This is a genomic window from Mucilaginibacter gotjawali (assembly GCF_002355435.1).
GTDB lineage: Bacteria > Bacteroidota > Bacteroidia > Sphingobacteriales > Sphingobacteriaceae > Mucilaginibacter > Mucilaginibacter gotjawali.
On sequence record NZ_AP017313.1, the window covers coordinates 6,049,468 to 6,107,138 of the forward strand.

Here is a 57,671-nt window from a genome sequence, read left to right on the forward strand (position 1 = left end):
TATATTTTTAACCGACTTTTGCGCAGCTAAACAGCCAAAGCTAACATTTTAGAAAGTAATAAAGTATTAACAAAAAAGTTTTTAAATTAAAAGTTGCTTATTAAATCCATCTTAAAATCAATTAAATAACATAAATAAAACAAAGATTTTCTGTGGAAAAGTAATTAGAAAAAATATAAAGGCTATTTTTAAAAACTAATTTTACACATAACTAACACACCAATAACAATAGGTTCTTTATACTTATAAAACTAATTGTTATTAATTGAATTGTTGAAATGGATACCTTCGAAGAAATAAATGTGAAAGGTTTTGCGGATGAATTTATCGATCCGACCCTTGATCTTTTTGATGAAATTGAAAAGTTAAAAAAAGAAAAGAATGCTGTTATCCTTGCTCATTATTACCAGGAACCTGATATCCAGGATATCGCCGACTACATTGGCGATAGTTTGGGATTATCGCAGCAAGCAGCAAAAACTGATGCCGATATTATCGTTTTTGCCGGCGTTCATTTTATGGCCGAAACAGCCAAAATATTATCTCCTTCAAAAAAAGTTTTACTACCCGACATAAAAGCCGGCTGCTCGTTGGCCGACAGCTGCCCGCCCCACTTGTTCAGGAAATTTAAAGAACAATATCCCGATCACCTGGTGATCACTTACGTGAACTGCACAGCCGAACTGAAAGCCATGAGCGATATCGTTTGCACATCAAGCAATGCGGTTGGTATTGTGGAGAGCTTGCCAAAAGACCAGAAGATCATCTTCGGTCCTGATAAAAACCTGGGGGCTTATGTAGCAAAAAAAACCGGAAGGAATCTGGTTTTATGGAACGGCGCCTGTATGGTACATGAGATTTTTTCGAGAGAGAAAATAACCAAACTGAAGGAACGTCACCCGGGCGCTAAACTGCTGGCACATCCTGAATGTGAAGATGCTATCCTGCAAATGGCTGATTATATTGGTTCGACCACAGGAATTTTAAAATATGCGTCAAAACACGGGGATAAAGAATTTATAGTAGCAACGGAATCGGGCATTATTCACCAGATGGAAAAAGAAAATCCTGGTAAAACATTTATCCCGGCTCCGCCAAATAACAATTGCGCATGTAATGATTGCCCGCATATGAAAAGGAATACGCTTGAGAAATTATATCTGTGTTTGAAAAATGAGATGCCGGAAATTAGCGTACCGCAGGATATTATTGAAAAAGCCGTAAAACCAATTGAAAGAATGCTGGAGATCTCGGCCAGTTTGGGACTATAAATTTGAGATTTCACCTATTTTTTGTTGATTTCACTGATGATAATGTGATTAAGAAGAAAAAGGCTAATTTCTCAAAAAAATTTCCCGCCTTCGGCGGTAGGGTGTTTCCGGGTTGCGCTTTTTAACGTCAGTCAGGGTAACTTGTTAACATTTACTTTTTAAAAAATAGATAATGTCGTTGTTTGATAATAAAGAAAAAACAAATATTGAAGCTTTGGGCGAATTTGGCCTGATCAATTATTTGACTGAAAATATAAAAATTTCCCAAAAAAGTACAGTAAAAGGCGTTGGTGATGATGCTGCGGTACTTGATTTTGATGGAAAAAAGGTATTGGTTTCAACCGATATGTTGTTGGAAGGGATTCATTTTGATTTGGCCTATACCCCATTGAAACATTTGGGTTATAAAGCGATACAGGTTAACCTGAGTGATATTTACGCGATGAATGGCATAGCCTCGCAGGTTACGGTGTCTATCGGGATCTCCAGTAAATTTCCGCTGGAAGCCGTGGAAGAATTGTATGAAGGCATTTACTTAGCCTGCGAAAAGTATAATGTGGACCTGGTTGGAGGTGATACTTCCTCATCAAAACAAGGCCTGGTGATCAGCGTGACAGCGTTGGGTTATGCTGATGAGAAGGATATTGTGTACCGTAACGGCGCTGAAGAAGGTGATTTGATTTGTGTTTCGGGGGATTTGGGAGGAGCCTATACCGGGTTACAACTGCTGGAGCGTGAGAAGTTGATCTATTTGGAGAATCCCAATATTCAACCTGACCTGGAAGGAAAGGACTATATAGTTGAACGCCAGTTAAAGCCGGAGGCCCGCAGGGATGTAATAGAATTGCTGAAAGATATTGAGGTAAAACCGACAGCGATGATAGATGTATCCGACGGCCTGGCATCTGAATTATTGCATATCTGCAAACAAAGCAATAAAGGCTGTAATTTGTACGAGGAAAAAATTCCCATGGATCCCATGACTTTTGAAACGGCCCGCGAATTTAACCTTGACCCAACCGTTTGCGCCCTGAGTGGCGGCGAAGACTACGAGCTCCTGTTTACCGTTAAACAAGCCGACTACGACAAGATCAAGTTTAAAATGGATATCACCATTATCGGGTATATTACGGAGCCCTCAGCCGGCTGTAATTTAATAACCAAGGCAGGGAATAGCCATCCGTTGAAGGCGCAGGGATGGAATGCGTTTAGCCCCCCGGCGCCCTGAAACGGGAGTTTTTGATGATAAATATTTTTAACCCGTTTTAATGTTGGTCGTTTTCGTGGCGGCCGCATGATTTAGGGTAGCCTCTACGAGGCAATATGGCGTGGTTGGTTTTTTTTCTACAAGGGGTTGAGCCTATGGCTCATTTACATATTGTTAGTAGTATTTACAAATTTCCGGATGTCCAGTTTGACCAATGATTAGTTGGTTTAAGCGTGGGTTTCCACAAAGACGTATCCCGCTTCACAAGAATTTTGGCTAATAACTGATAAGTTTCTTGTGTGCTTGGCAGATTACCCGGTTTATAGACACTTTCAAAATGAAATTTCCCGATGGTCATTAGCTTGGGAATATTGGCTGGAATGTGTTCCCTTATTTCAGCGTCTGTCGCAGCTATGGTTGATGGGGCGGTTTCGCTTAAATACCGCACAATATCGCCAAAACCGATCAGTTTTTTTGGGTTGTCGTCACTGCGCGGAATAATGCCCAGGCGGGCGTATTTAGACAGATCGTGCTCTATCTTTACTTTCTTACCCCTGATATTTACTTCGTTTGCTAAGGGACTGATTAATTCAAATTGTTCGTAGTCTGAGCCTTTTTTATTACGAATCCTTTCATATTCGCCCCCGGAAATAAGGACAATATTGCTGGTATTTGTGATATAGTTTCTTTCGGGATATTTGTCCACAGGATAATTTATACAATTTCCGAAGTAATCTAATTCAATCTCAGCATCGCCGGCTCTATTTTGATACCCGCTTTTTTCAAAAACAATTGCCCACCGATTTTTGTCAGCGTACAAATGGATTCTGCTACCCGCTGTTACACAATATCCATGTTCCAGATCGAGCATAAAATTGTACTTTATGTCCCCGCTGTTTCCAGGCGGATAAAAGTCATTGGGAACACCCCTAAAGGCCAGGTCCAACTGTTTAAGAATATCATCTTCAGTATAGGCTTTTTGAACACTCACCGGTTTGCAGTCGTTGAATAAAAGTATAGCAAGCGTAAAAATAAACGTGATAATCTTCATCATATAAAAATAGCATTAAGTAGCTTATTGCTACTCCTCCCCAATATATTTCTGATCCAATTGCTTATTGGCTTTTGCCCCAAGCCCCTTAATTTTTTCGGCGGTTTTGGTGAGGTTGCCATTGCCTTCGGTGAGTTTGCTGATGGCGCTATCGTAGGCGTTTTGGCTTAGTTTAATGTTTTTGCCGATGCCTTCCATGTCGCCCATAAAACCAACAAATTTGTCGTACATGGCGCCGCTTAAACGGGCAATTTCCAAAACATTGCGGTTTTGCCGTTCCTGTTTCCAGATGCTGGCGATGGTGCGCAGCGTTGCCAGTAAGGTAGATGGGCTAACAATTACCACCCGTTTATCCCAGGCATCACTGAATAATTCAGCATCAATTTGTACGGCAAAACTGAAGGAAGATTCTATCGGCACAAAAAGCAAAACAAAATCCGGCGAATTGATCTGGTACAGGTCGTGATAGTTTTTGGAAGATAGATTGAGCACGTGTCCGCGAATAGATTCTACGTGTGCTTTCGAATAAAGTTTACGCTCGTCTTCGGTTTCAGCATTAACCAAACGCTCGTAAGCGATTAAAGACACTTTTGAGTCGATAATCAGGTGTTTCTCATCAGGAAGGTCTATGATAGCGTCAGGCTGCAGCCGGTTGCCCTGGGCATCGCTTAAACTGGCTTGCAGGCGGTATTCCCTGTCTTTCACCAGGCCCGACCGTTCCAGCACCCGTTCCAGGATCACTTCTCCCCAATTACCCTGTTTTTTATTATCGCCCTTTAAGGCTTTGGTTAAATTCTGCGCCTCGTTGCTGATCGTTTGGTTTAACTCCATCAGTTGGGTGATCACGCCTTTCAGGGTATTGCGTTCCGCCGCTTCCATATTATAAACCTTTTCCACTTTTTCCTCAAACGCCCTGATGTTTTCTTTTAGGGGATTGAGCAGGATGTCCATACTGGTGCGGTTGGTCTCGATAAACTTTTGTGATTTTTCGTCCAGTAATTTATTGGCGATATTTTGAAACTCCAGCTGGAATTTTTGCTGGATCTCCCTGATCGAGGCCTCCTGTTCAGCCAGGCGCTGGCGCTGGGCAATCAGTTGTTCTTCGGCTTTGGCCACGCGGTTCTTTTCAACAAGCAATTCCTGGTTAAGGCGGATGGTCAGATGATCATATCTTTCTCTTTCCTCCTGCAATTGGCGGTCTGCCTTATCCCGTTCCATGGTTAACCCGGCGGCGCGTTCTTCGGCTTTGGCCAGCAATATATTCAGGGAGGTATTGTCATTTTTTAAGCGTGATAATTCCTCTGCTGAAATGCCATTGGCCGACGCCGGTTTCTTTAAAAAAAGAAGCACCGCGATTAAAAGAATGACTATCGAAGAAATTAAAAGATACAGATCCATTTTGATAAAAATATTAGCAAAACGAAGGTAGAGAAAAGTTAGTAAAGTCCGAAAGTCAGTAAAGACCGGAAAGAAAAAACCGCTATAGTTTCCCCTTTAGGGGGTTAGGGGGCTATTGTACCCTTTCCACCCTCAACCCCACATCGCTTACTTCGCGCAACGGGTTATCCCGCATATTTTGCTCGATATAAAAAGTATAAACCCCTTTGGCCGGGAATTTATAATTGGAGCGAAAGGGCGCCTGGTAGGCGTATAAATCTCCTGACCCTTTACCCAGCCATTCACCTTCTTTATTGGCAAGTTTAAGCTCATAGCGGGTAACCTCAGTTTTTTTATCAGGATTAACCTGGGTGATCAGCACAAAAATATTGGAGTATTTATAATCCCCCGTAACCCTTAAATTCATTTCCAGGTTATAGGGGATCTTTTCGTCATCAATCTTTACATCAAACCTAACCCGGTTGATATAGGTCCAGTTATGGTTTTCAACTTCGCTGCTTTTATCAATAACAGCATTTTTATCGGTGCATGCCGCCACCGACAGTAAAACCGCTGTAGCGGCAAATGAAAAAAATATATTGATTACCCGTTTCATTTATTCAGTTCCCGGCTGCGGCCCTTTGTTATTATCATTTCGCCTGTTTTTATTAGGCCTGAATTTCTTCTTTTTATTCGGATTAGGTGCTCCTTCCGGCCGTGGTGTACCTTCCGGTCTTGCTGCACCTTCAGGCCGCGGGCCCTGTGCTGCAACCGGCCTTTGTCCGGGTGTGCCGTTTGGACGCGGCCCATTGCCTGCCGGCCTGGGTGTGCTGCCTGATGCCTGCGCCGGACGTTGCCCGTTTTCACCGGCGCTACCGCCGGGCCGCTGGTTTTTATTCCGGTTCTTATTTTTGTTTTTGTTACGGTTGCGGTTTTCGTCCAGGCGGGTTAGGCTGTCCTGTCCAACAACATTTTCATAATCCAGCACTTTTACCGGTTTTGTTTCTATTTCAACTACCTCACCCAGATCTGGCGGAATAATGCCTTCGCGGTTCATTTTCTGAACTTCCCGAACCCTGTCTAATGGCAGCGGGATCCATGATTCCTCCCGTGGATAGCTGAACCACATCAGCTTTTTAAATATATCCGTTTTTTGCAAACGCGCATCACCCTTTTCAGTTCTTAAAACATTCACATTATCGGGAATATATTTAAGCGCATCCATATAAGTGTCCAGCTCGTAATTTAAACAGCACTTGAGTTTACCGCACTGGCCCGCAAGTTTTAGTGTATTTAACGATAGGTTTTGGTAACGTGCTGCAGAGGTGGATACTGTTTTAAAATCAGTAAGCCAGGTAGAGCAGCAAAGCTCGCGCCCGCATGACCCAATACCCCCCAGCCGGCTGGCTTCCTGGCGCATCCCGATCTGGCGCATTTCGATCCGGATCCGGAAAGTTTCCGCCATTTTTTTGATCAGTTCCCTGAAATCGACGCGGCCTTCGGCCGTATAATAAAACGTGGCTTTTGATTTATCGCCCTGGTAGTCCACATCACTTAACTTCATGGATAAGTTAAGTTCCAGTGCAAGTTTCCTTGATTTGTGCATGGTTTCCCATTCCAGGTCTTTTGCGGCTTTCCACTTATCCACATCGGCAGGCGTAGCCTTGCGGTAGATCTTTTTGGCAACGTCGGCTTCTTTTACCCGGCGTTTAACCATCTGCATCCGCACCAGTTCGCCAGTGATGGAAACATGGCCAATATCATAGCCACCGGTTGTTGTTTCAACCGCTACCAGTTCACCCGCCTCCAGGTAAATGTTATCATTATTAAGGTAAAATTCTTTTCTTGATCCTTTAAATTTTACTTCAACAACGTTGAAAGGCTTATAATTTGTCGGCATATCCATATTGGACAGCCAATCGTAAACATCTAACTTGCTGCAGCCATTGGTGAGGCACGAGCCGTTACTTTTGCAGCCCGCCGGAGAACATCCCCCGGTTGAGCAACTTCCACATCCCATAATTAATCTGGTATATTAGGTGTCCGCTTTCTGGCGGATCGTTAAACTTATTAACTTAATAATCTGTAAAGATACATCTAAAAATAAAATTTTAGGGTTTGCATTTCGTTCTATATGATAGTGGGCTTTTTCAAGCTCGTTGATGATCCCCTGTGCCAGCGGAATACTCATGGCTTTGGCCATCCGTTGGGCGGTTTCCAGCTCGCCGGGCGGCAAGTGAACCAGGTTTTCAGCGCCCGATAAAAGGAGACAGCATTCGCGTAAAAAGTTGATCCCGTAACGCAAAAAATTCTTCTGATTTTCACGCCCCATTTTTGAAGCCTGGTCAACAAAACCGACGATTTCAATCCCTTTGTTCCCAAAACACAAGCGCAGCCATTGCACAAACTGGTTATGAAAACTATCGTTGCCATCCTGCAGCATGGCCAGCGCTTCGGTTAAATTGCCGTTGCTTAAATAGGCTATTTGTGCTGCCGCTTCGTCCGTCTGGTGATGTTTTTCAACCAGGAAATCTTTTATTTCATGATACCCTAATGCCGGAATTTTGATCAGTTGCGTACGCGAAAGGATGGTGTTTAAAATCTGGTCCTGGTTTTGGGCCACCAATAAAAACAGGGTATTGGGCTGCGGCTCTTCAATAATTTTGAGCAGTGCATTGCCCTCCTTGTCTAAATATTCGGGCAGCCAGAGGATCAAAATTTTGTAGGCCGATTCAAAGGGTTTAAAGCTGAGTTTTTTGATGATCTGGTGGCATTCGGCAATGTTAATATTGGCCTGCTTGTTCTCCGCCTCCAAATATCCGCGCCAGGTATCCAAACTTAAATAAGGATTTGCGATAAAAGCTTCGCGCCATTGTTCGATAAAGGTAATAGCGGTATCATCCTTGTGTTTGGCAAAAAACGGGTACGAGAAATGCAGGTCGGGGTGCATCAGTTTCTGGTACTTGCGGCAGGAAGAACATTCGCCGCAGGAATCCTCCGGCTGTTTATCTTCGCAGGATAAATATTGCGCGTAGGCAACAGCTAAAGCCAGGCTGCCCGAGCCCGCGGGGCCCAAAAACAACTGTGCATGACTCACCCGGTTTTCTTTTACCGAATTGATCAAACGTTGCTTTATGGCATCCTGTCCTACTATTTGCTTAAACTGCATTGGTGCAAATTAGGGAATAGATTTGAGATGTGAGATATGAGATGTGAGATTTTGCTTGCATAAGTTACGTTTAAAGCAAATTTTACGCAAGATGGTGTAATAATAAGCGGTTTAGGGCGCATTTTTGATTAATTCATTTACTTTTGAAGGATGTATCAATTGGTTTTATTACTTGACGCCCGCGTCTCAAATCTCAAATCTCATATCTCACATCTCCTATGAGGGTCATGGCTTTTGACTACGGTACCAAGCGTATCGGCATAGCGGTTACGGATCCGATGCAGATCATCGCTACCGGGTTGGACACCATTCACCCGATAAAAATTATTGATTACCTGAAAAAATACCTGCAAACCGAGCAGGTGGAACGTTTTATTGTAGGCGAACCAAAACAAATGGATAATACGCCCTCGCAATCGGCGATTCATGTGAAGGGATTTGTCAACCTGCTGAAAAAAACCTTCCCGGATACCCCGGTTGAAATGCTGGATGAGCGCTTTACGTCAAAAATGGCGTCAGCTACCATTGCGCAAAGCGGCATGAATAAAAAGCACCGCCAAAATAAGGAGCTGGTGGATACCATTTCGGCCGTGATCCTGCTGCAATCGTGGATGCAAAAGAAATTTTATTGATTTTTGGGGATTACACCATAGGTGTTCGGAAGATAGATTTTCTCCCACAAATATTGAGTGAGGTGTCATGGTGAGGCTCTCGAACCATGTGGGCAAAGGCCTTTACACCATGCATAACCGCTAATGCATAGTCCGCGATTCCCCACGCACATGCTTCGAGAGCCTCAGCATGACACCCTTTTTGGTCTTCCGAACACCCAAGGGGATTACACCTATTGGGGGATGATTTATTCACTATCATTTATTTTTTAGTGGTGTTCATGAGCTCGCTGCGCTCGGTTTCACCGATTGCAGACGTTCAGGCTTTAGTAGTACAGCTTGAAAGCACCAAAGGGAGGCTATGTAAAATAGTGTAAACCCGGCTTTAACGAATAAGCGTGTAAACAACTTATTAACAAATCTTTACAAAACATTAATTTTTAAATGTGTAAACCTTTTGTAAACCCTTTCTGTGCTTTTTGAGTTCAATGAAATTGTAAGGTTGACGACTGGTCAATTTAGAGTTGACACAATTCTATGAGGTTTCTGCGGCTTGTTTGATCACCTGGTTTCTTGTAACCAGTAGCCTGCGCATGTAGCGGGTTAGAAAAAGGAAATTCGCCAACTTTCCCAGCCATCCCATCGGCGATTCAAAATCAAAAACATCTTTCATGATGGTTTGTCCATCAGCATAAAAAAAAAGATGATCATGCCGGAAGCTTTTGAAGGCGCCGCTCAACATTTCGTCCGTAAAATAATTGGGGTACTCAAATCGGGTAATTTTCGAAGTTAGCGTTTGCCGGATGCCAAAATGCTTTGCCTGCCAGGTAACCGTTTCGCCTAATCCAATCAGGCCGCTGGTTCGGCCGGCAATGGCTTGTTCACCGGTTTGTTTGGTGGACTCCATGTGGAGATCGATACTCCTTGCCAAATCAAAGCAAACTTCGATGGGGGCATTGATGCTGGTGGACAATTCGATGATCACAGATTTTAACTGATTTATTAGATTTCACTGATAAAAAAATAAAACAAGGATAGTGATTAATACCCGCCGATAGAAATCTGTGTAATCCGGAAAATCCTCCTAAATCAGTGATCAGAACTCAGCGTTTTTAGGAAACCTTGGGAAAGGGATCACATCCCTGATATTTCCCATACCGGTTACAAACAGCACCAAACGCTCAAAACCTAAGCCAAAACCGGCATGAGGACAGGCGCCAAAACGGCGGGTATCCAGGTACCACCATAATTCTTCTTTGGGGATGCCCATTTCGTCCATGCGCTGCTCCAGCTTATCCAGGCGTTCTTCGCGCTGCGAACCGCCAACGATTTCGCCGATGCCGGGGAACAGGATATCCATGGCGCGAACGGTTTCATTTCCATTCGCATCCGTTTCATTCTGCCGCATGTAAAACGCTTTGATCTGTTTGGGGTAATCGGTAAGGATCACCGGCTTTTTAAAATGTTTTTCTACCAGGTAACGTTCATGCTCCGATTGCAGGTCGGTTCCCCACCCTTCCACCAAATACTGGAATTTCTTTTTCTTATTCGGGGTAGACTCTTTCAGGATGTCAATAGCTTCGGTATAAGTCAGCCTTTCAAAATCATTATCCAGGCAAAACTGCAACTTTTCGGTCAGGCTCATTTCCGAGCGTTCATTTTGCGGCTTTTGTTTTTCTTCCTCCAGCAGGCGCTGGGTTAAAAATTCAATGTCCTCTGCATTTTTGTCCAACGCATATTTGATCACATATTTCAGCAGCGCCTCGGCCAGGTCCATGTTATCATTCAGGTCATAAAAAGCCATTTCGGGCTCAATCATCCAAAACTCAGCCAGGTGGCGGGTAGTATTGGAGTTTTCAGCCCGGAAAGTTGGGCCAAATGTATAAATATCGCTTAAGGCCATTGCGCCAAGCTCGCCTTCCAGCTGGCCGGAAACGGTAAGGTTGGTTGGGCGGCCAAAAAAGTCTTCTTTAAAATCGATTTCGCCCTTATCGTCTTTTGGCGGATTGGCCAGGTCGAAATTGGTTACGTGGAAAGTTTCGCCTGCACCTTCTGCATCCGAAGCGGTGATGATCGGCGTATGCAGGTAAACAAAACCGCGTTCCTGGAAAAACTGGTGTATGGCAAAAGCCAGGCTGTTACGAACGCGGAATATCGCGCCGAATGTATTGGTGCGGAAACGCAGGTGCGCGTTTTCCCTTAAAAACTCAAGGCTATGTTTTTTAGGCTGAATAGGATAGGTTTCGGGATCGCAATCGCCTAAAACTTCAATTACTTTTGCTTTAAGTTCTACTTTTTGTCCTTTACCTAAAGATGCAACAAGGGTGCCCGAAGCGCTGATGGCGGCACCGGTCGTAATCCTTTTTAACAACGCAGGATCAGTATTTTCAAAGTCAACTACTACCTGCAGGTTGCTGTTGGTTGAGCCATCATTCAAAGCAATAAACTGGTTATTACGGAAGGTGCGTACCCACCCTTTAACCAATACCTGAATATCCGTTTGTTCACTTTCCAGTAATGCTTTGATCTTAATCCGCTGGCTCATAAAAATAAATTTTGAGCGGCAAAAATACGATTATTGCTTCATTCTCTTATTCAGAATGCTCATTTTGTTTAAGTTTGTCTTAATGAACCCGAAATTAAGCCTGGCTATAGGTATCCTGTGTATTTCTTTTTCGCCCATATTTGTAAAACTCGCAGGGGTTCCGCCCGTACCGGCAACCTTTTACAGGATAATAATAGGCTGGCTTTGTTTGGTGCCCTATGTGGTGGCGAAAGGAAAATTAAAGATCGGCCCTAAAGCGTTGTGGATAGCCATTGCCGGGGGCGTAGTTTTTGGCGTTGACCTGGCCATCTGGAATATTTCGCTGATGACCATCTCCGCAACGATATCAACCCTGTTAGGAAACCTCGCCCCGGTTTGGGTCGGTTTGCTGAGCTATTTATTATTCCGGAAAAGAGCTGGTTCCCTGTTCTGGAAGGGAACGCTGCTGGCGGTTGCCGGGATGGTGGTGCTGGTTGGGTTCCGGGATGTATTAGCGTTTAAATTCAGCAACGGGGTGCTGCTGGCCCTCTTGTCCAGCGTACTTTATGCGGTTTATATCCTGATGACCGCCGGGATCCTGCAAAAAACGGATACGCTCACCTTTATGTTTTACAATATGCTCGGCGCCAGTGTTTGTATGCTGGTGGTTTGCCTTTTGGAGCACGACCAAATGAGCGGCTATTCCACCTCGGGCTGGCTGTACCTTGTCGCGATGGGCCTCCTTTGCCAGCTTACCGGCTGGATAACGATTAATAATGCGCTGCGGCACCTTGAGTCGACCAAAGTTTCGATAGCATTGCTTTCGCAAACTGTATTTGCAGGTATTTTAGCCATGATCCTTTTAGGAGAAAGGCTCGGGTTGAACGAGATCATTGGCAGTGCGATCGTTTTGGCGGGTATTGCACTAACTTTTTTGAGGCCAGGAAAAAACAAACCCCATACCGTCGCCGCATGAACCCCAAATTCAGTCTTGTTATCGGAATTCTTTGTATTTCCTTCGCGCCCATCTTTGTCCGCTTTGCCGATGCGCCGCCCGTTACGGCAGCCTTTTACCGCATGTTGATTGCATTGGTTTGCCTGGCACCCTATTGCTTCATCAAGCGCAACCTCAAAATCGACCGGAAGACGTTCATTATTGCGATAGCAGGCGGCATCCTTTTTGGCGCAGATATAGCCGTCTGGAATATTTCGCTCACCATAACTTCGGCAACCATATCATCGCTCATCGCCAATATTACACCCGTTTGGGTTGGTTTATTGAGCCTTATATTTTTAAAGAAGCGTTCGGGAAAACTATTTTGGGCGGGTACCTGCATCGCCATCATAGGGATTATTATTTTGGCCGGGTATAAAACTGTGTTTTCTATCAATGCAAATCTGGGTTTGTGGCTTGCGCTGTTATCAAGTTTACTTTACGCCATTTATATCCTTTTAACAAAATCAATCCTCGACCAGGTAGAAACGCTTACGCTGGTTTTTTATAACCTGGCCGGGGCAACCGTTTTTTTAGGGTTGATCTGTATGTTTCAGCAAGGCAACATGCTGGTTTTTTCGGGGAATACCTGGTTATGCTTTGCTGGCCTTGGCTTAATTTGCCAGTTAACCGGCTGGTTAACCATTACCCACAGCCTCCGGTTTTTGCCATCGACAAAAGTTTCGTTAGCCTTGCTGGCGCGGGCGGTTATTGCCGGATTCTGGGCGTTTTTGTTATTGAACGAGCGGCTTGGGTTGAGCGAGATTGTCGGAAGTGTGATTGTGCTGGCGGGTATAGCGCTGACTTTTTTAAAGCCGAAACAATCAAATAAAATCCTAAATTAACTTTTGTGAATAACGATTAATCGAATTGCCCTACATTTGCAAATAGCATGATCACCAAATCCACCGTCGACCGTATAATGGAAGCCACAGATATTGTGGAAGTGATTGGTGAGTTTGTACAATTAAAAAAACGCGGCGCAAATTACGTGGGCCTTTCCCCGTTTGCCAATGAGCGCACACCTTCGTTTACCGTTTCCCCGGCTAAAGGTATTTTTAAAGATTTTTCGTCTGGAAAAGGCGGCTCCGCGGTTACTTTTTTAATGGAGCTGGAGAAATTCAGCTACCCGGAGGCCTTAAAATGGCTGGCTAAAAAGTACGGGATAGAAGTGGAAGAAACGGTTGAAACCGTTGAGAACAAGGAAGAGGAAAATCACCGCGAAAGCCTGATGATCGTTACGGCGTATGCCGCCAAATTCTTTCACGAAAGTTTGCTGGATACTGAAGAGGGGCAAAACATTGGCTTAAGCTATTTTAAAGAGCGGGGTTTTAGCAACGACATCATTAAAAAATTCGAGCTTGGCTATTCGCCAGATCAATGGGAGGCATTTACCGGAGAAGCTTTAAAAAACGGGTATCAGCAGCAGTTTTTAGAAGAAAGCGGACTTTCGGTAAAGCGGGACAATGGTACGCTTTACGACAGGTACCGCGGGCGGGTAATGTTCCCGATCCATAGTTTTACCGGCAGGGTGATCGCTTTTGGCGGCCGCACCCTTAAAAGCGATAAAAACGTACCTAAATATGTAAACTCCCCGGAGTCGGAGATCTACCATAAATCCAATGTGCTATATGGGTTGTATTTCGCTAAAAAAGCAATCCGCGAGGAAGATAATTGTTTTTTGGTGGAGGGTTATGCCGATGTCCTTTCGGTTTTCCAGGCAGGGATCGAGAATGTGGTGGCTTCTTCGGGCACCTCGCTAACGGTTGAACAGATCAGGCTGATCGGGCGGTTTACCAAGAACATCACCATCCTGTATGACGGCGACGCCGCCGGGATCAAAGCTTCCCTCCGCGGGTTGGACATGATTTTAGAGGAGGGCCTGAATGTTAAGGTGGTGCTTTTCCCCGATGGACACGACCCCGACTCCTATGTGCGGAGCGTGGGCACTGCCGGCTTCAAAAAGCACATTGAGGACAACAAAAAAGATTTCATCCTGTATAAAACAGATTTGCTGCTGAAAGACGCGGGCAATGATCCGATAAAAAAGGCAGAAGTCATCCGCGAGATCGTTGAAAGCGTAGCCAAAATACCCGATTCTATAAAAGCCTCGGTATTTATTAAGGAATGCAGCTATTTGTTAAAGATAGACGAGCGGGCCCTGCTTTCGGAGCTGAATAAAATGCGGATGGCGAAAGCCAAAAAGGATTCGCAGCAGCAAATCTCAAGACCTCAGGTACCGGTTGATGAGTCGCTGCTGGAAGAGCCGCAGGAAAGGATCGAAAAAGACGATTTCAGCCAGGAAAAAGAGATCATCAGGTTGCTATTACTTTATGGCAACCGCGTGATCGACTGGGATGGCATAGCCAACACCTATATCGGCCCCTTTATTATTGCCGAACTAAGCGATATAACGTTTGAAAATGAAACCTGTAAATCGTTTGTGGAGATCTACCGCAGGGAGGTAGAAAACGGTGTGCTGCCTGATGAACAATATTTTATTCATCTCCCCCAAAAAGAGATCGTAGATTTAACCGTTACCCTTATCGCTACCAAATATACACTGAGCGATAACTGGTACGAGATGCACAAAATTTTGGTGCCTGATGAGCAGGTGAATATGCGTGCCACCATTTTAGGCGCCATTTTCCACTTAAAAAAGCAAAAGGTGGGTAAAATACTGGAAGGCTTGCGGAACGAGCTTCAAAAAACATCGGGCGAAGAAGACCAGGAGATCTTGCTTAACCAGTACATGCATATGAAAAAGGTGGAGAAAACCATTTCAGATTACCTGGGTTCAGTTATATTGAAATAATGGCACTTTGTGGCCTCACCCAACCCTCTCCGGGGGAGCGGGCTAAAAAGGGAGACTGTTCAAGTCCTCTCCCTTGGAGAGGATGTGTGAGGGCTTCGCCGTTTAGGTGAGGCAATACCCACGCTCGGGAATGAAAAATTGATTTAGAAAATGGTTAGCATAATCTCATTTTAATGGCCCAACACCTCGACCTTGGCCGCAAAGGCGAATCCCTTGCAAAAGCGCACCTGGAAAATTCAGGATATGAGATCCTGGATGAAAACTGGACGCACGGCAAATTAGAGGTTGACCTGATTGCCTATAAAAACAAGGTGATTATATTTACCGAAGTAAAAACCCGTACGGGTAATGGGTTTGGTGAGCCGGAGGATTTTGTCGACAGGCGCAAGCAAAGGCTTTTGGCCGAAGCGGCAGATGAGTACCTGTACCTGATGAACCACCAGGGTGAAGTGCGGTTTGATATTATATCGGTTTTGTTTGATCAGAAAAATAATTTTGTACTAAAACATATTGAAGACGCGTTTTGGCCTGATGCCACTTAAATATCACATGAAAAATAAATTTAGTTTATTAATAGCTACAGTAGCGTTATTGCTTTGTAACGCCGGCTGCAAGCATAACGATCAATCCGATAATACTGTTACCGTTAGCCCGGAAGCCGGTACTTCCTATAAATCGGGAGAACAGGTGACCGTCAAGGCACATTATCCAAAAGAGGTTAAGCCCGATTCTGTCGTTTATCTTCTTGATTCGGTTAAGGTTGGCTCGTTAAAGGATTCAACAGCGTTAACCCTTAAAACAGATTCGATGCACCTGGGCCCGCGCATTATCACCGCTAAAGTTTACCAGGGGGGCAAAAGCCAGGAAGGTTCTACCAATATTGTTTTACTGGCGGCAAAAGCGCCGGTGCAGTATGCATACAAAGTGATAAAGACCTATCCGCATGATACGAGCTGTTTTACCGAAGGCCTGGTTTACCAGGATGGCGTTTTATATGAGAGCGGAGGCGGCTATTTGAAGCCACCGAAAGACCAGGAGGTTACCAGCCAGTCGAGTTTAAGAAAAGTGGATCTGGCAACCGGGAAAGTGCTGAAGAAAGTGATGCTTGATTCGGCCGTTTTTGGCGAAGGGATCTCCATTGTAGGCAATAAGATCGTCCAGTTAACTTATCACGAAAAGGTAGGCTATGTTTATGATAAAGACACTTTTAACAAGCTAAGCACTTTTGTAAATAATACAGGTGTTGAAGGTTGGGGAATGTGCTTTGATGGCACAAAACTTTATATGGACGACAGCACCAACCGCATCTGGTTTTTGGATAAAGATACCTACAAGCAAATCGGTTTTATTGATGTTTATGATGACAAGGGCCCGGTTAGCAGCATCAATGAACTTGAATATATCGATGGAAAAATCTACGCTAATATCTGGCAAACCAATAACATCATTGTCATCGATCCCAAAACAGGTGCCGTGCTCGAGAAAATTGATCTGACAAACCTTTACCCCCAGGATAAAAGAGCACCTGGCGCCGATGTTTTAAACGGTATTGCCTACGATGCCGCAGGAAAAAGAATTTTCATGACCGGTAAAAAGTGGCCAACACTATATCAGGTAGAGTTCTTGAAGAAGTAAGTAGTTGGCAGTGGGCGTTTAGGTTTGCAAAACATCAATGGTTTGCGGGCAATTTTGACACCGCGTGGTTCCGGCTATCAAGTCCGGTATAGTGTGGTTTTGGTTGGCGGATTATTTGGCTAAAGCCACATTTCTATTTGTCTTTGTTATCCGTTGGCTAAAGCCAACGGCAATGATGATGATGGAGGCCAAAACAAACATCAAACGACTTGATTTAACGGAAGGACTGGGCGGCACGAGGGGATTAAATTGAGGGAATAAGAAAATATACAAAGGAACTTCATTGCCGTTGGCTTTAGCCAACGGATCAATAAATAGAGGGAGATGTGGCTTTAGCCAAAATTACGCAGGCAGATCCTTAATTCTCTCCCACCCATACTTCCTCATAAACTCATTCACCTCGTCCTCAAAAGACTTTTTTGCATGATGTTTTTCCTGGTTTTTGATATAGCCTTTTACTGCTTCAACTTGTGATTCACCCACCGAAACGGCAAAATAATCGTCCTGCCAGCTAAATTTAGCAGGGGTTAAGTTGTTCTGATTTATCCAAAACGAAGATTCGCCTTTTATTAATTGGGTGATTTTGGATATAGTTTGATCTTTTCCCAAAGAAATTAAACAATGAAGATGATCGGTATAGCCATCGATCGCTTCCAGGAAGATTTCCTTTTCTTTGCAGTTTTTTATAATGTGTTTATGCACATCGTATCGGATGTTTTTGTTAAGCCAGGGCTCCCTTTTTTTTGTGGAGAAAACTAAGTGAATCCAAATTTTCACAAATGACATGGTGGTTTTCGGTTAAAGGTTTTATGACATAAATTTAATCATTTCAATAGTTTATAAAAACAAAAAGCAAGTCCAGGCAATAATGAATTAAAAAGATCCTGGCTTTAGCCAAATTACCTCCACGCTTTGTATTGATTGATCAACCCATTGGTTGATGAATCATGTGAGCTTACTTCGCTGTCATCTTTTAACTCCGGCAAAATTTTACCTGCCAGCTGCTTGCCTAATTCAACGCCCCACTGATCAAAGCTGTAAATATTCCAGATGATGCCCTGTACAAATATTTTATGCTCATACATCGCGATCAATGAGCCCAGGCTGCGCGGTGTGATTTCTTTAAGCAGGAAAGAATTGGTTGGGCGATTACCATCAAACATTTTGAACGGCGCCAGTTTTTCAATTTCTTCGTCGGTTTTGCCTGATTTTTTTAGTTCAGCAACCACTTCCTCACGGGTTTTACCATTCATTAAAGCTTCTGTTTGTGCAAAAAAGTTCGACAGCAGCATATTATGGTGCTCGCCAAGGGGGTTATGAGATATTGCCGGGGCGATAAAATCGCAGGGGATCAGTTTGGTGCCCTGGTGGATCAATTGGTAAAAAGCGTGCTGCCCGTTGGTGCCTGGCTCTCCCCAGATGATCGGGCCGGTGGAATAATCAACGGCGTTGCCGTTCCGGTCGACATGTTTGCCATTGCTTTCCATATCGCCTTGCTGAAAATAGGCGGCAAAGCGGTGCATGTACTGGTCGTAAGGTAAAATGGCATTGGTTTCAGCTTCGAAAAAATTATTATACCAAATGCCTATCAGGGCCATTATGGCCGGGATGTTTTCTTCCAGTTCAGCTGTCTTAAAATGTTCATCAATGGCGTGCGCGCCGGAGAGCAATTCAACAAAGTTTTCAAAACCGATGCTTAAGGCTATAGACAAACCGATAGCGCTCCAAAGCGAATAGCGGCCGCCCACCCAATCCCAAAATTCAAACATGTTTTTGGTGTCGATACCAAATTTTGATACACCTTCGCTGTTGGTTGATAAAGCCGCAAAGTGTTTGGCCACATCAGCCTCTTTGCCACCGCCTGCCAGGAACCAGTCGCGGGCGCTGTGGGCATTACCCATGGTTTCCTGCGTGGTAAATGTTTTTGACGCGATCAGGAATAATGTTGTTTCGGGATTTAAGCCTTTTAGTGTTTCAACAATATGCGTCCCGTCAACATTCGATACAAAATGCATCTGGAGGTGATTTTTATAGGCTTTTAACGCTTCAGTCACCATTACTGGGCCAAGATCAGATCCGCCGATGCCAATATTTACCACATCGGTGATGGCTTTGCCGGTATAGCCCTTCCAGTTGCCCGAAATGATGTCGGCACTGAATGCCTTCATTTGGTCAAGTACTTTATTTACATCAGGCATTACATCTTTGCCGTCAACAAAAATAGGCGTATTGCTGCGGTTGCGTAGCGCGATATGCAATACAGGGCGGCCTTCGGTGGCGTTGATTTTTTCGCCTGAAAACATCGCTTCGATTGCCTTATTTAGTGAACACTCCCTTGCTAATTGTATCAGCAGGGCTACGGTCTCTTCATCGATCCGGTTTTTTGAATAATCGAAAAGGATATCTTCGAATTTTAACGAAAACTTGCTAAAGCGTTCAGCGTCAAATTCAAACATTTCGCTGATGCTTTTTGAATTGATATCAATATAATGGTCGGCCAGGTATTTAAAGGCCCTTGTGGTGGTAAAATCGGTGTTTGGCAACATATTTGAGTGGTTTTCTGCAAAAATAACAAGTTAATAATTAGCTGGGCATTAAATCTAAAACTATTCCTTGTTCGTGTTATTTTAACACCATTGCTATCGTGTTTGTTTTACACTATCTGAATTGTCATAATTATAACAAATTTTGATAATTGTTTGAACAATCAAAATAATTTAAGCTTATATTTGTGTTCGTGGCAAAAAAATAATGCTTTTGTCATCAAATTGTTAATCTGCTAAACCAAAATAACCATGTTTGAAAAACTTTTTTTACTTGTCAAGAATAACGCCGGGAGGGCTGTTATAGACAATCCGGAGATCCCGGAAAAGTACCATGAAGCGGTGATCAACGAAGCTTCAAGTTCAATTATTGAGGTGTTAAAGGGCCAGATGGAGACGGGGAAGGTAAAAGACCTGGTACGTTTTTTCCAGTTTTCAGGATTTTATAATAAATCGCTGGTAGCAAGCATCGTTAATAAATTTGCCAATAAACTAAACAAATTTTACGGTTTAGCGCCGGAACCTGCGATGCATGCCGCGCAATTGCTGATACCGCCGGTGATGGAAGAAATGGTAAAACAGGCAAAAAACGAGCAAAATAAAGATTTCGGTTTATCCAACCTGTTATCAAAATTAACAGGCGGTCAGCGCGACATGAGCGGCCTGGTAAACCAGCTGAGTATAGCTTAGGTAAAGTTAAAAACGTTATAAATGTTAAAAAGGCTGTAAAGGGAGAAACTTTACAGCCTTTTTTAATTCAGAGCGAATCAATTTGCAACATTTCAACTTTACAACATTCCAACCTTACAACAAAACAATATATTTGCCACATGACTAAAGAACAGATCCAGGATTTAAGGGAAAGAGTAACTTCCCTGAGGAGGCATCTTTGACATCGACAAGAAACTCGATGCGCTACAAAAAGAGCAGGATATAACCATTGGGCCGGGTTTTTGGGATTATCCCAAAGAGGCCGAAAAGGTATTAGCCTCCATCAAAACAAAAAAAGTATGGACAGACGCCTACCAGAAAGTAGTTGCTGTTGTTGAAGATACAGGTGTGCTGTTTGAATTTTTCCAGGCGGGCGATGCTACCGAAGCCGAGATGGAAGAGCAATATCAACAAGCGCTAAAAGCCGTTGAAGAGCTTGAATTTAAGAACATGCTCTCGGCCGAAGAAGACCAGTTTAACGCTGTATTGCAAATAACAGCGGGCGCAGGCGGAACCGAAAGCTGCGACTGGGCCGGCATGCTGATGCGCATGTACATTATGTGGGCCGAAAAGAACGGTTACAAGGTTAGCGAACAGGATTTCCAGGAAGGTGACGTGGCAGGGGTTAAAACAGTAACGCTGCAGATAGAAGGTGATTTTGCATACGGCTACTTAAAAGGCGAAAATGGTGTTCATCGTTTGGTCCGTATTTCGCCGTTTGACTCTAACGCTAAGCGCCATACCTCATTTGCATCTGTTTATGTTTATCCCCTGGTGGATGATACGATAGAGATTGATGTAAAAGATGCCGATATTGAATTTGAAACCTTCCGTTCAGGTGGCGCCGGCGGGCAGAATGTGAACAAAGTGGAAACTGCGGTAAGGCTCTATCACAAACCCTCAGGGATTATCATCAAGAACCAGGAATCGCGCTCACAATTGCAAAACAAGGAAAATGCTATCCGGTTGTTAAAATCGCAGTTGTATGAGGCTGAAATGCGCAAGCGTTTGGAAACAAGCAACGCTATTGAAGGCAATAAGAAAAAAATTGAATGGGGATCGCAGATCCGCAATTACGTTTTGCATCCATACAAACTGGTTAAAGATTTACGTACCGATTATGAAACATCCAATGCCGCCGCGGTACTTGACGGAGATCTGAACGATTTTTTAAAGGCGTATTTGATGGAATTTGGCGGTGATAAGGGATAGTTATTGGTTGATTGAGTTGATTAAGTGAGTAGTTGATTTGAAGAACAATATATTAATTTGTTTGGTAGAGACGCGATGCTTCGCATCTTTTACCATGGTTGAAAGATACAATGCTATAAGTTATGAAAAAAACACTCCTTATTTCAGTTTTTGTTAGTTCAATGTTATTTGCTATGGCGCAGGAAAAACCAATCCCATTATACCCCAATGGTGTGCCCAACAGCAAACCGGCACCGGCAACCTACGTTCAAAAATTGGACAGGGACTGGATGCTTATGGTTACAGCACCAACCATTACCCCCTACCTCCCTGCAAAGGGAACTGCAAACGGAACCGCTATCGTGATATTTCCGGGAGGGGGTTATGCGGGCCTTTCTATGGAAAATGAAGGCTCCAATATTGCAGCGGCTTTCAATAAGTTTGGTGTAACCGCCTTTGTGGTTACTTACCGGCTGCCGAGCGATGACATTATGGTTGATAAAACCATCGGCCCGTTGCAGGATGCACAGCAAGCCGTATTAACAGTGAGAAAAAACGCTGACCAATGGGGCATTAAAACCGATAAGATAGGGATCATCGGCTTTTCGGCCGGCGGGCATTTAGCATCAACGGAAGGTACGCATTTTAACAAACCCGTGATCGAAGATAAAAACGGCATCAGCGTTCGCCCCGACTTTATGGTGCTGTTGTACCCGGTGATCACTTTTGGGCCAATGGCGCACGTGGGTTCAAGGGAAAACCTGATCGGTAAAACGCCCTCGCAGGATTTGATTGATCTTTACAGCAACGAAAAACAGGTAACTGCCAATACGCCGCCAACCTTTTTAGTACATGCCGAAGATGATGACCTGGTGCCGGTTGAGAATACGCTGATGTTTTACGATGCGCTTTTAAAAGCAAAGGTGAAAGCCGAAATGCACATTTTTCAGTCAGGCGGACATGGTTTTGGACTGAACAACCCAAAAACCAAAGATAAGTGGATCGACTGGTGTAAAAACTGGATGGAAACAAATGGGTTTATTCCCCCGGCGCAATAGCCCTCCGGCCCCTAAACGGGGAGAATAAAATAATATTGAATAATGAATGTCGAACGTTGACAGGCACTTCAAATTCTACATTCATTATTCGGTGTTCGATATTAATTTTTCAGTAGTTAACATACCGTTCATCAAACGTGCCATCGGCGTAAAAATCAATTAAGCCATAGCCCGGCGCTGTTTCTCGTTTGTTGCCTTCCCACCAGGCGCCGCTTACGGCGCCGTTGCAGATATAGGTTACATTATTATAAACCACTTTGTCGCGTAAGTGGATGTGGCCGCTAAGGCATAGTTTTACATTGGGGTGTTGGTAGAATAAGCTGGTGATCTGAGCAATATCGGTATGCATATCGCCACCCAATACTTCCCACCGGTTTACCGCAGTTTGGTCGTCAACCATCAGGGTTGCGGTAAGCAGCGGGATATGCGACATGATACAAACGGGCATGTCTTGCCGGGTTGATTTTAACTCTTTCTCCAGCCAGATGAACTGTTCGTCGCCCAATTTGCCGATGTACCAGGTGTTGTCGATATCCAGGTGCACGCTGTCCAGCAGGATAAATTTCCAGCCGTTTTTGACGAAGCTATAATAAGGGGATGCCAGTTGTAACTGGTTGATGGCATATTCCTTGCCATACAGGGCCTGTCCCTTGTCGTTTTCGTTCCACCACACATCATGGTTCCCCAAAACGTAATGTACAGGCAGGCTGCAGTCTGACTTAATGAGTGAATGCCATAATTTCCATTGATTGTTGATGGTATCCAGGTTTTCCTTGTTCATATCAAAAACAATATCGCCCCCGTTCAGGATCAGGTCGACATTGGGTTGCTGCTGCACATGATGAAGACAGCGGGCAAAACGCGCCGGGGCGTCAAATTTGTCTTTAAGGTGCACATCGGTGAGGTGTGCTACCCGCAAAACAGGCTTTTTATCGCCCGCAAAAGTTTTAAATGGCAGCGTGGGCAAAAGCATTGCGCCGCCAAGGGTTTTGAGAAGGGAACGTCTTTCCATTTTTTTTAAACGTCAGGAAGCAAGAGCCAGGATAAAAAAGAAACGGCAAGGGGCTTTCAGTCCTGGCTCCCGGTTCTTGTCTCTTTGTTCTTAACGCCGCAAGTTACACAACCAATGTTTACTCAAAATTAAATATACCATTTTGAATAGCATAAAGTACGAGTCCTGACCTGGATTTTAAATTCAGTTTCAGGAAAAGCGCCTCGCGATAGTTATCCACCGTGCGGGGGCTTACAAACATCTGGTCGGCTATTTCTTTATAGGTAAGTTCGGAGCAGCAGAGTTTTAAAAATTCCAGCTCTTTTTTGGTGAGGTCGGGTATTTCCTCTTTATCCGAAACAGACCGCAAAAGCTTGCCGGAAACCATTTCATTGATATAGCTGCCTTTTTCGTGGATCGCTTTAATGGCTTCCAGCAATTCGCGCGGCCGCGATTCTTTTAACACATAGCCCCCGGCCCCGCATTTGATCATCCGGATTACCGCCTTGTCATCCTCGAACATGCTTAAGGCCAGCACTTTTACCCTGGGGTGTTTCTGCTTCAGCCATTTGGTGGTATCATAACCATCCATTACCGGCATATTAATATCCATTAATATTACGTCTGGTAATGGATATTTGTTAAGCGCTTGCTGGAACTGCTCGCCGTTTTCCGCATCAAAAAGCACGTTAAGCTCCGGAAATTCTGCCATGAGTGCCGCAACACCATTCCTGAATAAGGTATGGTCATCAACAATGGCAATGTTTATTTTCTCTTTTTCCATTTGCTAAAGATATTTTTTGCCTCTCCTAAATACTCTCCAAAGAAGAGGACTTTGATTCCGCCTTTTTTAAGCACTCCCTGGCGTGGGCAGGGTGGGGTGTTTAAGGATAAGGAATTGAAACAGTTACCCGCGAACCTTCGCCCGGGTTTGAAGTAATAACGGCCTCGCCCCCGATGATCGCCGCCCTTTTGCGGATGTTTTGCAGGCCTATACCGGCTTTTCCGGCCGGCAAACTATCCGTATTAAACCCGACACCGTTGTCGATCATGGATAAATTTAATTTCCCGTCGAAGTGATCAAGCGCGATGGATATTTGTGTTGCCGCCGCATGTTTAATGATATTGTTAAAGATCTCCTGCACAATCCGGAAAATGATCAGGTCCTTATCCGGGTTGCCGGCGGCGGGCAGCTCTTCGCCCGGCACGTAAACGATTTCGTACCGGCCCGAACGCTCCATCCAGCTAACCTCCTGCCTGATGGCCTCCGGCAAGCCAAGGGCCACCAGCTGGTCGCCCTGCAGCAGGTGGCCCAGCAGCCGCATTTCTTTGATGGAGCGCAGCGTCAGGTCGATGGAATCATTGATCTTTTGCCGGGCCTTTGCTTCATTATCCAGCTCAATGGAATTGAGGGTTAATGAAGTAAGGCTAAGCAGCTGGCCGATGTTATCATGCAGGTCGGCGCCGATGGTTTGCATAGTTTGCTCCTGCACTTCGAGCTGGGTTTGGATTAAGGTGTTTTGAAAAGCGGAGATTTCCATCTGGTGAATTTTTTTTCGAGTATGATATAATATTGCTGTTATTATAATGACAGTGACAAGCAATAAAAAAAACACGCTGATTAGAATAACTACCTGAAAAACTTCCATTTCGGTATTGAATTTATCAGACCTAAAATAATGCTTATGTAGAAAAAAATATTTAATGGCCGTGTTATTAAACTAAACAATTTCATTGTTTCGTCGAAATCAAGGTTGAATAAGTAGGGGTATAAACCCAAGAACACGAAAACACCACCAAAAAAAACCATAATACCCACCGAAATCCAGAAGTCTGGATGTGCGTATATCGGATCAATTATGTCTGCGTCTATATAAAACAGTAAATGAGTATAGAAAACGAATAATAAAAGGCCTTCAACGTCGATATTTATTGCTGGCATTGATTTAAAGTGGTATGTGAAATAGGAAATCGATAAACTAAAAAAAATAAAAAAAGGTATAGAATACTTTATTATTAATCTGAAATTGTTTTGTGCGCAACTTTTTAGATAATATAAACAGAAGAGAGAATATTCTATTGGATTAAACAAGTGATATGTCCAACCAAAGTCTATGTGATAATGAACAGCTATGGTTGAAAACACCTCTACTAACAAAGTAGCAGATAAAACCAGTAGAATGTATAATGACTTTTTACAGCCGCTTCTAAAAGATCTAAACGCCAAGAAAAGTCCGCAACAAATTAAACTTAAATATACAGCGTTATAGAGACTCACAATTTGCGCGGGCTTAGATTAAGAATAATAGCGTTAATGGTCTTAAGCTCAATCAAATATACGAAGTATCTTTTGTTTGTTAGCCTAAGACCATTTTTCAACTTTTATTTTTCTTTTTCGATCGCCTTTTTCAATAAATAGTAATGTTCATCTAAAGGGCGTTTTGAATCAAAATTTAGCATTATAGGCCCCCCGGAGGATTGCCATATTCTCCGCTTAGCGACATCGTGGCAACCTTATTATCTTTTAAAATAAAACTTTCATCCGGTATTGGAGGATATGTTGCTGGCGGATAGTTGAGATCGTAGCCGTTCATATCAACACCAACCATTACCAAAGAATAATGTAATTCCCCATTTTCTAACGGCCTGGCGCCCAAGTAAGACCTTATGCCCTCGCAATTTGGCTGACTCAGTATTTTCAATATAATTGTTTTATCAAATGTAACCCCATACATTAAGTTGTATATGTTGTTTGCAGTTTCAAAAGACAAATCTTTTTCTTTTTCAGCAATCTCCGTTAGTGCTGTAAAAAAAGCTTTAGTTGATTTATGAGCGGCAGAAATCATTTGAATAGCTAAATTGGCTTCTATTGGCTTTCCAAAAGATGTGGAGTCTATAGATGACTGATATTCTTTTAGTGGCGTATGAGTTCTCATCCCAAGTTTGCTACTTTGTTCCGGAAGTGTTATTGGCGCACCACAAACGCCTGATGCTTTTGTTGGATCTTCACATTGGCCAAATACCTGCCATTCGTGATCTTTTAAATCTTCTTTCATGATAATCTTGTTTTAAGTTTACCCCTAAATTCTGAATTAACTTCCACACTACCAACGCCATTTCACCCTTTTTTATACCGTAAAAACACCTTGTTAAAAAAGGCTGAATTACGGCATTTTCAGCTACCGTTTAGTTGGAGATTTGGACGGTCACTAAATCAAAAAATCATGAAAAAGCTATTAAAATGTTTCTTGTTGTTATGTCTTGCCATTTTTAGCCTTAGCGCATTCGGTCAAAGTAATAAAATCGGGTTTAAATATTATCTGACTAAATCAAAAGTTGACCAAATGACGCTTCCCTCAAATGGCTTTGGTTTGAAAGACAGCGTAGTAGTATTTGCAAAAGGTGAAACCGTAACCTTACAATCGGGTAAAACGGTAAAACTAACAAAAGACAGCGTTTTAATAAAAGACGTCACTCTTTGTAATGGAAGCACCTTACAATGTAATATTACACCAACGGCTGGTTTTTTACAAATCGATCCCTGGGCAATCGTGACGAATCCTTGTGGGGATCCTTCTGGGAAAAGCACTATGATCAATGCTTTTTCGAAGAACTCTATTATTATTACTTTTCCAAGAAAATTGGTTGGTAATCCAACTATGGTATTGAACCTGAATTACGGGGCATGGATTTTAAATGTAAGTACACTAGGTGTTAAGTTCCGGCCATCGGTGAAGGATTCGAACAATGTAAAGCATGCGGCAACAGCCACTGGAAGCAATTTAAATTTGGGGCTGACCTATGGTTATTCATGGGGATTCACGGCGTTCAATAATCGAACGAATAATAGCTATTCTTTTACATTAAGTGGTGGACTGGGTTTTTCTACAATTGATATAACGAAAGAGATAGTAACGGCACATCTGGATTCAGGATTAGGGAGCGAATTTGTATTAAGCCCATCGATTAATATGATATTTGCGAGAAATGACATAGGAATTTTATTTGCGCTAGGTACCGATTTGATGACAGGAAAACAAGGGTCATCTTGGGCCTATCATGGTAAGCCTTATTTCGGCCTAGGTATAGCAGCCGGGTTTAGACTCTGATTTTTCGAGAATAAGCAACTATTTATTTATGCAGCATTTCCTTATCGGGTACTGCTCTAAATAACTTGTTTATCAGAAAGGATTATTTTAATAACCCGTCAGTTGAGGATTGTGTTTAGTTAACATATGCCATTTTAGATTGAAATTAGAAAACATGAACTGACAATATATATACCCCCCCCATCCGTAACAAAAATATAACACCCAATCTTCATTAATTCCATTAAATTTACGCATCATATGATGATGCGATGAACCCTGTCCACATTTCTCACAGATCCTTAGCCGATGAGGTTGCTTCGCTGCTGCAGGATAGAATTTTAAAAGGCGAATACAAGGTAAACCAAAAGCTGCCGGTAGAGGCAAAGTTGATGGAACTGTATGGCGTTGGCCGTTCTACCGTCCGCGAAGCGGTAAAGACTTTGGTGAACTCGGGCTTTTTACGTGTGCAGCAGGGTAAGGGTACTTTTATTGAAGACAATACGGGGATGAACGAACCCCTTAACCAGCGCCTGAAAAGGGCCAACCCGCAGCATATTATTGATGTGAGGCAGATGCTGGAAATAAAAATAGCCGAAAAAGCCGCCAGCAACCGCACCGGCAATGATATTTCGAAACTGGAACACTTTTTAAATAAAAGAGCAAAAGCTGCCGACCAGAATTTACCGGAGGAATGTATTGAGGCCCATATTAACTTTTTCCAGGTGCTGGCCGATGCGTCAAAGAACGACCTGCTGTCGGGCTTATACAAACAGTTCCTGCTGCAGTTGAAAACCGAAATGCTGGAGAATATGAAAGACACCGCCTTTTTTAAAGAAAAACGCGATCATTACCAAAACCTGCTGGATGGTATTTTACGGCAGGACGCTAAGAAGGCCGCCTTCTGGAGTGGCAAAATTAACGGGGCCATGTAGCAACTCCGTGCTCCGATTGCGCTGACATAGCTGACCGGGCCGGCAATTGGGCCGGAATGCCGGATGGGCCCCGGGTACACTCCCCGCCATTTTAAATAATTAAATCCCCGTTTCCTGTTATTTGGCCTTAAGCAGGCACGTTTAAGGAAACATTTTACCCACGGCAACGTTTGTATCCCATAAGAATTAGTTTAGTTTTGGATAAATATTTTTGAATGTATCGCCCTAATCTCAAAAACATCCGCCTGAATATGAAATATGTTCGTATAGCGGGTATTGTACTTGCCGTTATTTTTGTTTTGCTGCTGATTGGCGGTTATATTGCCTATACCAAACGCGAGGCCCTTTTGCAACGTGCCATAACCAAAGCCAAACAAAAGGCCAAAAAAGATTATAACCTCGACCTGGAAATAGGTTCGGCAAGGTTTACCGGGCTCGGTACCGTTGATTTTAGTGATATCACTGTCGTTCCGGCACAACGGGATAGTTTGCTCAGCATCAAAAATTTTGAGGTGAGTATTAAATTAATTCCGCTGATTTTCGGCAACGTAAAACTGGCGGAGGTGACGATGCAGAACGGGCACCTTAATTTAACCGACATTAACCACGTTAAGAATTTTGATTTTTTATTCAAAAAGAAAAAAGATACGACAGATACGCATTCAAAGGTCAACCTGTCTGAACTTTCCTATAACCTGATTAACCAGGTATTGTACAAGATCCCGGATAACCTGGACGTGAGTAATTTCCTGGTATCATTTACCACAGATAGCGCGAGTTTGCGGTTACTGACCCGCAATGCGGTAAATAAAGACGGGCAGCTTACCTCAACCATTGATATTAACAACGGGGCAGCTACCTGGCATTTTGCCGGAAAGATGCGCGCGTCAGACAAGGATATCGACGTTAAATTATATGCAGACGGAAAAAAGGTGGAACTGCCGTACGTTGATAAGCGGTACCATTTAAAAGTAAACTTTGATACGCTGAGCACCCGCCTGAGCAAGGTGGAACAAACCGGCGGCGAAACCCGGATTTATGGTTCCTGGAGCGCAAAAAACCTGGCGATTAACCAGGGCCGGCTGTCTTCCAGTGACATTGTTTTTCCCAAAGCGGGTATAGAAGCCAATGTATTTGTGGGCTCGAATTATGTATCGGTCGACAGCTCGTCGGTTATTACAATGAATAAAATAACCGCACATCCTTATATCAAATATACCTTGAATCCCGTAAAGGTTTATGAGTTAAAAATCAATACGGGGTGGATGGAGGCGCAGGACTTTTTTGATTCGCTGCCTGCCGGCATCTTTGATTCGTTGATGGGTATGCAGGTTGCCGGGAAGCTGAATTATAGCCTGAACCTGTTTTTAAATGCTTCGGACCCTGACAATGTACAGTTTGATTCGCGGCTCAATAAAGATGAATTTCGTATTATCCGTTATGGTAATACTGATTTCAGTAAATTGAACAGCACATTTACCTATACGCCCTATGAATATGGCAAGCCGATGCCATCGCGGTTGATCGGTCCGCAAAACCCTTATTTTACACCGCTGAGCGACATCTCACCCAACCTGCAATATGCAGTAATGACGGCCGAAGACCCCTCGTTTTACAACAACAACGGTTTTGTGGAAGAGTCGTTCCGCAAGTCGCTGGCCACCAATTTTAAAGAAAAAAAGTTTAAGCGTGGCGGCAGTACCATTTCCATGCAGCTGGTAAAAAATGCCTTTTTAAGCAGGGAAAAAACAGTTGCCCGGAAGGCTGAGGAAATGCTGATCGTATGGATGATCCAGAACGGGCACATCATGACCAAGGACCGCATGCTGGAAGTATATTTTAATATAATTGAATGGGGCCGTAACGTTTACGGTATAGGGGAAGCCTCGCGCTATTATTTTAACAAAACACCGTCGGAACTTACCATTGGCGAAAGTATTTACCTGGCCAGTATTGTGCCTCACCCCAAAACCGGATTGTATTCGTTTTTGCCCGATGGGTCGCTCAGGCCGGGCCTGGTGGGTTATTTTAACCTGATAGGCAATTTAATGGCCGGGCATGGCCGGGCGCAGCAGGATAGCAGCAACTATGGCTTTTATACGGTACGATTAAAAGAAAGCCTGCGGAAAGAAGCGCCGGCTGATACCACGCTTGCCGATAGCCTGATTAAACATGATAAAGAAGAAAATGGTGATGATGCACCGCCGGTAGCTGCTGAGCCCGTAAAAAAACCATCCTTTTTACAGCGGATCTTCGGCAAAAAAGACACGGTTGCCAGGAAAGAAGAACCGAAGATCGATCCCAAAGCGAGACTAAAAGCCGAAATTGAAAAGTTGCGCAATGATGAGGAGCAAAAAGAGCTGCTGATAGATACCGCCGGCAAAACCCGGAAAGAGATCCGCCAGGAAAAACGAAGGATGCGAAGCGAGGAAAAAGACCAGGAAAAAGCATTGAAAACCGCTGCAGGGGGATAAGAAACAACTCCAATCGTTCCGCGCAATGGCGGGCTTATATCGGCCCGCTGCCCACTGTCTACCCAGTGTAAAATAAGTATTGCCCGGCTGTGACTAAATTAAATGTTTAAACACATATGTTTGCACAAACATTTAATATTATGTCACTCATAGATAAATTACAAAGGCGTTATGCCACCAAGAAATTTGATCCCACAAAAAAATTAAGCGCCAAACAATTGGACGACCTGCTGAGCGCTGTGCAACTTTCGCCATCTTCCTACGGTTTGCAATCCTATAAAGTATTGGTTGTTGAAGACCCGGCGATAAGGGAACAATTGCGCGAGGCCGCACATGGGCAATCGCAGATCACTGATGCATCGCAGGTGTTGGTTTTCGCTTCGGAAACGGCTATTGACGAAGCACTGGTAAACAAATACGTAGATAATATTGCATTAACCCGCCATGTTGACCGCACACACCTTGCCGGTTTTGAGAATACCATGGTAGGCACCGTAAATCGCCTGAGCGAGGACCAGAAAATTGCCTGGTCGCACAAACAGGCTTATATTGCTTTAGGCGTATTGTTAACCGCCGCTGCCGAAATGGGTATTGATGCCTGCCCGATGGAAGGTTTCCAGGCCGGTAAATTTGACGAAATTTTAGGTTTAAGAGAAAAAGGACTGACCGTATCAGTAATTGCCCCGATAGGCTTCCATGCCGAAGATGACGGCTATAGCCACCTGGCAAAAGTGCGCAGGCCTAAAGAAGAAATGTTTATACATGTTTAAGTTGATTGAGTGAATGGTTGATTGGGTTGGGGGACAGTGTGTAGGAGATTTTGATTGGCCTACTCAACCATTCGTTCTTTCAGGAATGTTAAGGCTATATTTTTTACCCCTTTACTTATAAACGAAAAACCCCAGCACTAAGAAGGATCAATGCCGTCATAGATCCAATAAACAAAATGAAATACAGATATGCAGTTTTATGAGCTAAGTTGAAAGTAAGCCTGCCACTTCTTACCCCTGTCGATACATAATTGTACGGTTCGGGATCATTTGGATCATAACAGAATATTCCCCATTTCCATGGCCGCTGTCCTTGGTTTTCATTTTTTTCCATTGTTATAAATTTACCGTCAATATCCTGTAAATATAATATATTGGCAGCGACGGTTACAATGCCCTATTGGCGCCTACTTAACAGGGTCACGGTTCTCCAGGATATATTTTCCTTTTTGGCAACCATACCGCGTCCATTCAAGCGAAAAAACGGCCTGAAAGCATACAGTTAAACGGCATGTTTAATTGATTAATTGTGTTTTTACTGTTCCTGGAAAATATAAAAAACGCGAATCTTTTACCAGGCCTCGCCGGAATAGCTCAATCAACTCATCCTCCCGAAGACTTCCTGATATACAGCTTCGACTTCAATACATGCTGCTTCTTTTGTATAGGCAGCCCTTTTGATTCCAGCTCATCAAACAATAGGCTGGCCGCTTTGCTGCCGAGCTCAAAGGCGGGTTGTGTTATGGTAGACAGCGGCGGGTTCAAAAGAGGGGCTATGTGCAGGCTGGAGAAACTGATCACTTTCAGGTCGCGTGGGATATCAATATTCAGGTCGTGGCAAACGTAGTAAGTGGCAAAGGCAAGGCGCTCCACCGAGCTGAAAATGCCATCGGGCTTAAGCTCTTCCAGCACCTTCTTCAGGATGCCGTAGTTCACCTTTTCATCGTTGCTGCAATCTATAACCAGTTCGTCATTAAACGGGATGCCATGCTTCTGCAAGGCATCAATATAACCCTGCATACGTACCTTACCGATGGAAATACTTTTGTTTACTACGAGGTAGGCTATTCTTTTGCAGCCGGTATCAATTAAGTGTTCGGTAGCTGCAAAGCTGCTGTCGTAGTCATTGGTAATTACTTTGGCGGCCTCAATATCTTCGTAAACACGGTCGAAAAACACCACGGGGATGTTTTTCTGTTCCAGCTGGCGGAGGTAGTTGTGGTCATTTGCTTCGCCGGATACCGACATGATGATACCATCCACCTTGCCGTTGTTCAGGTAATTGATAAATGATACTTCTTTCTCAAAAACATCATCGGTGCGGTAAAGTAAAATGTAAAACCCTTTTTTTCGCGCTATTTCCTCGATCCCGTTAATGGCCTGGGCGAAAAAATCATTCGCGATCTCGGGAACGATGACAGCCAGCGTCCTGCTTTTTTTATCACGAAGGTTGCTGGCATAATGGTTGGGTAAAAAATTATGCTCTTTCGCGAATGCCAGTATCCTTTCTTTGGTGTCCTTGTTAATATCCGGGCTGCCATTAAAAGCCCTTGAAATAGTTGATGTTGAAATATTTAATTTCTTAGCCAGTATTTTAATATTAATATTATCCATTTTAGGGTATTGGTTATTCGCTCATCAAATGTAATAAAATCAGGGTATTGTGTTTTAACTGAATTTTAATATTCTTAAACAGAATAAAATAAGGTTTATTGCCTTTATGGCAGCGTGTTATATTAATAAATATAAAAAGTGGCATAAGCTTTGCACAACTACAGGCAGCAATGGATATCATAGTGAAGAAGATATTAATAGTTGAAGAGAATCCGTTAATGATGGAGGTTATGACCTATATCCTGATCAATTACGGATATGAGGTGTTTGCACTTTCAAATGGAAATGAAGTTTTCAAGTTTATCAAGAACAATCAACCCGACCTTGTGATTCTTGATGACGTTTTACATGGGATTAACGGGCGAGAGATATGTCAGCTGATCAAGCTGAATAAAACAACCAGTAACCTGCCGGTTATTATGTGTTCGGGAGATGATTACTTCGACGAAGATCTGACACAAAAGGGCTGTCCTGATGACGTACTGCACAAACCGTTCGACATTACCAGCCTGGTCGAAATGGTTGCTTACCAACTGGCAGCTTAATTTATTTCCTTAGGCATTAACAAAATAACAATACCAAAACACCGTCCTACAAGAAAAAATTTCAATTCTTAATATTGAATCGTCATTTATCTCTAAAAGCTTTCGGTCTACTGATTTTAAGCAGTTAACAACAGCTGAATTGGTCGATTTACGGCGGATAAGCCTCCTCCCCGTTCCGCAAGCGCCCTCGCTTGTGTTCGATCGATAGGAGGTATTACAATTTTTATTGGTAGAACTTGTCAGACTTTGTTCTCTTACTCCAACAAAGTCTCCGATATACATTTCATATCCTCCGAGATTTGTCCAGTTCCGTCTGTCTTTAACGCGCAGCGCGAGCCGCACTCGAACCTTTTGAAATAGGAAAAACCTAAAACTTCCTCAGTTCTTTTGCTTCTTTTCTTGCAAGAAAAGAAGTTCGGGCCATTGAACCTTATAACAGAATTATGTTAAGTAAATTGCATTGAAGATATTTTTCTAATTCTTAATACTTGGCTTAATATCAAAATATTACCGGTCGTTCGGACGCGGTCAATAGTCTTAAATCCGCTAAAAAGGGGTTCGAAAAGCTTCCCCTAGGGGCTGCGGTAAGGTATGAGGTCATCGACCGAATGGCGAAAATGACCCGGAAAAATGGCGGATCATTGGAGTAAGACGACTTGTCGCTTCATGAATTTGATAACTATAATCACGAACAATTGTGTAAAAAATCTTAATTTGGCTGTACTGATGTATTAACCTGATGTCAGCACAACGGTTGGGCATCATGTTATAAGGCCACAAAAAATTATAGAAGTTAAAAATATATGATGCGGAGACTACTTCTTGTTATGCTATTTGCGTGTACGAGTACACGGATTTTTTCCCAGCAACTGATTCCATTTAGTATAAGTGGTAAATTTAATTCAGATACGGTAGAAGGGAAAATGTACCTAATGTACGAGATAGACGGAAATGGAAAAATGGATAGTAGCTTTATTAAAAAGGGAGCCTTTTCCTTTTCAGGAAATATTATACACCCGGAATTTGCGATTTTAGCCTTCAATAACAGGAGAGCCGACCTTTTTCTGTCCCCAAAACCAATGACCGCGTTGTTTAAGAATTCTCAGCTTAAAGAGCCGGAAATTACTAGCTCACAAAGTGATTCAGAGTTTAGGGAAATAGAAAAAAGTTTGCTTAAAATAAATAAACGCTGGCAAACAGTGTTAGATACTCTTGATGTAGTTAGTAAAAGAAGCCTTACGAGTTTTCAGGAATTAAGAGATTGGGTATTGCTCCCATATTTTGAAGAGTGCAGAGAGGCCTATCTTGATTTTTTTGCCAGACATCGGCAATCATTTGTTACGGCTTATTATCTATCGCAAAATGCAATAGAAATGAACCAGGGAGTTTTTCCTATTGATTCTTTACAGGCTTATTATGATAGATTTGCTGCGCCAATAAAAAATAGTTGGTACGGAAAAAAAATTTCCGAAGAACTTATAAGGAGGAGGATTGCTGTTCCCGGAACAGCAGCATTTGATTTCACCCGGGCCGACAAAAACGGGCAAAAACTGTCCTTGTCATCTTTTCGGGGAAAATATGTTTTACTTGATTTTTGGGGAAGCTGGTGCGTTCCGTGCAGAAAAGGCAATCCACATTTAAAAGAGCTTTATTCTCGCTATAAAGACAAAGGCTTTGATATTATTGGTATTGCCAAAGATGATCATACAAAAGATGCTTGGCTAAAAGCAATTAGAACGGATGGGCTTCCATGGCATCATGTTTTATGTGACAGTCTTGACGTAATGTATAACATTACATCTTATCCAACTAAAATACTGCTTGATACAAAAGGAACAATAATCGGGCGTTTTGGCGAAGAAGAAGCAGGGCTTGATAAACTACTGATTTCGATTTTTAACTAAACGCATTAGTGTGAGCCCATAAGGGAATCGAACCCTGCTTACAAACTCCTAATTAAAACGCCAAACGGCGCAAGTCCTCTAGAAAATAGTTCGAGAAATGCCCAGCTTGGGCTCAACTCGATTATCAGCCTGAAACAGGATCGAACTAATCTATCGAGAAGAAATCTTAAAGCCTGATCGAGGCAATGATAAATGGACAGATGGGGCTTGGTATAGTGCCAGCCAAAGCGAAATTCAACAACTTTGACCTGGTTATCCAAGGTGATAATTGTATCAATTTAAACGTTGGCCATGGGTATAGTAAAACAAAATTCCGTTCCAACATCCCTTACGCTGTCAACCCAAATAGTTCCTTTGCATTTTTCAACCAGATCTTTACAAAACAACAGGCCCATCCCCGTGCCTGATTCGTTATTGGTACCAATATGGCTGTCAACTTTTGCCTTGAATAATTTATTGCATTCTTCAGTACTCATTCCAATACCGTTATCCTTTACACTAATGGTAATAAATTGATGGTCTTTCTTAACGGATACAGCAATTATGCTCTGCTTTCTCGAAAATTTAATGGCATTAGTGATCAGGTTACGTGTTACTATCCGAATCGAATCCGGATCTGCCCATGCAATGATATCTTCGGGAACATTAAGTATTAATTTAATATCCTTTTGTGCAGCCTGTTCGCTCAGGTGGCTTTTCTCTTTGGTGATGATTTCCTTAACCGGGAACTGCCGGATGGCATTTTCAAAGTTCTCCATTTGGGTATTTATCCAAAACAATAAAGTGTCAAGGAAGTCGGAAGTGTAGTTCAATTTTTTACTACCGAGGGGATTAAGTTGAGCATCTCATGGGTTGAAATGTTATCATCCTGGAACAGATCAAATATTCCCCTCAAACTACTTAACGGGCCTCTTAAATCGTGCGCCAGTATGGCTATCAGTCGGTCCTTCAGGGTATTAAGGGTATTTAATTTATTGGCATGTTCTTTTAGTTTTTCATTTTGCCTGGCAATCTGGTTTTCATGATTTGTTAGTTCCGTAATATCCTGCATCGCCCCGATCATTCGGATGCCCACACCCTTTTCATCCCGGATGACTATCCCCTTATCCAACACAATAGCATATTCGCCATTGGCCTTTCTGAACCGGTATTTTTCTGTCCAGTGTGTCATACTGCCATATTTAACCGGATCGGCATAAAGTACCACCCTTTCCCTGTCATCCGGATGAACATGTTGGGCAAAAAAACGCATGTCGCCGGAGTTTATGCCCGGCGTATGGCCAAACGATTTCTTTATATTTCCGGAATAATAAACCTCATTGGTTTCTAAGTTCCAATCCCAGATAATATCTGTGGTAGCTTCGGTCACGTATTCAAAACGCTCAATGCTTTTTTCTAATGAATGGAGCGTATCCGATTCTACTGCTACGGTCTCGGTATTTATTTTACGGCCGGTACAAAACATTACCTCCTCTTCCGGCATCCATGATGCAGACCATGAAACCGTACCGCCCAACCCGCTTTTTCCTCCAAAATCATTATCAAACACGGTACTGTTACCTTCATAAATAGCTTTCCTTAATAAGCCGGCATTGTCTGAATGAAACCATTCACTGATATGTTTACCCCTGAGTGCCTGCTTTTCAAATCCATATAATTTCTCAACGCCGTTGCTGGCCATAATAACGTTCAACTGCCTGTCGAATAAACAAAGTAACTCGGGCGAATTATTGATTATTTGGTAACCGCAGGTATTTTTATCATTCATTTTACGTAAAATTTAGTGGAAATTTCAGCCCGACCATAGCAATTGCCGGTTTATTCAGACACAAAGTGAAAAAATAAAGCATAATCGTTAATTCCCGACATTTTTATTAAAAAATTGCAATAAAATTGTTCTATGTTTTAATATATTTCTATATTTTATCAAAATAAACAAAATATTTTAATGTTTTTTTGATGTTTTGTTAAAACATTGTCCTTTATACTCAAATATTATTCAAAAAGTTATTGTAAAACTTTAATATGTCTTTTTTATTTAGCGTAATAGCTGATTTATAACAAAAAAACCGGCAAAATAAAAGCAGGGAGATGGATTTTGCCGATAAATGGACTGACAGCAAGTAAAAAACAGGGGGGTGTCGCTAATTTTTTCAAGTTCAGGATTAAATGTTCGCGTTTTTTTTGAATAAAGGTTCATCAGAGGTGATAGTTTGATTAGCCATTTACCAATCTTTCTTTTTACATACTTTCATTGGTAAAAGCGACCTTTACATTTTTAAACCTCCATAATTATTTAAGCATGAAAAAAATATCCCTTATAGCTGTGATTAGTATTTTTATCGTTGCGATAACTAACAGCCACACAAAAGCACAAGCCACGCTAACCCAACAGGCGCTGGCGCCGGCTGCTCCCTGGGCGGATAGCCAACTTATTGAACCGGCAGCATTATCGGCTGAACTCAAAGCTCCCGGAACAAATGCGCCCATGATCTATAATATTGGCGCGGTAGAAGATATTAAAGGCGCCAGGCACATTGGCGCGGTAAGTAACGCTGAAAACTTCGGGAAGTTTAAAAAGGCGGTAGCCGCCCTTCCAAAAAATACCGTCATAATTATTTATTGCGGATGCTGCCCTTTTACCAAATGCCCCAATATCCGCCCTGCTTTTCTTGAATTAAAAAAAGAGGGCTTTACAAATATTAAGGTGCTGAACCTGCCCGTTAATTTGAAATCAGACTGGATCGCTAAAGGTTACCCTCTCGAAAGCAAATAAAAATGTCGCCGGCTTTATTTGCTGTATAAAACATAGGCGGAGGTGCTGGCAATGTCGATATTCCCGGCGGCAACTGTTTTAATCCCGGCCTCATTAATGGTGTTTTCGTCGGCCGCTATCGTCCATACGCCTCCTGGTAGCTTCAGGGCCTGGTTTGCTTTATTCCCGTTCAGTATAACCAGGATGTTTTTCCATTTATCGCCGTTGGCATGGTTGCTGATCTGGTAACAGATCAGGCCCGGAACACCTGTGTTCACAAATTTAAGGCGCTCATTGATCATCTTTGCAAACGGCATGCGGAAGGCGGGATGGTTTTTTCGTAAGGCGATCAGACCCTTATAATACGCAAAAACGGCTTTGTATTTCGTTTTTCGGCTCCAGTCAATCTGGTTGATGGAATCTGGTTTATTAAACGAATTGGCAACGCCCTGTTTGGTCCGCAATAATTCGGCGCCGGAGTGCAAAAAAGATATTCCCTGCGATGTAAGTACAACAGCGTTCGCTAATTTATCCATCTTTATCAATTCGGCTTCCGGGGCATTTGGATTGGATATTTTAAGCCTGTCGAATAAGGTGTTATCATCATGACAGGAAGCATAGGTGATGGTCTCGTACGGCTCAGATGCCCATGGTCCTTTATCGTAATTCACCAGGTCGTAATTTACCTGCGGATTGGGGATGGAAGCCACGATACCGAACTTTACGCTTTCGTCCATTTTTGTATTTCCGCTTACAAAGCCCTTTTCTTTCAGGTCACCCCATCCTCCTTTTAAACCGTCGCGCAGGTCGTCGCTAAAAACGGCTTGCTCGTGCAGTTTTGATACATTCTTTTTAACGGCTCTTAAAGCTTCCGGCATAGGGCTGTTGCCCGCTGTCCACCCTTCTCCATAGACGAAAATGGTGGGGTCGATCTTATGCAATGTATCACTGATCATGTTCATGGTTTTAATGTCATGCACCCCCATCAAATCAAACCTGAAGCCATCCAGGTGGTATTCTTTTGCCCAGTAAACCACCGATTCAATCATAAACTTACGCGCCATCGGCATTTCAGACGCCACCTCATTGCCGCAGCCGGTTGCGTTTGAATATGATCCGTCGGGGTTATGCCGGTAAAAATATCCCGGCGCAAACTGGCTGAAGTTGGCATGATCAATGTCGCTGGTATGATTATAAACCACATCCAATATTACCCGAAGCCCGTTTTGATGCAGGGTTTGCACCATTTTTTTAAACTCCTTTATCCGCACATTTCCATCATACGGATCACTTGAGTAGCTACCTTCGGGTACGTTATAATTTAGCGGGTCGTATCCCCAGTTATATTGGCCGGCAGCGGGCTTTGTTTCATCAACCGAATTAAAATCAAAGCAGGGAAGCAAGTGAACGTGCGTTACCCCCAATTCTTTAATATGGTCCAGCCCGGTTGCTTCTCCATCCGGGCTTTTGGTGCCGGTTTCTGCAAGCCCTAAATATTTGCCCTTATGCTGTATGCCGGAATTTGGATCGACAGAGATATCCCGCATATGTAATTCATAAATAATGATATCTGTAAAGTTTTTTAGCGCCGGTTTTTTGTCGTTTCGCCAGTTTTTGGGGTTGGTTGAAGCCAGGTCCACCACCATGCCGCGCTTACCGTTTACGCCTACAGCTTTGGCATAAATATCCGGGGATTCCAGCAGCCGCTTGCCTTCCTGCATTACCTGGAAGGTGTAGTATTTGTTTTTGATGTCTTTGTCAACCACTGTTTTCCAAACGCCCTTATTTCCTTTTACCATATTGATGGTACTTAAAGCCCCGCCACCATCGCCCGCATCATATAAACGCAGCGTAACAGCTGATGCCTTTGGTGCCCAAACTTTAAAAACCGTTTTCGCAGGAGTGTATTTAACCCCGAGGTCTTTACCGGTATAAACAGGATAATTGTCAAAGGGGCCAACAAGTTGCGCAACCCCGGCGGTTTTAAGCATAGTTATAAACAGGATGATTGATAATGTTTTTGAATATTTCATAATCGGTTGTCCGGGATCGTTCCCGCTTTGGATGATTGGTTAAATATAGAATTAATTTAACTTGTAGTTGTTTTTCAATTTCGCCACTTGAATGATTTTTCATCGATAGCCCTCATGGTACAGAGCACCCCGTTTAAATGGTCAACTTCATGCTGTAAAAGCTCAGACAGGTCTCCTTCCATTTTCCAGCTTTGGGGCGTCCAGTGCTCATCCAGGTAATTGATGGTTAAGCTCCGGTGTCTTTTTACTTTCACCAGCAAATTCGGAAAGCTCATGCAATCGTCCCATAATTCAAACAGCTCCCCGCTCAAATCAGTAAATTCAGGGTTGATAAAAATAACCGGCCTGTCAATATGCATGTAAACCAGCCTTTTCATAATACCCAATTGAGGCGCCGCAATGGCCCTGCCGAAATTATATTTCAGCCTGATTTGCTGCATCACATTTTCCAAATCGGCAACCCAATCTTTCAATAAGGGCAGGTCTGTTTTCAGCACAGGCTGGCAGGTTTCATAAAGGCGGGGATCGCCCAGTAAAAGCAGGTCGTTGAGGCTTTTCAAAATAATGAAGATTTATCCTGCAATATTAGGAAATACTGACAGTAAACACGTAGAAATGCAGGATTTCTGCAACACAAAACCCTGCCTGAAAGGTTAAAACAATAAACACGAAGTAAATTTTGTGCCCGGCTTACTTTCCGTGTCCTGCCAGATAATGGTAGCGAATGGCGCTTGTTTGCTAACCCCCGGCCAAAATAAAGCAGTAACTCCTGGTTGTCTTACACAAAATAATCAAGGATGAAAACAGTTTAAACAAACTAACCGGTTGCCACATGCTGCAAAAAACAACAGGGGCCATATTTACCGGCCCCTGTTGTTTTCTATCTTGGTTTAAAAAATCAAATTACTTCATGCTATCATGAATTTTAGTAACGGCATCCAGGTGCATTTGCACCACGGGCGCTGTTTTACCCGCAAAACCGGCCAGCGCAGGGTCTTTGCCGTTTTTGGCTTCGTCCTGCATCAGGCTGAGGGCATCTTTATGGTCGTCCGCCATCAAATTGATATAGGCCTTATCAAAATCGGTGCCTGTTAACTTTGACATGTCTTCAAATTTCTTTTGGTGATCAGCATCCATAGCTGCAGGCATCGTAATATTTTCCTTTTTTGCAATTTCCGTCAGCGCATCCCCGGCCTTGCTATGATCTTTTACCATCATTTCAGCAATTTTTTTAATCTGCGCATCGGCTGTTTTTTGCAGCGCGAGTTTTGACAACGCTATTTCAGCCATTCCCCCGGCAGCTGCCGAGGTTGCGAATTTCGCGTCACCGGTGACCGTTTTCATCGTATCTGCCGACATGGCGCTTGTATCTTTTGCTTTGTTTGCGCTGTCGGCGCTTTCTTTGGCGTCTTTTGGCGCGCTGTTGCATCCCTGCAAGGCATATGCCGCAAGGGCGATAATGAACACATAACTTAGTTTTTTCATGGCGATATTATTTTATTTATTAGTTAAACAAAATAATTCGCTATAAGTTTTCTTCAGTTCAACTGCCTATGTTAATTCTTTCATCAGCTTGTCAAACGCTTCCCGTAATTCAGCAAGCGCTGTTTCCAGTTTCAGCACACGGGCTTCCAGGCCGCCGTGGTTCCTGGAAGGTGCCTCATCTTCAAAATCTTCATCGCTAAAATCGGGAGTGCCACATAATAAATGCGCGTACCGGGCCTCCTTTTGGCCCGGCCTCCGCGGTAACTGCACCAGGAATGGCATTTCGGGGCTGCTTAGGCGTTCAAGCACTTCCTGCACTTCTTCAATCGATTCAAATTCATGCATCCTGCCCGAGTTGGTGTTCAATTCACCGGGCGTTTGCGGGCCACGAAGCATCAATAAACAAATTATGGCCACTTCTGATGGTAATACCGGGAATACAATAGCAAAATTATGTTTGTATTTAACCGAACGTATCGAGCCGCCGGTGGCCGTCGAGATCAATCCTCTTCGTTTTAAGGTATTCAGCGCCTGCACTACCGTTTCATCATCATAGTTAACCACCGGCTTGCGCGATGTTTTTTGATTGCAGGCCGTGGTAAGGCTATTGATGGTCATTGGGTAATATTCAGGCGTGGTTTTGCTTTTTTCCATTAACACGCCCAGAACGCGAAGCTCTTCGGCATTTAATACAGGTAAAGTAATTGGTGAATCCATGGGATAAATGTAACGTATTTCGGATTTTCAATTTCGGATATTTTATTTATTGATTTGAGAATTAAGCGATTTGTGAAAAGATTGTAATTTTAAACATAGGAAGATGCCTGCATTATATAAATCCGAAATTGAAAATCCGAAATCCAAAATAAAACAAGTTTCTTTGCATTATCATGTCGCTTTTTATCGCATCGTTAAATTCAGGAAGCAATGGCAATTGCTATTATGTGGGCAATGAGCACGAAGCAGTACTGGTGGATGCCGGCATATCCTGCCGCGAAACCGAAAAACGGATGCTGCGCCTGGGTTTGTCGATGAAAAAGGTAAGGGCGATTTTTGTTTCACATGAGCACTCCGACCATATCAACGGGATACCTGTTTTGTCAAAAAAATACCAGTTGCCTGTTTATATTACGCCCCCAACAATGCGCGGCGGAAGTTTGGTTATTGACGGCCAATTACTCAACTCTTTCAATCCTTTCGAAACAGTTACGATTGGCGGATTAAACATCACCCCCTTCCCCAAAAAGCACGATGCCAGTGATCCTTATAGTTTTACAATCACCTCGGCAGGCGTAACTGTAGGTGTTTTTACGGATATCGGGATAGCCTGCGAAAACCTCGTCAATCATTTCAGCAGATGCCATGCCGCGTTTTTGGAAGCCAATTATGATGATGATATGCTGGATAAGGGCGGGTATCCCTACCACCTGAAGCGCCGGATCCGCGGCGGAAACGGGCATTTATCCAACAAACAAGCTGTTGAGCTTTTTATGGCGCACCGCCCGCCCTTTATGAGCCATTTGCTGTTGTCGCACTTGTCAAAAAACAATAATGACCCGCAACTGGTGCAGCAATTATTTGAGGCGTGCGCCGGTGGGGTAAACATTACCGTCGCCTCGCGGTACCAGGAAACCGAAGTATACTATATCAACGGAAACCATCTTCCGGGAATAGCAAACAAGAATGGCGCTGTTGACCTGCATCCGGTTCAAACAAGTCTTTTTTAATACAACGCAGCAAAGCGTCAACTGATGGCCCTGTAGTATACGGTTGGGTCCATATCCCGTAGCCGTATTTTATCAATCAAATGACATTAATTGCTGTGCTTTTAGGTATTTTTGTTTTGAATTATGAGCACTTTCACCCAAGAACAAGTTTTACAAGCCCTAAGCAATGTTGAGGAACCCGATCTGAAAAAAGACCTGGTTACACTTAACATGATCCAGAATATCCATATTGATGGAAATAACATCAGCTTTTCGGTCATATTAACTACGCCGGCCTGCCCATTAAAGGCGATGATAGAAAATGCCTGCCGAAACGCCATTATGTATTTTGTGAGTAAAGATGCGGTGGTGCATATTGATATGACATCAAAGGTTACCACCCAAAAAAATACAGGGGTGCCCGGCGTAAAAAACATCATCGCGGTGGCATCGGGTAAAGGTGGCGTAGGGAAATCAACCGTTGCCGTAAACCTGGCACTGGGTTTAGCCAGGACCGGGGCTAAAGTGGGTTTGATAGACGCCGATATTTACGGCCCGTCTATCCCGATTATGTTTGGTTTGGAAGGAACAAGGCCGATGGCCAGGGAAGTAGATGGAAAAACACGCATCGAGCCGATTGAAAAATACGGGATCAAGCTTTTATCGATAGGCTTTTTTACCGATCCTAATCAACCCGTTCCATGGCGCGGGCCGATGGTGTCGACAGCGGTAAAACAATTATTCAACGACGCCGATTGGGGCGAACTGGATTACCTGGTAGTGGATCTGCCGCCCGGAACCGGCGATATCCACATCACCGTTACGCAAACATTCCCGGTAACCGGGGCGGTTATTGTAACTACACCACAAAATGTGGCGCTTGCGGATGCTAAAAAGGGCATAGGCATGTTTATGATGAATGCCATTAATGTACCCATACTGGGTGTGGTTGAAAACATGTCGTATTTCACGCCCGCTGAATTGCCGGATAATAAATATTATATCTTCGGCCAGGGTGGCGGCAGCAAATTGGCTGAATCGATAAAAGCGCCTTTTTTGGGAGAGATTCCGCTGGTAAAAAGCATCAGCGAATCAGGCGATGCCGGCAAGCCGGTTGTTTTGCAGGAAGGAAGCATTATGGCAGGTGCATTTATTGAAATGGCCCAAAAAGTAGCACAGCAGGTGGCCATTTGTAACGCTAATGCTATAAATGGTGCAATTGTTGTAAATAATTAATAACTTTACTTATAAATTGGTACAAATGAGTTTATTAGAACAGGTAGAACAGGCATTGGATACAATAAGGCCTTATTTGCTTACCGATGGCGGGAACGTTTCGGTAGAGGAAATCACGCCTGAAAAGGTTGTCAGGCTTAAACTGCTGGGCGCTTGCGGTACCTGCCCGATGAGTATAATGACACTGAAGGCAGGAATTGAAGAAGCGATAAAAAAGGCGGTTCCTGAAATCACAGGAGTAGAAGCGATCAACCTGACCGATGTGGACGACCCTAACGCGGTACTTCCTGAAAACATGAGGTAGTGTTAAGTTTTGTTAAATTGTAGCCCGCGTTGCGGCAATACTTTAGTTTTGTATAAATAATATTAAATTGTTAAATACCCCAGCCATTATTGGTGATGAAAAAAGTAACCGGCCTGTTTTTATTTTTATTTGCAGCACTAACGGCTTTTGCACAAAAGCAGGAGAAACCACTGGTGCAGTTTACCGGTATGGTGCATAATGCCGATAGCCTTAAAGTTATTGTGCCGTATGTAAGTATTGTAAATACCACAAACCATAACGAAGCGGGCCAAACCAATTACCTGGGCTATTTTTCATTTGTGGTGCACGAGCAGGATACCATCCGCTTTTCATGCGTGGGTTATAACACTATTTACGTGGTTATTCCTGCACATGTTGCAACAGGAAGTTATATGATGCAGGTGTTGTTAAAACCTCAGATCGTTAACCTGCCGGTTTTTCGCGTTTTTCCCTGGGCCACAGCCGAGGATTTTACAAAAGACTTTTTAACGATGAAAGTTGCAGATGACGACCTGGCTATTGCCCGGAAAAACCTGAGTGCATCATCCATACAAACGCTTGAAAAAACATTACCCCGCGACGGGCCTGAAACCAGCGGCATACAGGATTTTCATAATGGGGTGCTCAACTCACACTCTACGGTTAACCCGCTGTTTAATCCTTTTGCATGGGGAAGCCTGATCAAATCTATTTCTGAAGGGGATAAAAGCCGGAGCACCGAAACCCCAACCAGCAGCGGAAATAATGCGACGACTGGCAATTAACCTATAGAATCAAGATTCAAGAGCCAAGCCAGCTTCAGGTTTAGTTTCTTTTTTTTCTGATTCTAAAAAAAACTATCTTCCTTTCTTAACAGCAGGAAATTTCATTTTATATTCCACGTCGACTATCCCTCTTGATATGTCGTTGAGTTTTTTCTCGATGAGGCGTTTGCGGAGCGGGCTTAGCTTATCGGTAAAAAGCTTGCCTTCGATATGGTCGTATTCATGCTGGATGATCCGCGCAGCCATCCCGGTAAAGGTTTCCTCGAAGTGCTTCCAATTTTCATCATAATAGGATAACCTTACGTGCCTGCAACGGTAAACATCTTCCCTGATGTCGGGAATGCTCAGGCAGCCTTCGTTAAAAGGCCACTCGTCACCTGTTTCTTCCAGCACCTGGGCATTAATAAAGGCTTTTTTAAAGCCGGTTAAAGCCTCATCATCCTCTGCAAACGGCGACGCGTCTACAACAAACAAACGAACCGACAGGCCAACCTGCGGCGCAGCCAAACCAACGCCATGAGCCGCATACATGGTCTCGTACATATTGTCGATCAGCTCTTTGATATGCGGGTATTCGTCGGGTTCAATTGCTGTTGCTTTTCTTCGTAAAACAGGGTCGCCGTATGCGATGATAGGAAATTTCATTAAAGTGTTTTATTAAATGGTAATGAAACTCTGCCAAGCCGGATTTATTGTATTATACATAGCTGTTGCATGATTTCATTCCGCAAAAATACGGGTTTATTGCTTAGGCTCAAATAGCAAGGTAATCATACTGTCAATATCGAATATTTCATTGCTTATTTCCAGCAATTGGCCGGCGGTAACTGCATTTATTTTATCGAATACCTGCTGCAGGGTATCTATATCATTAAAATCGAGCAGGCTTTTGGCCATGGAGATAATCAAACCCATCCGGCTTTCTTCAGCAAGGGCTATCTGGCCGATAAATTTTTGCTTGGCCTGGTGCAATTGCAAGGCACCAAATTGGTTATCGCGCAGTTTTTTTAATTCTTTATAAATTAATTTAGTGGCTTTTTCTGCCTTTTCTGTATCGGTACCAAAATAGATGGAAAAAATGCCGGTATCGGTTAAGGGGGTATAGTTTGATTCGATGGTATAGGCAATCCCATATTTTTCCCTGATCTCCAGGTTCAGGCGGCTGCTCATGCCCATTCCACCCAAATAATTATTAAGTAACAATAAAGCATTTTTATGCTGATGCGCTGATGAATAGGCCTGTGCCCCCATCATGCAATGTGTTTGCGAAATAGGTTTGGCTAACACCGTTTTCCCCGGCAGGGTTATGCCGGGCTTTATCCGGGTTTTCACTGCGTTGTTCGCGGGAATGGCCCCAAAATATTTTTCAGACAGCCTGATCAATTTTTTCAAATCGTAGTCGCCAAAAACGGCAAAAACCATTTGCGACGTATTGTAATTGGCCGCAATAAATGCTTTCATATCCTCCCGCCCCAGCCTGCCTACAGACGCAGTCGTACCCAGGATATTCCGGCCTATCGGGTGGCCCTTAAATAAAAGCTCTTCAAACTCGTCCTGTATGGCTTCTTCGGGCTGGTCAAGATAAGATGAAATTTCATCCAGGATAACCCCACGTTCTTTTTCAACTTCTTCTTCGGGGAAAGTAGAGTGAAACAGGATGTCTTCAAAAAGGTCGATCGCCCGTTCAAGGTGCTGGTTTAACAGCGAGGCATGGATACAAGTGTATTCTTTGGCGGTATAGGCGTTTAAATCGGCTCCCACCAGTTCAAGCCGGTTAAGGATCTGGTTAGTGCTGCGTTTTTCGGTTTCCTTAAATAAAAGGTGCTCAATAAAATGCGCCAGCCCGGTTTGCTGTTCCGTTTCATCACGCGAACCGGCATTCACCACAAAACAGCAATGTGTGATGGCTGAGGGCGAATGTTTTAATAATATCCTGATGCCGTTGGCTAAAGTATGTACCTGGTAATCCGTCATTTGAGGCGCAAAGATAGTTTTTTTTAGTCCGAAAGTCGGGAAAGTCCGAAAGTCGGGAAAGTAAGAAAAGAAATATGAAATTTGTTTTAGGGTAGTTGCGTTGTAATGCAACCCGCCCTGCGCGCTACTATATTTTTTCTTCCGGTCTTCCGGACTTTCCCGACTTTCGGACTTTTCCAACTTTTTTCCTACATTAGTACCATGAAAACAAAAATAGCGGACTTAGAATTTGAACCCCTTATAAAGGCTAAAGCTATTGAAGACAGGATTAAAGCAATTGGCCTTCAGTTAAATACGGATTACCAGCATTGTGTGCCCGTTTTTGTAGGCGTTTTAAATGGCAGCTTTTTGTTTATAGCCGACCTGATCAAACAGATCGATATCCCCTGCGAAATTACTTTTACCAAACTGGCGTCGTACTATGGCGGCACCAAAAGCAGCCTTAAGATCCGCGATGATATTGATTTTAGCGTAGATATAAAAGGTCGCGAAGTAGTAGTGATAGAAGACATTGTTGATACCGGTAATACCGCGCATTACCTGCTCGAAAAATTAAAGGCAAAACAACCGGCCTCCATAAAACTATGCTCCCTGTTGCTGAAACCTTCTGCCCTGCTGAAAAAGATCGACGAATTAAAATACGTTGGCTTTGAAATTGAAAATGAATTTGTAGTGGGCTACGGCCTCGATTACAAAGAAATGGGCAGGAATTTGAAGGATATTTATAAACGGGTAAAATAGCGTTTAATTCGGATTTAAGTTTACTTCTACTTGAGCCTTCCCAACAACCTTTACGACAATCGCATTGTTTTGAATTTTTAAATGAAAAATAAAACCTTATTCATTTCGTTTAAGCTCCTGTTGTTTTTTGTTTGGGCCCTTACAGGCTCAAATAGGGCATGGGGGCAACTAACAGACACCGCCAAATTTTATTATAAGAGCTATCCCGAAGGGCTTTTGAGGGTAAGCGGACCACAGGATGCTGATTTTATGCGAGTGATCTCGCCCTCATCCGGGGAGGATAATCGCCTTAACGTTATTGAATACTATTTAAATGGTAAAGTAATGCGTATTGGTAAGTCTGTCGCTGATAAGACTCGGTCCTATCAAAACGGGGACATTCTTTTGGATGGCGATTGTGTAACGTACTATCAGGACGGGACAAAGCAATCTTTTGTAAATTATATCGCCGGGCAAAAAAACGGGATGGAATACCAGTATTTTCCTAATGGGAATATTTATTGTTCCATTAATAACGAGTACAAAGGTGCGGCTTTTATACCCAAAGTACTCTACCAGGATTGTTATGACCTAAACGGCAAATCGATTTGCAAAGATGGCAACGGGCAATGGATAGACTATGATCAAAGGGACAGCGTTGAGCTGCAGGGACGGGTGAAGAATGGCCTTAAAGAGGGTGTATGGCATGGTATAGCCAAAATCAGCCCTTCTATAAAGTATATCTACAACTACAATAAAGGCGAGATGACAGGGGGGACAGGTTACGATTTAACTGGCAGGGCCTATCCGTTTAAAAATGATATGGAGCCGCCATACTACAGTAAAAGCGACCCTGTTACGTTCATGGAGGTTTTTCGCCGGCATTTTAAAATTCCGAAAGATGCTTCGGGTAAAAAGATGAGCCTTGACGGACTTCTCTTTACGTTTGTCATCGAAAAGGACGGCACGCTATCGAACCCGGGCTTTGTCGACAATAAAGGTGCAGATCTGGACGAGAGTGTTAAGGAAGCATTACAGAAATGCAAAAGCTGGAGCCCTGTTCAGTGTTACGGCGTTCCGCTTAGATGCAGGCTCACTTTTGTTTACAAAGAATTTGGTGAGTATATGGGTGATGCATACGTAACGGGTATTAAATACAAAGCCGAAATCATTGGCTTTTGATACATGTTTCGATTGGTTAGCGGCTATCCCACGCGCGCATATGCCCTCACCGCAAATGTCCCGGCACCTTTAATCTTGGGCGGTACGGCATTAAACTGAAAACCACTTCCGGGTAATTTATCGAGGTTGCATAAATGCTCGCAGATCAATATTTCGGCGCCCAGCAGGGTAGTATGTACGGGCCGCGTTTTACCTGCGGTATTATCTATATTATGACTATCGATACCTACCAGCCTGACACCGGCATCACGCAGGTAAATTGCTGCCTCTTCGGTTAAATACGGATGCCCCTCAAAATAGTTAACTGTGTTCCAATGCCGGGCCCAGTTGGTATACACCAGTATGGCTTTATTTTCGAGATCTTTTCCTGCAAAATATTCCTTTCCTATTGCGGTAGTATCGCTTGCATTAATGGTAATGGCATCCAGTTCGGCACATTGTTCCAAAGCAATTTCTGACAGGTCCTTACCATGCTCAAACCGGTGGAAGGGGCAATCCAAATAGGTGCCGGTGTTGGTCACCATTTCAATTTTCCCGATCTGGAACTCGGTGCCTGCTTCATAAAACTGTTTGGAGTTTTCACGGCTCAAATAATCGCAAATGATAGGCGCGGGCAAGCCTTTGTAGGTGATCAGGCCGTCAAAAATAGTATGGGAAAGGTCGATGAGGGTGGACATGGGAAAAGAACCAAATTTTACTCCGAATAAAGTATATTGCGGTATTTATCGAGATGATTAATAGCTAACTGTATATGATGCAATGGAAATAAGTCTTTTTTCTCTGCGACCATAATTCTTTTTTAATACTTTCTGCCTCCGTTAACGAATCAGTGTGACTTAAAAAATCTACAGTAGCCAATAGTTCCAACCCATAAGGAGATTCAAATCCTTGAATAAACTCAGCGACTTTATCCAATCTTTCTTTTTCTATCATTGAGGCAGATTTATCAATAAAGTCTTTTACTTCGTCTCTCTTTGAAGCAACAAGCTCAAGCGTTTCAAAAGGCTTCGCTTCTTTTTGTTCATACCCTTTTATGTAGTATCCATTTAAAGCATACAGCACATGCCGTACTTTACCAGAATACGGCCCATATAGGCCTTTTTTAAAATCAAGTTTTAATTGTGTTTCGCCGAACCGCTGTAAAAAGTAACTTAATTTTTCCGCTGCAAACTCACTCGCGAACTCACCTAATGCGCGATACTTATATAATAGATATAATAGCATCGCTCTTGCCTGAGTAAGTTTGGCAGCCGACGGCTTTTCTTCTTTTTCAATGCCTCCTTTATAGCTAAAGAGGGTTCATAAACAAATACATTTATATCTAAATCTGATAGCGCTTCAACAATTATCGGCTTTACGTCATCCCAGTTAAGTCCTCCATTACCGCAACCTAACGGAGGCACGGCGATTGATTCGATCTTAAGCACTTTAACTTGCTTATGCAAATCTTTAAGCCCATCTTTTATCCATTCTATTTTTGACGGATACCTCCAATGGGCTTTCGTAGGGAAATTAACTATATATTTTACGCCGTTTAACCCGTTAACTGGAACAACCTGAACTTTGCCCACAGTAATTTCTTTTCGGTTAACCGCTTCTGTATACTCCTTGTAATTTTCTGGAAATTCATTCTTAAATTGCAGTGCAATTCCTTTCCCCATTACACCAACTGTATTGACGGTATTCACTAAAGCCTCCGCTTTAGCGTCAAGGATATTGCCTACTTTATAAATTATCATAATATAGCTTAGTCGGCGATACTTTTATCGGGATATTTAAATCAACTTCTTTTAACAAATGTAATACATTTTGTTTTGCTGTATTGTTAAATACCCCTATATAGTCGATACAACTTACTGGCAAATGATGTTTTATTAACAATTCTGATTGCTTTTTCTGTTTCCTGAGTAAATCCGTTTCGTCACTTTTCCAATAAGTGTTGTAAATGGTTTCCCAATCCAACAATGCAAAGTCAGCTTCTGTTACATAAGCCGTCGTCGTTTCGCTACGCGCGTTACCATCGGTAAAGAAATAAACCAAATTATGTGATTTAACTTGATCAAAAGATGAAATTATATATACTATATCTTCTTGCGGGTATTTCGTGATATCTTCATATCCTAACGCTATTTGATATAACATCGGGGAACGCGGGCCAAGGTAAAATGGAACGTATTCAGATAATTTGCCGCCGGGTGGATTGCGAGCATCCAAGCTTTTTCGGTAATTTATAAGGGATGGATCTCCGATTTTAATATAAGCCGGATCGAAGTTTGGTGATTCACTGGCGTAAATACCATTTCTCAATATAAAGTTTAAATTCTTTATATGGGTAATGCGATAAAGCCATATATTCTTTGGAACATTCAATAAGCAAATATACTTTATTAAGTTTAACAGATCGCCTCACACCCCCACCGGCTCCGCAACCTCTGTCAGTAAATTCACCGCCTGGTTAATGCTGTTTACGCCTTCCACGCTCAACCTTAAAGAGTTTTTAACCTCTTTTAAATTGCATCTGCGGGGGTTAGCCTGCATAAAAGCGAGTACATTCCTAAAAGCGTCAGTTTCAAAATAGGGCGATTGCTGGTTGGCGATAAAATAACCGCGGAGGACGTTCTTTTTGAGGGAGAGTTTTTCAAAACCAATGGCCCTGCCCAGCCATTGCAGGCGCATCGTGTTCAGCAGGTCGTTTACCTGCGGTGGTATTGGGCCAAAGCGGTCTATCAGTTGTTGTTTAAAAGCTTTCAGCTCCACCTCATTTTCCAGTTTGGAAAGATCGGTGTATAAATTATAGCGTTCGGAGATGCTGGTCACATACTCATCCGGGATCAGGATCTCCTGGTCGGTATCTATCTGGGTAAAGGAAATAAACGGCCGTGGTTTTTCATCGGTAAACAAACCTTTAAATTCATCATCCTTTAATTCCTGTATCGCCTCGTCCAATATCTTATGGTACATTTCAAAGCCGATCTCGGCAATAAAGCCGCTTTGCTCGGCACCCAGCAGGTTGCCGCTGCCGCGGATATCCAGGTCGCGCATGGCCACGTTAAAACCGCTCCCCAGGTCGCTGAATTCTTCAATGGCGCTTAGCCGTTTACGGGCTTCGCTGGTGAGGGTGGATAACGGCGGGCTCAGCAAATAACAATAAGCTTTTTTATTGCTGCGGCCAACACGCCCCCGCATCTGGTGCAGGTCACTTAAGCCGAACATATGAGCATAATTAATGATGATGGTATTCGCATTCGGGATATCAAGCCCGGCTTCAATAATGGTAGTGGCCACCAGCACATCGTACTCGTTGTTCACAAACTTCAGCATTACATCTTCCAGCGCGTCGCCTTCCAGTTGCCCGTGGGCAATGCCTACCCGTGCTTTCGGCACCAGTTTATGGATCATCCCGCCCAGCTGCGGCAGGTCGGCAACCCGGTTATGGATAAAAAACACCTGTCCCCCGCGGTCTATTTCATGTTCAATAGCTTCTTTGATCAGCGTATCATTAAAAACATGCAGTTCGGTAACTACCGGCTGCCGGTTGGGTGGAGGCGTAGAGATAATGGAAAGATCTCTCGCACCCATCAGCGAAAAGTGAAGCGTGCGCGGTATAGGGGTTGCCGTTAACGTGAGCGTATCCACATTGGCGCGCATTTGCTTCAGTTTTTCCTTGGTGGAAACACCGAACTTTTGTTCTTCGTCAATGATCATCAGGCCCAAATCCTTAAACTTCACATCCTTGCTCACCAGGCGATGCGTGCCGATGATGATATCTACCTTGCCGTTCTTCAGGTTCTCCAGCGTGTCTTTGATCTGCTTGCTGGTTTTAAAACGGTTCACATAATCAATATTGCAGGGGAAACCTTTCAGGCGGTCGCTAAAGGTTTTGTAATGTTGGGCGGCAAGGATGGTCGTCGGCACCAGGATGGCCACCTGCTTGCTATCTGCAACGGCTTTAAATGCCGCCCGGATAGCCACTTCAGTTTTACCAAAACCCACATCGCCGCAAATCAGCCGGTCCATCGGGTGCGGCGATTCCATATCCTTTTTAAAATCGCTGGTCGCTTTTTCCTGGTCGGGGGTGTCCTCGTAAATAAAGGAGGCTTCCAATTCAGTTTGCAGGTAGGTATCGGGCGAAAAAGCATTCCCGTTCTGTGCTTTGCGTACCGCGTAAAGCTTGATCAGGTCGCGGGCAATGTCTTTAACTTTTTTTTTGTGGTTTTCTTTAGCTTTTCCCAGGTATCGGTGCCAAGTTTATTCATCCTCGGCACAGTGCCCTCCTTGCCACTATATTTGGAGATGCGGTTAAGCGAATTGATGTTTACATACAGCAGGTCGTTATCGGCATACATCAGCCTGATCATTTCCTGGTTTTTGCCGTTTACTTCTACTTTTTCCAGCCCGGCATATTTGCCGATGCCATGGTCTATGTGGGTAACATAATCGCCCGGTTTTAGTTCCCGCAGTTCTTTAAGGGTAATGGCCTGCGAGCGCTGGTAACCTTTTTTAAGTTTGTATTTATAATACCGGTCGAAAATCTGGTGATCGGTATAGCAGGCCAGTTTTTGTTCCCTGTCTACAAAGCCTTCGCGGATAGAAATACTGATGGGGGTAAACTTTACGGTTTTATCCAGGTCCTCCAGTATCGCGTACAGCCGTTCCACCTGGCGGGCGCTATCCGTAAGGATAAAGTTTTCGATATGCTCCGCCTCGTTATTTTTAAAATTATGGATCAGCAGGCTGAAATCTTTATTGAAGGAAGGCTGCGGGCGCATGTCAAAATTAATTGCGGCGGTCGCCTGGTAAAAAAACTGCTTGCCAAATTCTACCACCGCAAAATCATGCAATTGGTCGGCAATCAGTTTTTCATCGGTAAAACCAAATTTAGGGTCTATCCAGTCCGGGTTTTTATTTTTTTCTTCTGCGGATAAGGCTTTCCACAGTTGTGTTGCTTTTTTGTACCCGCTCTGGATAATATCCAGCGTAAACTGTACATCCTTTATCCAAACCTGGCTATCGCTGTCAACATATTCCATCAGCGAAATATTGTTTTCAGTAAGGAATTTGGATTGAACATTCGGTACGATGGTAATTGTCTTTACCTGTTCAACTGAGAGCTGGCTCTCAATCTCAAAGGTCCGTATCGACTCAATAAAATCGCCAAAAAATTCCACCCGGTAAGGCAGTTCGTGCGAAAAGGAAAATATATCAACAATGCCGCCGCGGATAGAAAACTGCCCCGGTTCGTAAACAAAGTCGACCCGGTCAAAATCGTACTCAATTAAAAACTCGTTGATAAAATCGATACTCAGCTTATTGCTGACGGCAATTTCAAGCGTGTTTTTTTCAAGAGAGGCCCTGTCGATCACCTTTTCGGCCAATGCCTCAGGGTAAGTAACAATCAGCTGCCCGAATTCGGTGGAATGGTTCAGTTCATTCAGTACCTCGGCGCGTGCCAGCACATTGCTGCTGTCGGGCTGGGTAAATTCAAAAGGTTTGCGGTAGGATGATGGGAAAAGTAATATTTCTTTACCTGTAAGGTTCTCCAGGTCGGCCTGGAAATAACCGGCTTCTTCGCGGTCGGGCAGCACAAAAATCATATGCTTGTGCTGCAAAAAATACAAAGCTACCGCCACGGCAGAATCTCCTGACCCCACCAATCCACGTAACTGGATCCTCGGACTTTTTGCCGCATTCAGCGCCTGCGCCAATGCTTTTATCCGTTCATCAGTTTTATAGCGTTCTAAAATATCACGGATGTTCAAACTATCGCAAATATACGCAAAAAAGGTTTTTTAATTTTAAAATGCTTTCCGGTTGTAAAATATCCCAAACAATTTGGGTTGATAATTACTTTTATTGTTAAATTTATATAAGAATAGTGATTGATGGCCGGAGATTAAAGATTTGCCATTAGTTCCATGTCGGAACTTGCCTGATCTCTAACCTCTAATACCCAATCTCCAAGCCCAACCTCTAACCACTAAATTATAACCATGAAGAATGCAATTACATTTGGCCTTTTTATAGGCATTTTAAGCGGCCTGTGGATATTTATAATTCCAAAGTTTGGCCTTACACCGCAAAGCGGTTTTATGTCGCCGGTAGAGTATTGTGCGGGCCTGATCCCGCTGATCGGGCTATATTTTGGCGTAAGAAGTTACCGCAATAACGATTGTAAGGGCAAAATGGGCTTTTTGGAAGGATTGATACAGGGGTTTAAAATATTGCTGATCGGTGGGGTGGTGGCAGTTGCCGCCGCCATTGTTTATGTTGATGAAATAAACAGGCAGGACATTACCGATTTTTCAGGCAGAATGTTTGGCGCATTATTGGTAGGTTTACTACTGGCTTTGGGCGTAGCGGCCCTTTTTACAACAAAGCACAATAAGGTTGATTAAACAGCTTTTTAATAAATATTTTGAACTGGTTTTTTGGATCGCTGCGTTGGTTTCACTGGCGCTTACCGATCCGACCAGCCAGGCTCATTTTTCTTTATGCCCCTTAAAGGCCATGGGCTTTAAATGGTGCCCCGGCTGCGGTTTGGGGCATGCTATTTCTTTTCTATTCCATGGTGATATCCGCGCGTCGTTCCATGCGCATTGGCTGGGAATCCCCACAGTCATGATGCTTTTGTATCGTATTTATACTTTGACCAGGCAGCGGGTAAAACCCGGGATAGCATTTGGTGCGACGAAAGCCTTATGATGATAAAAGCCTTCCTGAAGGGTTTTTCCCCATTTCTTCCATAAGCAGAGAAGCTGATCGTTTCTCCTGACACAATGGTTTTGACAAGCCCGGGAGGCCGCTACTTCGGCACCAGCTTCGGCGCAATCCTGGTAAACACACCCGGCGCAAAACGCATTACCCAAATAGCGAATCTTTCGCCGCTAAATTTGCCAATATAAGCCTCAAAGGCGCCTCGTTTGATGACTTTCATGATCTGAATGGCCGCACGGTCAGCGGATAGTCCATTTTCAATGTTTTCGGAAGGCTTACTCAGCCCATAAGGTTTATTGGTGACAGCGTAGCGTGAAATATTGGTACGGATATAACCGGGCGTTAGAATGGTGACTTTGATGTTATCCGCCGCTACTTCCGCCCGAAGGCAGTCAAAAAAACCATGCAGGGCATGTTTAGCTGCGGCGTAGGCAGAGCGCATAGGCGTGCCGATCTTCCCCATCACGCTGCTGGTTACTACAAAATGCCCCGCCTTACGCGCCACGAAATGCGGCAGCAAGGCCCGGGTAAGTTCCACATAGCTAAAATAATCCACTTCCATTACCCGGCGGTGCGCCTCCATGCCGGTTTCCATCACCAGCCCGCGTTGGGTAACCCCGCCGTTATGCACCATGATATCGATATGCCCGAAACAAGCGATGGCGTCAGCAACCTTGCCCTCCAGTGAAGCCGCGTCGGCCAGGTCGAGTTGCAATAACTGCACGCTTCCCGGAACACTGCAAGCCTGTTTAACTCGCTCCAGTTCATCCATCCTGCGGCCCGATAAGATCAGCTTTGCGCCTGCTGCCGCCATGGCGTAAGCCAGCGCCTCGCCAATGCCGGATGAAGCGCCGGTTATCCAGGTAACTTTGTTGTTGAAGTGGTTGTTCATAGGGTTTGAGGTTAGGCTGGGAGAGCAATTTTTGCTTTAATTTAAATAAAATCGAATTGTTGGAACGTTTGAAAAATATTTTTAATCGTAGGGGCGACCCTTGTTACCCAAACAACTCGCTGCTCAAATACCGGTCGCCGCGGTCGCAGCAGATGAAAACGATGGTGCCTTCGGTCAGTTCTTCAGCCAGTTTAACGGCTGCTGCCATGGCGCCGCCGCTGCTCATGCCTGCAAAAATGGCTTCTTCTTTTGCCAGCCGGCGTGCCATAAGGGTAGCCTCGGCTTCGGATATATCCAACACGCGGTCCACCCGCTCCGGCTCAAAAATTTTGGGCAGGTATTCCACCGGCCAGCGGCGGATGCCCGGGATCGAGGAGCCTTCGGTCGGCTGGCAGCCTACAATTTGTATATCGGGGTTTACTTCTTTA

At 43.5% G+C, this 57,671-nt stretch carries 54 protein-coding genes and 1 pseudogene (1 of these 55 running past the window's edge); 26 read left to right on the plus strand and 29 right to left on the minus strand.

Annotated elements, in window-relative coordinates; translation table 11 throughout:
* Nucleotides 1-278: 278 nt before the first annotated feature.
* Together nadA and thiL are read left to right on the plus strand one after the other, a co-directional pair.
* A complete protein-coding gene (gene nadA, locus MgSA37_RS26605) occupies nucleotides 279-1,271 on the plus strand; it encodes a quinolinate synthase NadA (RefSeq protein ID WP_096356688.1) in 993 nt (330 codons plus the stop codon).
* A gap of 178 nt (nucleotides 1,272-1,449) precedes the next feature.
* Nucleotides 1,450-2,499 (plus strand): thiamine-phosphate kinase, encoded by a 1,050-nt coding sequence (gene thiL / locus MgSA37_RS26610; RefSeq protein ID WP_096357771.1) that lies wholly within the window; start codon nucleotides 1,450-1,452, stop codon nucleotides 2,497-2,499.
* A 163-nt stretch (nucleotides 2,500-2,662) separates the two neighbouring features.
* Here thiL and MgSA37_RS26615 read toward each other — a convergent pair whose 3' ends face one another.
* The 5 genes from MgSA37_RS26615 to MgSA37_RS26635 form a co-directional block, all read right to left on the minus strand.
* Nucleotides 2,663-3,532, minus strand: coding sequence for a DUF7003 family protein (locus tag MgSA37_RS26615; RefSeq protein WP_157750758.1), 870 nt, complete (start codon nucleotides 3,530-3,532; stop codon nucleotides 2,663-2,665).
* A gap of 27 nt (nucleotides 3,533-3,559) precedes the next feature.
* Complete coding sequence (rmuC, locus tag MgSA37_RS26620; protein WP_096356692.1) at nucleotides 3,560-4,927, minus strand: DNA recombination protein RmuC; 1,368 nt, start codon at nucleotides 4,925-4,927, stop codon at nucleotides 3,560-3,562.
* A gap of 112 nt (nucleotides 4,928-5,039) precedes the next feature.
* Complete coding sequence (locus tag MgSA37_RS26625; protein ID WP_096356694.1) at nucleotides 5,040-5,522, minus strand: gliding motility lipoprotein GldH; 483 nt, start codon at nucleotides 5,520-5,522, stop codon at nucleotides 5,040-5,042.
* Complete coding sequence (gene ricT, locus MgSA37_RS26630; RefSeq protein ID WP_096356696.1) at nucleotides 5,523-6,926, minus strand: regulatory iron-sulfur-containing complex subunit RicT; 1,404 nt, start codon at nucleotides 6,924-6,926, stop codon at nucleotides 5,523-5,525.
* Between the two features lie 15 nt (nucleotides 6,927-6,941).
* On the minus strand, nucleotides 6,942-8,075 hold the full coding sequence (locus MgSA37_RS26635) for a DNA polymerase III subunit (RefSeq protein ID WP_096356698.1): 1,134 nt from the start codon (nucleotides 8,073-8,075) through the stop codon (nucleotides 6,942-6,944).
* A gap of 218 nt (nucleotides 8,076-8,293) precedes the next feature.
* Between MgSA37_RS26635 and ruvX the strand changes: the two genes are divergently transcribed.
* Nucleotides 8,294-8,707 carry a Holliday junction resolvase RuvX gene (ruvX, locus tag MgSA37_RS26640; protein WP_096356700.1) on the plus strand — a complete coding sequence of 138 codons (414 nt, stop codon included), beginning with the start codon at nucleotides 8,294-8,296 and terminating at the stop codon, nucleotides 8,705-8,707.
* Between the two features lie 514 nt (nucleotides 8,708-9,221).
* On the opposite strand, the gene MgSA37_RS26645 is transcribed toward ruvX, so the two are convergent.
* Together MgSA37_RS26645 and asnS are read right to left on the minus strand one after the other, a co-directional pair.
* Nucleotides 9,222-9,671, minus strand: coding sequence for an SRPBCC family protein (locus tag MgSA37_RS26645; RefSeq protein WP_096356702.1), 450 nt, complete (start codon nucleotides 9,669-9,671; stop codon nucleotides 9,222-9,224).
* 111 nt (nucleotides 9,672-9,782) lie between these two features.
* A complete protein-coding gene (gene asnS / locus MgSA37_RS26650; RefSeq protein ID WP_096356704.1) occupies nucleotides 9,783-11,231 on the minus strand; it encodes an asparagine--tRNA ligase in 1,449 nt (482 codons plus the stop codon).
* Nucleotides 11,232-11,313: 82 nt separating this feature from the next.
* Between asnS and MgSA37_RS26655 the strand changes: the two genes are divergently transcribed.
* From MgSA37_RS26655 to MgSA37_RS26675, 5 genes are all read left to right on the plus strand, one after another.
* Entirely contained in the window at nucleotides 11,314-12,186 is an 873-nt protein-coding gene (locus MgSA37_RS26655) for a DMT family transporter (protein WP_172885377.1), read from the plus strand.
* Nucleotides 12,183-13,049 carry a DMT family transporter gene (locus MgSA37_RS26660; RefSeq protein WP_096356708.1) on the plus strand — a complete coding sequence of 289 codons (867 nt, stop codon included), beginning with the start codon at nucleotides 12,183-12,185 and terminating at the stop codon, nucleotides 13,047-13,049. Before MgSA37_RS26655 ends, MgSA37_RS26660 begins: the two co-directional genes overlap by 4 nt.
* Nucleotides 13,050-13,096: 47 nt before the next feature.
* Entirely contained in the window at nucleotides 13,097-15,019 is a 1,923-nt protein-coding gene (gene dnaG / locus MgSA37_RS26665) for a DNA primase (RefSeq protein ID WP_096356710.1), read from the plus strand.
* A 173-nt stretch (nucleotides 15,020-15,192) separates the two neighbouring features.
* Nucleotides 15,193-15,561, plus strand: a complete 369-nt coding sequence (locus MgSA37_RS26670; RefSeq protein ID WP_096356712.1) for a YraN family protein — start codon at nucleotides 15,193-15,195, stop codon at nucleotides 15,559-15,561.
* Nucleotides 15,562-15,568: 7 nt separating this feature from the next.
* Nucleotides 15,569-16,654, plus strand: a complete 1,086-nt coding sequence (locus tag MgSA37_RS26675; protein ID WP_096356714.1) for a glutaminyl-peptide cyclotransferase — start codon at nucleotides 15,569-15,571, stop codon at nucleotides 16,652-16,654.
* A 342-nt stretch (nucleotides 16,655-16,996) separates the two neighbouring features.
* Here the strand turns inward: MgSA37_RS26675 and tnpA are convergent, their stop codons facing one another.
* Together tnpA and pgi are read right to left on the minus strand one after the other, a co-directional pair.
* On the minus strand, nucleotides 16,997-17,440 hold the full coding sequence (gene tnpA, locus MgSA37_RS26685) for an IS200/IS605 family transposase (protein ID WP_096356718.1): 444 nt from the start codon (nucleotides 17,438-17,440) through the stop codon (nucleotides 16,997-16,999).
* Nucleotides 17,441-17,553: 113 nt separating this feature from the next.
* The gene (gene pgi / locus MgSA37_RS26690) at nucleotides 17,554-19,200 is read right to left on the minus strand and encodes a glucose-6-phosphate isomerase (RefSeq protein ID WP_096356720.1); all 1,647 of its coding nucleotides are present in this window, start codon (nucleotides 19,198-19,200) and stop codon (nucleotides 17,554-17,556) included.
* A gap of 249 nt (nucleotides 19,201-19,449) precedes the next feature.
* On the opposite strand from pgi, the gene MgSA37_RS26695 reads away from it, so the two are divergent.
* The 3 genes from MgSA37_RS26695 (at nucleotide 19,450) to MgSA37_RS26705 (ending at nucleotide 22,157) form a co-directional block, all read left to right on the plus strand.
* Nucleotides 19,450-19,887, plus strand: a complete 438-nt coding sequence (locus MgSA37_RS26695; RefSeq protein WP_096356722.1) for a hypothetical protein — start codon at nucleotides 19,450-19,452, stop codon at nucleotides 19,885-19,887.
* 140 nt (nucleotides 19,888-20,027) lie between these two features.
* Nucleotides 20,028-21,120, plus strand: a protein-coding gene (gene prfB / locus MgSA37_RS26700; protein ID WP_157750759.1) for a peptide chain release factor 2 whose coding sequence is annotated in 2 segments (ribosomal slippage) — nucleotides 20,028-20,087 and nucleotides 20,089-21,120 — 1,092 coding nt in all. Because the reading frame shifts where the segments join, the coding sequence is not laid out codon by codon here.
* Nucleotides 21,121-21,242: 122 nt separating this feature from the next.
* Nucleotides 21,243-22,157 (plus strand): alpha/beta hydrolase, encoded by a 915-nt coding sequence (locus MgSA37_RS26705; protein ID WP_096356726.1) that lies wholly within the window; start codon nucleotides 21,243-21,245, stop codon nucleotides 22,155-22,157.
* A gap of 109 nt (nucleotides 22,158-22,266) precedes the next feature.
* Here the strand turns inward: MgSA37_RS26705 and MgSA37_RS26710 are convergent, their stop codons facing one another.
* From MgSA37_RS26710 to MgSA37_RS26730, 4 genes are all read right to left on the minus strand, one after another.
* Entirely contained in the window at nucleotides 22,267-23,169 is a 903-nt protein-coding gene (locus tag MgSA37_RS26710; RefSeq protein ID WP_096356728.1) for a metallophosphoesterase family protein, read from the minus strand.
* A gap of 118 nt (nucleotides 23,170-23,287) precedes the next feature.
* On the minus strand, nucleotides 23,288-23,932 hold the full coding sequence (locus MgSA37_RS26715; RefSeq protein WP_096356730.1) for a response regulator transcription factor: 645 nt from the start codon (nucleotides 23,930-23,932) through the stop codon (nucleotides 23,288-23,290).
* 100 nt (nucleotides 23,933-24,032) lie between these two features.
* Nucleotides 24,033-24,689: a sensor histidine kinase gene (locus MgSA37_RS26720; RefSeq protein ID WP_172885378.1), complete on the minus strand. Its 657-nt coding sequence runs from the start codon at nucleotides 24,687-24,689 to the stop codon at nucleotides 24,033-24,035.
* Nucleotides 24,690-25,607: 918 nt separating this feature from the next.
* Entirely contained in the window at nucleotides 25,608-26,204 is a 597-nt protein-coding gene (locus MgSA37_RS26730; RefSeq protein WP_096356736.1) for a hypothetical protein, read from the minus strand.
* Nucleotides 26,205-26,372: 168 nt separating this feature from the next.
* Between MgSA37_RS26730 and MgSA37_RS26735 the strand changes: the two genes are divergently transcribed.
* The 4 genes from MgSA37_RS26735 (at nucleotide 26,373) to MgSA37_RS26750 (ending at nucleotide 31,415) form a co-directional block, all read left to right on the plus strand.
* The gene (locus tag MgSA37_RS26735; protein WP_096356738.1) at nucleotides 26,373-27,257 is read left to right on the plus strand and encodes a hypothetical protein; all 885 of its coding nucleotides are present in this window, start codon (nucleotides 26,373-26,375) and stop codon (nucleotides 27,255-27,257) included.
* Nucleotides 27,258-27,508: 251 nt separating this feature from the next.
* Nucleotides 27,509-28,171 carry a FadR/GntR family transcriptional regulator gene (locus MgSA37_RS26740; protein ID WP_096356740.1) on the plus strand — a complete coding sequence of 221 codons (663 nt, stop codon included), beginning with the start codon at nucleotides 27,509-27,511 and terminating at the stop codon, nucleotides 28,169-28,171.
* Nucleotides 28,172-28,386: 215 nt separating this feature from the next.
* The gene (locus MgSA37_RS26745) at nucleotides 28,387-30,645 is read left to right on the plus strand and encodes a biosynthetic peptidoglycan transglycosylase (RefSeq protein ID WP_096356742.1); all 2,259 of its coding nucleotides are present in this window, start codon (nucleotides 28,387-28,389) and stop codon (nucleotides 30,643-30,645) included.
* A 140-nt stretch (nucleotides 30,646-30,785) separates the two neighbouring features.
* Entirely contained in the window at nucleotides 30,786-31,415 is a 630-nt protein-coding gene (locus MgSA37_RS26750; RefSeq protein ID WP_172885379.1) for an NAD(P)H-dependent oxidoreductase, read from the plus strand.
* A 603-nt stretch (nucleotides 31,416-32,018) separates the two neighbouring features.
* Here the strand turns inward: MgSA37_RS26750 and MgSA37_RS26760 are convergent.
* Nucleotides 32,019-33,029, minus strand: a complete 1,011-nt coding sequence (locus tag MgSA37_RS26760; protein ID WP_096356745.1) for a LacI family DNA-binding transcriptional regulator — start codon at nucleotides 33,027-33,029, stop codon at nucleotides 32,019-32,021.
* 170 nt (nucleotides 33,030-33,199) lie between these two features.
* Here MgSA37_RS26760 and MgSA37_RS26765 point away from each other — a divergent pair, with 170 nt between their 5' ends.
* Nucleotides 33,200-33,574: a response regulator gene (locus MgSA37_RS26765; protein WP_096356747.1), complete on the plus strand. Its 375-nt coding sequence runs from the start codon at nucleotides 33,200-33,202 to the stop codon at nucleotides 33,572-33,574.
* Between the two features lie 827 nt (nucleotides 33,575-34,401).
* Entirely contained in the window at nucleotides 34,402-35,478 is a 1,077-nt protein-coding gene (locus MgSA37_RS26770) for a TlpA disulfide reductase family protein (protein ID WP_260146707.1), read from the plus strand.
* Nucleotides 35,479-35,756: 278 nt separating this feature from the next.
* On the opposite strand, the gene MgSA37_RS26775 is transcribed toward MgSA37_RS26770, so the two are convergent.
* Nucleotides 35,757-36,290 (minus strand): sensor histidine kinase, encoded by a 534-nt coding sequence (locus tag MgSA37_RS26775; RefSeq protein ID WP_157750760.1) that lies wholly within the window; start codon nucleotides 36,288-36,290, stop codon nucleotides 35,757-35,759.
* Nucleotides 36,287-37,246, minus strand: a complete 960-nt coding sequence (locus tag MgSA37_RS26780) for a PAS domain-containing protein (protein WP_096356753.1) — start codon at nucleotides 37,244-37,246, stop codon at nucleotides 36,287-36,289. Before MgSA37_RS26780 ends, MgSA37_RS26775 begins: the two co-directional genes overlap by 4 nt.
* Nucleotides 37,247-37,780: 534 nt before the next feature.
* On the opposite strand from MgSA37_RS26780, the gene MgSA37_RS26785 reads away from it, so the two are divergent.
* Nucleotides 37,781-38,254 (plus strand): rhodanese-like domain-containing protein, encoded by a 474-nt coding sequence (locus MgSA37_RS26785; RefSeq protein ID WP_157750761.1) that lies wholly within the window; start codon nucleotides 37,781-37,783, stop codon nucleotides 38,252-38,254.
* A 14-nt stretch (nucleotides 38,255-38,268) separates the two neighbouring features.
* Here the strand turns inward: MgSA37_RS26785 and pulA are convergent, their stop codons facing one another.
* The 4 genes from pulA to MgSA37_RS26805 form a co-directional block, all read right to left on the minus strand.
* Entirely contained in the window at nucleotides 38,269-40,266 is a 1,998-nt protein-coding gene (pulA, locus tag MgSA37_RS26790) for a type I pullulanase (protein ID WP_197706050.1), read from the minus strand.
* Nucleotides 40,267-40,340: 74 nt separating this feature from the next.
* Entirely contained in the window at nucleotides 40,341-40,826 is a 486-nt protein-coding gene (locus MgSA37_RS26795; RefSeq protein WP_096356757.1) for a peptide deformylase, read from the minus strand.
* A gap of 343 nt (nucleotides 40,827-41,169) precedes the next feature.
* Nucleotides 41,170-41,751: a DUF4142 domain-containing protein gene (locus MgSA37_RS26800; protein ID WP_096356759.1), complete on the minus strand. Its 582-nt coding sequence runs from the start codon at nucleotides 41,749-41,751 to the stop codon at nucleotides 41,170-41,172.
* A 66-nt stretch (nucleotides 41,752-41,817) separates the two neighbouring features.
* Nucleotides 41,818-42,468, minus strand: a complete 651-nt coding sequence (locus MgSA37_RS26805) for a YceH family protein (RefSeq protein WP_096356761.1) — start codon at nucleotides 42,466-42,468, stop codon at nucleotides 41,818-41,820.
* 173 nt (nucleotides 42,469-42,641) lie between these two features.
* Between MgSA37_RS26805 and MgSA37_RS26810 the strand changes: the two genes are divergently transcribed.
* From MgSA37_RS26810 to MgSA37_RS26825, 4 genes are all read left to right on the plus strand, one after another.
* The gene (locus MgSA37_RS26810; RefSeq protein ID WP_096356763.1) at nucleotides 42,642-43,478 is read left to right on the plus strand and encodes an MBL fold metallo-hydrolase; all 837 of its coding nucleotides are present in this window, start codon (nucleotides 42,642-42,644) and stop codon (nucleotides 43,476-43,478) included.
* A gap of 123 nt (nucleotides 43,479-43,601) precedes the next feature.
* Nucleotides 43,602-44,693, plus strand: coding sequence for an Mrp/NBP35 family ATP-binding protein (locus MgSA37_RS26815; protein WP_096356765.1), 1,092 nt, complete (start codon nucleotides 43,602-43,604; stop codon nucleotides 44,691-44,693).
* A 25-nt stretch (nucleotides 44,694-44,718) separates the two neighbouring features.
* Nucleotides 44,719-44,997, plus strand: coding sequence for a NifU family protein (locus tag MgSA37_RS26820; RefSeq protein ID WP_096356767.1), 279 nt, complete (start codon nucleotides 44,719-44,721; stop codon nucleotides 44,995-44,997).
* Between the two features lie 95 nt (nucleotides 44,998-45,092).
* The gene (locus MgSA37_RS26825) at nucleotides 45,093-45,761 is read left to right on the plus strand and encodes a hypothetical protein (protein WP_096356769.1); all 669 of its coding nucleotides are present in this window, start codon (nucleotides 45,093-45,095) and stop codon (nucleotides 45,759-45,761) included.
* 72 nt (nucleotides 45,762-45,833) lie between these two features.
* Here MgSA37_RS26825 and def read toward each other — a convergent pair whose 3' ends face one another.
* Nucleotides 45,834-46,406, minus strand: coding sequence for a peptide deformylase (gene def, locus MgSA37_RS26830; protein WP_096356771.1), 573 nt, complete (start codon nucleotides 46,404-46,406; stop codon nucleotides 45,834-45,836).
* 96 nt (nucleotides 46,407-46,502) lie between these two features.
* Nucleotides 46,503-47,735: a M16 family metallopeptidase gene (locus MgSA37_RS26835; protein ID WP_096356773.1), complete on the minus strand. Its 1,233-nt coding sequence runs from the start codon at nucleotides 47,733-47,735 to the stop codon at nucleotides 46,503-46,505.
* A 201-nt stretch (nucleotides 47,736-47,936) separates the two neighbouring features.
* Between MgSA37_RS26835 and hpt the strand changes: the two genes are divergently transcribed.
* Nucleotides 47,937-48,476 carry a hypoxanthine phosphoribosyltransferase gene (hpt, locus tag MgSA37_RS26840; RefSeq protein ID WP_096356774.1) on the plus strand — a complete coding sequence of 180 codons (540 nt, stop codon included), beginning with the start codon at nucleotides 47,937-47,939 and terminating at the stop codon, nucleotides 48,474-48,476.
* An 81-nt stretch (nucleotides 48,477-48,557) separates the two neighbouring features.
* The gene (locus MgSA37_RS26845; RefSeq protein ID WP_096356776.1) at nucleotides 48,558-49,637 is read left to right on the plus strand and encodes a toxin-antitoxin system YwqK family antitoxin; all 1,080 of its coding nucleotides are present in this window, start codon (nucleotides 48,558-48,560) and stop codon (nucleotides 49,635-49,637) included.
* A gap of 23 nt (nucleotides 49,638-49,660) precedes the next feature.
* On the opposite strand, the gene MgSA37_RS26850 is transcribed toward MgSA37_RS26845, so the two are convergent.
* The 5 genes and pseudogenes from MgSA37_RS26850 to mfd form a co-directional block, all read right to left on the minus strand.
* Entirely contained in the window at nucleotides 49,661-50,314 is a 654-nt protein-coding gene (locus MgSA37_RS26850; RefSeq protein ID WP_096356778.1) for a cyclase family protein, read from the minus strand.
* A gap of 64 nt (nucleotides 50,315-50,378) precedes the next feature.
* Nucleotides 50,379-50,861 (minus strand): hypothetical protein, encoded by a 483-nt coding sequence (locus MgSA37_RS26855; protein WP_096356780.1) that lies wholly within the window; start codon nucleotides 50,859-50,861, stop codon nucleotides 50,379-50,381.
* On the minus strand, nucleotides 50,825-51,376 hold the full coding sequence (darG, locus tag MgSA37_RS26860; protein WP_096356782.1) for a type II toxin-antitoxin system antitoxin DNA ADP-ribosyl glycohydrolase DarG: 552 nt from the start codon (nucleotides 51,374-51,376) through the stop codon (nucleotides 50,825-50,827). The genes MgSA37_RS26855 and darG overlap by 37 nt, the downstream gene beginning before the upstream one ends.
* Nucleotides 51,363-51,944 carry a type II toxin-antitoxin system toxin DNA ADP-ribosyl transferase DarT gene (gene darT / locus MgSA37_RS26865; RefSeq protein ID WP_157750762.1) on the minus strand — a complete coding sequence of 194 codons (582 nt, stop codon included), beginning with the start codon at nucleotides 51,942-51,944 and terminating at the stop codon, nucleotides 51,363-51,365. The genes darG and darT overlap by 14 nt, the downstream gene beginning before the upstream one ends.
* A gap of 99 nt (nucleotides 51,945-52,043) precedes the next feature.
* Nucleotides 52,044-55,396 (minus strand): annotated as a pseudogene (gene mfd / locus MgSA37_RS26870) (transcription-repair coupling factor).
* Nucleotides 55,397-55,627: 231 nt separating this feature from the next.
* Here mfd and MgSA37_RS26875 point away from each other — a divergent pair.
* Nucleotides 55,628-56,032, plus strand: a complete 405-nt coding sequence (locus tag MgSA37_RS26875) for a DUF4199 domain-containing protein (RefSeq protein ID WP_096356786.1) — start codon at nucleotides 55,628-55,630, stop codon at nucleotides 56,030-56,032.
* Entirely contained in the window at nucleotides 56,025-56,339 is a 315-nt protein-coding gene (locus MgSA37_RS26880; RefSeq protein WP_221199389.1) for a DUF2752 domain-containing protein, read from the plus strand. The genes MgSA37_RS26875 and MgSA37_RS26880 overlap by 8 nt, the downstream gene beginning before the upstream one ends.
* A 100-nt stretch (nucleotides 56,340-56,439) precedes the next feature.
* Here the strand turns inward: MgSA37_RS26880 and MgSA37_RS26885 are convergent, their stop codons facing one another.
* Together MgSA37_RS26885 and cysM are read right to left on the minus strand one after the other, a co-directional pair.
* Nucleotides 56,440-57,243: an SDR family oxidoreductase gene (locus MgSA37_RS26885; protein ID WP_096356788.1), complete on the minus strand. Its 804-nt coding sequence runs from the start codon at nucleotides 57,241-57,243 to the stop codon at nucleotides 56,440-56,442.
* A gap of 103 nt (nucleotides 57,244-57,346) precedes the next feature.
* Nucleotides 57,347-57,671 carry the final stretch of a cysteine synthase CysM gene (gene cysM, locus MgSA37_RS26890; RefSeq protein ID WP_096356790.1) on the minus strand. 548 nt of this gene lie beyond the right edge of the window, so the window shows 325 of its 873 coding nt (coding positions 549-873); the start codon falls outside the window, past its right edge — the gene reads right to left on this strand; its stop codon occupies nucleotides 57,347-57,349.

Coding starts and splice junctions, on each gene's coding strand:
- nadA (WP_096356688.1), top strand. CDS start 279: ATGGATACCTTCGAAGAAATAAATGTGAAAGGTTTTGCGGATGAATTT.
- MgSA37_RS26615 (WP_157750758.1), bottom strand. CDS start 3,532: ATGATGAAGATTATCACGTTTATTTTTACGCTTGCTATACTTTTATTC.
- rmuC (WP_096356692.1), bottom strand. CDS start 4,927: ATGGATCTGTATCTTTTAATTTCTTCGATAGTCATTCTTTTAATCGCG.
- MgSA37_RS26625 (WP_096356694.1), bottom strand. CDS start 5,522: ATGAAACGGGTAATCAATATATTTTTTTCATTTGCCGCTACAGCGGTT.
- ricT (WP_096356696.1), bottom strand. CDS start 6,926: ATGGGATGTGGAAGTTGCTCAACCGGGGGATGTTCTCCGGCGGGCTGC.
- MgSA37_RS26635 (WP_096356698.1), bottom strand. CDS start 8,075: ATGCAGTTTAAGCAAATAGTAGGACAGGATGCCATAAAGCAACGTTTG.
- ruvX (WP_096356700.1), top strand. CDS start 8,294: ATGAGGGTCATGGCTTTTGACTACGGTACCAAGCGTATCGGCATAGCG.
- asnS (WP_096356704.1), bottom strand. CDS start 11,231: ATGAGCCAGCGGATTAAGATCAAAGCATTACTGGAAAGTGAACAAACG.
- MgSA37_RS26655 (WP_172885377.1), top strand. CDS start 11,314: ATGAACCCGAAATTAAGCCTGGCTATAGGTATCCTGTGTATTTCTTTT.
- MgSA37_RS26660 (WP_096356708.1), top strand. CDS start 12,183: ATGAACCCCAAATTCAGTCTTGTTATCGGAATTCTTTGTATTTCCTTC.
- dnaG (WP_096356710.1), top strand. CDS start 13,097: ATGATCACCAAATCCACCGTCGACCGTATAATGGAAGCCACAGATATT.
- MgSA37_RS26670 (WP_096356712.1), top strand. CDS start 15,193: ATGGCCCAACACCTCGACCTTGGCCGCAAAGGCGAATCCCTTGCAAAA.
- MgSA37_RS26675 (WP_096356714.1), top strand. CDS start 15,569: ATGAAAAATAAATTTAGTTTATTAATAGCTACAGTAGCGTTATTGCTT.
- tnpA (WP_096356718.1), bottom strand. CDS start 17,440: ATGTCATTTGTGAAAATTTGGATTCACTTAGTTTTCTCCACAAAAAAA.
- pgi (WP_096356720.1), bottom strand. CDS start 19,200: ATGTTGCCAAACACCGATTTTACCACCACAAGGGCCTTTAAATACCTG.
- MgSA37_RS26695 (WP_096356722.1), top strand. CDS start 19,450: ATGTTTGAAAAACTTTTTTTACTTGTCAAGAATAACGCCGGGAGGGCT.
- MgSA37_RS26705 (WP_096356726.1), top strand. CDS start 21,243: ATGAAAAAAACACTCCTTATTTCAGTTTTTGTTAGTTCAATGTTATTT.
- MgSA37_RS26710 (WP_096356728.1), bottom strand. CDS start 23,169: ATGGAAAGACGTTCCCTTCTCAAAACCCTTGGCGGCGCAATGCTTTTG.
- MgSA37_RS26715 (WP_096356730.1), bottom strand. CDS start 23,932: ATGGAAAAAGAGAAAATAAACATTGCCATTGTTGATGACCATACCTTA.
- MgSA37_RS26720 (WP_172885378.1), bottom strand. CDS start 24,689: ATGGAAATCTCCGCTTTTCAAAACACCTTAATCCAAACCCAGCTCGAA.
- MgSA37_RS26730 (WP_096356736.1), bottom strand. CDS start 26,204: ATGAAAGAAGATTTAAAAGATCACGAATGGCAGGTATTTGGCCAATGT.
- MgSA37_RS26735 (WP_096356738.1), top strand. CDS start 26,373: ATGAAAAAGCTATTAAAATGTTTCTTGTTGTTATGTCTTGCCATTTTT.
- MgSA37_RS26740 (WP_096356740.1), top strand. CDS start 27,509: ATGAACCCTGTCCACATTTCTCACAGATCCTTAGCCGATGAGGTTGCT.
- MgSA37_RS26745 (WP_096356742.1), top strand. CDS start 28,387: ATGTATCGCCCTAATCTCAAAAACATCCGCCTGAATATGAAATATGTT.
- MgSA37_RS26750 (WP_172885379.1), top strand. CDS start 30,786: ATGTCACTCATAGATAAATTACAAAGGCGTTATGCCACCAAGAAATTT.
- MgSA37_RS26760 (WP_096356745.1), bottom strand. CDS start 33,029: ATGGATAATATTAATATTAAAATACTGGCTAAGAAATTAAATATTTCA.
- MgSA37_RS26765 (WP_096356747.1), top strand. CDS start 33,200: ATGGATATCATAGTGAAGAAGATATTAATAGTTGAAGAGAATCCGTTA.
- MgSA37_RS26770 (WP_260146707.1), top strand. CDS start 34,402: ATGCTATTTGCGTGTACGAGTACACGGATTTTTTCCCAGCAACTGATT.
- MgSA37_RS26780 (WP_096356753.1), bottom strand. CDS start 37,246: ATGAATGATAAAAATACCTGCGGTTACCAAATAATCAATAATTCGCCC.
- MgSA37_RS26785 (WP_157750761.1), top strand. CDS start 37,781: ATGAAAAAAATATCCCTTATAGCTGTGATTAGTATTTTTATCGTTGCG.
- pulA (WP_197706050.1), bottom strand. CDS start 40,266: ATGAAATATTCAAAAACATTATCAATCATCCTGTTTATAACTATGCTT.
- MgSA37_RS26800 (WP_096356759.1), bottom strand. CDS start 41,751: ATGAAAAAACTAAGTTATGTGTTCATTATCGCCCTTGCGGCATATGCC.
- MgSA37_RS26805 (WP_096356761.1), bottom strand. CDS start 42,468: ATGGATTCACCAATTACTTTACCTGTATTAAATGCCGAAGAGCTTCGC.
- MgSA37_RS26810 (WP_096356763.1), top strand. CDS start 42,642: ATGTCGCTTTTTATCGCATCGTTAAATTCAGGAAGCAATGGCAATTGC.
- MgSA37_RS26815 (WP_096356765.1), top strand. CDS start 43,602: ATGAGCACTTTCACCCAAGAACAAGTTTTACAAGCCCTAAGCAATGTT.
- MgSA37_RS26820 (WP_096356767.1), top strand. CDS start 44,719: ATGAGTTTATTAGAACAGGTAGAACAGGCATTGGATACAATAAGGCCT.
- MgSA37_RS26825 (WP_096356769.1), top strand. CDS start 45,093: ATGAAAAAAGTAACCGGCCTGTTTTTATTTTTATTTGCAGCACTAACG.
- def (WP_096356771.1), bottom strand. CDS start 46,406: ATGAAATTTCCTATCATCGCATACGGCGACCCTGTTTTACGAAGAAAA.
- MgSA37_RS26835 (WP_096356773.1), bottom strand. CDS start 47,735: ATGACGGATTACCAGGTACATACTTTAGCCAACGGCATCAGGATATTA.
- hpt (WP_096356774.1), top strand. CDS start 47,937: ATGAAAACAAAAATAGCGGACTTAGAATTTGAACCCCTTATAAAGGCT.
- MgSA37_RS26845 (WP_096356776.1), top strand. CDS start 48,558: ATGAAAAATAAAACCTTATTCATTTCGTTTAAGCTCCTGTTGTTTTTT.
- MgSA37_RS26850 (WP_096356778.1), bottom strand. CDS start 50,314: ATGTCCACCCTCATCGACCTTTCCCATACTATTTTTGACGGCCTGATC.
- MgSA37_RS26855 (WP_096356780.1), bottom strand. CDS start 50,861: ATGCTATTATATCTATTATATAAGTATCGCGCATTAGGTGAGTTCGCG.
- darG (WP_096356782.1), bottom strand. CDS start 51,376: ATGATAATTTATAAAGTAGGCAATATCCTTGACGCTAAAGCGGAGGCT.
- MgSA37_RS26875 (WP_096356786.1), top strand. CDS start 55,628: ATGAAGAATGCAATTACATTTGGCCTTTTTATAGGCATTTTAAGCGGC.
- MgSA37_RS26885 (WP_096356788.1), bottom strand. CDS start 57,243: ATGAACAACCACTTCAACAACAAAGTTACCTGGATAACCGGCGCTTCA.